Below are 54,972 nucleotides of genomic sequence, written 5' to 3' on the forward strand. Positions count from 1 at the left end.
TGGTTGTTTGATCGGATACTTGATAAAGAGAATATGTGTGTCATCTGCTGTGATGATGATCTGAGGTTTCCTGCCCTGTTGGGTGGGGGTGAGGGTTGTCGGTGGCGATGGCGGGGAGGGTCCGCCCGGTCCCATTCCGAACCCGGTAGCTAAGCTCCCCAGCGCTGATGGTACTGCACTCGACAGAGTGTGGGAGAGTAAGACACCGCCGACACACTACTGAGAAGGGCCCCGTTCCCGGACGTATTCGTCCAGGGAACGGGGCCTTTCTGCTGTTCCCGACAACACCCCACCGAAACACCGAGCCTTCGTGCGAATGCCCCCGGTCCCGGGAAATTTCCCGCACCCGGAGTGGCCCCGCCGGCCGCGGGGCCACGCGGGGCATCAGCCGAGCTGGTTGACCATGACGGCCTCGTGCGCACTTCCGATGAGGCCTCGTTCGTCGTAGAGCCGGGCGTTCGCCACACCGATCCCGGTCGGCTGCACGTCCCGGTCGATCTCCATGCCGAGCCACTCGCCCTCGAACGGGCGGTGCAGGTAGAGCGTGATGTCGGTGTTGATCCACGGGCCGAAGATCGGGCCGACGGGGCTGGCCGCGCTGATGCAGTCGACCAGCACCGCGACGTGCGCCAGCGGGCTCAGCGCTTCGCCGGGGAGCAGCGGCACCGGCATGTGCATCCACACCTTGCTGGTGCTGGTGGCCCGCTGATCTTCCAGCCACCGCACCTGGATCACGTCGTGCACTCCCCAGCGCAGACCGAGCTCCGGTGGCAGCAGGTGCCCGTCGGGGAGGCCGTCCGGGCCGGCGAAGGGAGTCTCCACGTCCGGCACGACTCCGTCGACCTCGCCGCGGCGCAGCAGCTGGGCGGTGGCGCGCGCGGAGGGCTTCCCGTCGACGGTGAGCACCGCTTCGCTCACCTGGAGGCGTTTTCCGGTGCGCAGCGGTTGAGCGGTCACGGTGAGGGGCTTGGCGGGCACCGGGCGCATCAGGTCCACGGTGAGGCGGGCGATGAACAGGTCGGGGTCGTCGGTGATCCGCTCCACGGCTCGGGCGAGCAGTCCGGCGACCGGGCCGCCACCGACCAGTTCGCCCCAGGGGCTGCAGGCCGCTTCGCTCGGCACGAGCTGATCGCCGACTGCGGTGAAAAGCGCCTGTGTGTCACGCATTCCTCGATGTTACTTGGCAGTAGGTACGGCTGGTACTGGCCGTTTGCCATATTTCTGGCGAGTTGTCGCGATCCGCCATCACCACTCGGTGCTCGTGTGAGCATCTTCTCTGCCGGGCGAGTTACTTGAAGCTTCACGTATGCTTGCGGGCACCGCAGACCCCATCCTCGAAAGGTCCTCCCATGCAGCACCAGATTCGCGATGTGACGGCGCTGGTCGCGCGCCTCGTGGTGGGCGTGACGTTCATCGCGCACGGCTACCAGAAGCTCGGTATCAACGGAATGGACAAGGTCGTCGCCTCATTCGGCGAGATGGGCCTGCCCCCGGTCGCCGCCTGGTTCACGGCGCTCGTCGAGGTCATCGGAGGGATCGCGCTGATCCTGGGCGTGCTGCTGCCGGTCGCCGGTGTCCTGCTCGCGGCGATCATGGTCGGTGCGATCTTCACCGCCCACCTCGGAGCCGGTTTCTTCAGCAGCGACGGCGGGTTCGAGTACCCGCTGGTGCTCGCCGGAGTGAGCCTCGCACTCGGTTTCAGCGGCTCGCGCTTCACGCTTCCCACGCTGTTCAAGGGAAAAGCGGAGAAGGTCGCGGTCTGAGCGCCTGCCCGGCGGGCTCGTCTCGCGCGGCGGCGCCGGCCGCGAGGGTGGGCTGAGCAGCCTCGCCGATTCGACGACGAGCTCCCAGGCGAGAGAAACGGCCTGTCCCCGCCCGGGACAGGCCGTTTCGCGCATCGGGTCAGTCGCCCAGTTCCACTGTGGTCCGTTCGGTGTCGCGGCGGCTTTCGCGCTTCGCCGGGTCGAGGTTCGTGCAGTGCACCAGCGACGATCGCCCGGCGAGCACCGCGAGCAGGCCGCCCAGCACGCCGCCCGGGAGGTGCCACTCCACTGTGGACAGCACCCGGTCGGTCGGTCCGATGTGCAGCTCCTCGGCCCGTTCGCGGGCGTCGGCGACGAGTTCGTCCACCGACCGCTCCAGCAGCGCGGGCGTGTCGCCGTCGATCGGCAGCATCGGGCTGAAGTCGTCGCCGTGCACGCGGATGTCCGAGACGTAGTCGGCGACGCCGTCCGGCAGGCCGCGCAGCGGAGCCCCCAGCGCGTCGAGCCCGACGGCCGCGACGGTTCGCGCGCCCGCGCCGCGGTCGAGTTCGCCGGCAGGCACGAAGGAGACTTCCGCGCCGCGCGGGTCGTCGGTGATGTGGGCGCCGCACCACCAGGCGCCGAGCAGCACGCCGACCGTCTGCCAGTGCGCGGGCAGCGCCACGTGCACCGGCGTTCCCGGCTCCAGGTCCCACTCGTCGACCAGCCAGTTGGCCGTCTTGGCCGCCCAGTTCGCGGTGGTCGCCCGGGACAGTTCGATGCGCGCCCCGGTGGCGTCGTCGTAGTGCGTGATCAACGGCTTCGGTGCCCCGTCGGCCAGCAACGGCCCGAGCAACGCCTGGGTGACGCTCATGGGTCGAGCCTAACCAGGTCGATGTCGCGCAGCCCGGCCCGGCTGGGGATTCCCAGCTTTCGGAACACCTTCTGCAAGTGGTGGCCGACCGTGCGGTGGCTGATGAACAGCCTGGTGGCGATTTCCCGGTTGGTCAGGCCGCGCGCGGCGAGAACGGCCACTTCCCGTTCTTGAGCGGTCAGCGCTTCGGCGGTGTTGCCGGCAGCGGATCCGCCGCAGGCGCGGAGCTCGCTGCGGGCCAGTTCCGCCCACGGTCGTGCACCGACTTCGTCGAAGAGCGGGATGCTCGGTTGAAGTGCGTCCCGCGCTCGTGCCGGTTGGCGGTTCCGGCGCAGCCACTGACCGAACTGCAGCGCACCGCGAGCCCGCTCGAACGGGTGGTTCAGCAGCTCGGCGCCCGGCATCTCGGGTTCGATCTCCCCGAGCAGCGCGCGGCACCGGTGCAGCACTGCCTGCAGCCAGGGCGAGTTCGGCGCGAGCCGGATGGCCGCGAACTGCTGGTGCGCCTGCTCCGCGCGGCCGGCCCGGAGCTGGGCTTCGATCAGGTCGGCTGCGGCCAGCTGCGCGATGTGCTCGTGGGCCTGGGGGGGAGAGAGAGACCGGGTGTCAGCAGGGAGGCGAGCCGGTCGCTCGCCTGCTCGGCATTGCCCGCAGCCAGCGCTGATGCGCCCAGGTGGCCTGCGCGGCGGCGAGGTTGTTGTGCAGCGGCACTGCGAGCTGGAGAGCCTGCTCGGCTCGGGCCCGGGCCTCCGCGGTGTCGCCGCGCCAGGCGGCCAGCAGCGCGAGCTGCGCGTGGAAGTCCGCTTCGCGCGGGCGCTGCCGGGTGTCTCGGGCGAGATCGACGCCTTCCGCCGCGTGGGCGGCGGCATCGTCCCAGCGTCCGAGCCGGCACTCCAGCTCCACCAGCCACGGGAGGGCTATCGCGGAGATGGCCAGCATTCCGGTGGTGCGCAGTTGCTCGTGCGCGGCGAGCCCGAACTCGTGGGCCGCCCACGGATCGCGGCAGAACCGGTTGAGCATCATCGGCAGCACCCACCGGTGCGCGGCGGATTCCCGGATCGCGGTCGGGGCGGCGTCGAACACCTCCCACGGTCCGGCGTCGATCTCGTGCAGGTCCAGCGCTTCCAGCAGCCACTGGCCGTAGCGGTCGAAACCCGGGAACTCCCGGATCTGCCGGGCCGATCGGCGCGCCTCCGGGAGCCGGCCCGCGTGCGTCGCGGCGTCCGCGGCCAGGAAGAAGAGCTCGGCGGCCCGGTCGGGCTGGTCCCGCGACCAGGATCGCGCGTGGCGGCCGAGGTAGTGCAGGGCCGTGATCTGGTCCCGGCCGTAGAGCTCGACGAGGCCACGGGTCCGCACCTCGGCCGGGCCGCTCCCGCCGCGGGACAGGCAGTGAACGCGCGAGTTCCACGTGGCCGGACTTCCAGGCGACGTGAGCCGCCGCGGCGGTCCTGCGTTCGCGGTCGGCCGCCGACGAGCTCAACCTGGCCGCCTGCAGCAGCATCGATGCGGTGGCGGCCAGGCCACCGCTCGATTCCGCGGAGCACGCGGCGGCTTCGAGGTCGGCGGCGAGTTCGGCGTCCGGGCCTGCTGTCGCCAGGGCTCGGTGCCAGCGGGCCCGGTTCGGATCGGGTGTGGCTTCCGCGATCCGGCGGTGGATCTCGGTGAGCTGCGCGTTGGTCGCTGTCGCGCAGGTCGCGGATCGCATCAGCGGGTGGCTGAAGCGCAGGCGTCCGCCGGAGATCTCGATCAGCCCGGTGCGTTCGGCGGTTTCGAGGTCTCCGGCGCCGAGCCGCTCGAGCAGGCCGAGGTCGCCGCTGTTGTCCACAGCCGCGATCAGCAGCGCTTTCCTCGTCGCCGCGGGGAGTTCGCCCAGCCGGGCGGTGAAGGCGGCCCGCAACGCCGCATCGAGCGGGACCGTCCCGGCCTCCAGCGCGCGCAGATCCCGGTCCGGGGCACCGGCCAGGGTCGCCAGCGCCAGCGGGTTGCCCGCGGTGGCCCTGACGAGCCGGTCGCGGGTCGCACCGTCGACCGGCCCGCCGAGGTCGGCCAGCAACCGGGCTGCGTCGTCGGGTGCCAGGCCGGTGAGCCGGAGCTCGGCGATGCCTGAACCGTCCACTGCGCGCGCAGCCGGGTCGCGGACCGCGAAGAGCATCCCGACCGGGTGAGCGCCCAAGCGGCGTGCGGCGAACAGCAGCGCGGTCAGCGAGGCGCGGTCCAGGTCGTGCGCGTCGTCCACGACGACCAGCACCGGCTCCCGCGCGGCGATCTGGTTCAGCAGACCGAGGAGCGCCGCGCACACCAGTCGATCCGTCGTTTCGCCGAACGTCGTTCCCAGCGCCCGGTGCAACGCGTCCGCCTGCGGAGCGGGCAGTTCGCCGATCGCGTCGAGCACGGGGAGCAGGAGCCGGTGCAGCCCGCTGAAGGCGATCTCGATCTCGGACTCGATCCCGTCGACGCGCAGCACCCGGCAGGCGGAGCTGCGTTCGGCTTCGGCGAGCAGCGTGCTCTTCCCGATCCCGGCCTCGCCCCGGACCACCAGGGCGCGGCCGGTGCCGCGTCGAAGATCGGTCAGGAAACCGCTCAGCACCCGGATCTCACCGTCTCGACCGATCACCGCATCAGCCTGTGCGCCGCCGGCGCTCACGGGATTTTCACCGAGGAAAGACGCTTCACCCGATTCCCGGCGGCATGCGCATCTTGCCGCTGCGGGCCGGGCCGCCCGCCACCTCGACGGAGGAACCCGTCATGTAGCCGAAGTCGTCGTAGGCCATCGCCAGCACGGCGCGAGCGATCTCCTCCGGGGTGGCCATCCGCTCCAGCGCGCTGACGTTCAGCGGTCCCCACGCGTCGCGGAACGCCGGCCACACCGCGTCGGGGATGCCCGCCGGCCGGACGAACGCCGTGTCCGTGGTGCCCGGCAGGATCGCGTTGACCCGGATGCCCTGCGTTCCGTAGTCCAGCGCGGCCGCCTGCACGATGCCCTCGATCGCCCGCTTGCTGGCGGTGTAGGCGGTCCCGCCGGGCCGGGTGGATCCCGACGAGGTGCAGATGATCACCCCGCCGCCTCGGGCGAGCAGGTGCGGCGCCTCGTACTTGATGGACAGGAAGACACCGCGCTCGTTGGTGCGGTGCACGTCGTCGAAGTCCTCCGGCCGCATTTCGTGCAGCGGCGCGGTCCGGGTGATCCCGGCGTTGTTGAACGCGATGTCCAGCCCGCCGAAGCGTCGGGCGGTCTCGTCGACGAAGTGCCGCAGCTGCTCGGGAACCCGCACGTCAGCGGGGAAGTAGCTGGCTTCCGCGCCGGTCGTGCGGAGTTCCGACTCGACCTGCTTGCCGAGCTCGGTGCGCCGTCCGCAGAACGACACCCGCGCGCCCTCGGCGGCGAACGCGTGCGCGGTGGCCCGGCCGATGCCCGAGGTCGCGCCCGTGATCAGCACGGCCTTGCCGGCGAATCGGCCGCTGGGTGCGGCTGCGGGTTCGGGTCGGGTCGCCGGCCCGGCCAGGTATGCGGGCAGCACAGCTCCGGTGGCCGTGCCGATCGCGCCGACGGCGGCTCCGGCGGTGGCGATGCCGAGCAGGGCGCGGCGGCTCCGCCGGGTCGGCGTCCTGTCGTCCGGTTCAGGGGAATTCGTCATGATGCGCTGGGAAGTCCTTCCGCGAAGTGATGCCGGGCATCAGCTTCGCGGTGGCCATCGGCCCGCCGCATCCGTCGCAACGACCAGTCCGGGCTAGTGGACGCAGGGGATGCTGCCGTCGGAGGTGATCTGGCGGTCGGTGCGGGCCGTGCCGTCCAGCTGCAGGTTCGGCTTCGCTGTCAGACCGGGAGGCGCGCTGGTCAGGCCGGCGAAGAAGCGCTGCGCAGCGGCCGGATCGACGTTGACGATGCTCTGGCCGCGGTCGTCGCGGGCGTTGGTCTCCGTCACCGGCAGGGTCAGGAAGGTGACCCGGCCGGCCGCGATCTCCTGCATCTGCTCCACGAAGCCCAGCGGTTCCCAGCCCTCGTCGAGCACCACGGCGCGGCGCGTGGCCTGCACCAGGTCGTTGACCATCGCCGGGTCGGTGAGCGTGCCGGTGGACAGCACCTTGTTCGCCAGCGCGGCCATGAAGACCTGCTGGCGGACGATCCGGTCCAGGTCGCCGCGGGGCAGGCCGTGCCGCTGCCGCACGAAGGACAGCGCGTCGCCGCCGGAGATGATGTGCCGCCCGGCGGTGAACTCGGCGCCGGAGTCCTTGTCGCTGGTGTCCTGCTGCAGGCACACCTCGACGCCGCCGACGGCCTCGGTGAGCTCGTAGAAGCCGAGCAGGTTGATCTCGGCGTAGTGGTCGATGCGCAGGCCGGTGAGGTTCTGCACCGTCTGCACCAGCGCGCGCTGACCGGCCAGCTGCGCCTCGCGCTCGACCTCGAACTCCGGCCGCCCCTGGGAGCGGAGCTGCTCCGCGGCGGTGCTCTTCGTCAGGCCGTAGACGGCGTTGATCTTCTCCGGCCGGCCGCCGGGCACCTGCGCGTAGGTGTCGCGGGGGATGGAGACCGCGGTCGTCGGGGCGTTGCTGTGCGGAACCCGGATGACCACCAGGCTGTCGGTGTTCAGACCGCCGATGGCCTCGGTGCGCAGCTGCTTGAGGACGCTGTCCGGTAACGGGTTTCCCTGCGCGTCGGTGCGGCTGTCGCTGCCGACCAGCAGGACGTCCGTCGCGCCGTCGTCGTCGTTCGGCGTCGGGGGAGCGTCGGCGAGAACCTTGGCGGAGCTGACGTCGCTGAGCTGGTCCACCACGATCCAGCCGATGGCCGTGATGCCGAGCACGACCGCCGAGAACAGCGCGAGCGCGCTGCGCCCGGCGATGCGGAACCCCGCTCGCCGCTGCGCAGGCTCCACTGCCTCGGTCTCCTGCTCCGGTCCACCCACTTGGCCTCCCCCGCCGCCGTGCGTTGCCGGACAAGGTTAACCGCTGACCCGGCCCGCGTCGTGGGAGTGACCGATGTTCAGTCCACGCAGGGGACTCCCTCGGCGGTGATGGGCTGCTCGTTGACGTCCGTCTGGGCGTGCAGCGGTGGCATCTGGCGGACGCCGTCGAGCCGGACCGTGCGCGGACCGGCGAAGTTCTGCGCACCCGGCCCCTTGTAGTCCTTGCCCAGGTAGACCTGGACGCTGCCGGGCTGGACGTTCGCGCTTGTCTCGGTGGGCAGCCCGCCGAGGGCTTCGGAGACCTGCTTGGCGGTCTCCTCCTCACCGGCGGCGAAGTAGACCACGGAGTTGGCCATGGAGTCGGCGTTCGAGCTGCCGCCCGCCTTGAAGCCCAGGCCGGAGACCTCGTCGAGCACCCGGGCGGCGAGACCGCTGACGCCGGAGGCGTTGTAGACGCTGACCGAGATCTCCGCGCGGGCCTGCTGCGCGGCCATCTTCTGCTCCCGCTCCTGCGGGGTGAGCAGGAGGTTGGCCGCGAACTGCCGGACCTCGGGGATGTTGATGGTGACGTCTTCCTTGCCCGACGGGCCGACCAGGTGCACCGGGGCGGTGTAGAACTGGATGTCACCGCCCGCGATGCCCTGCATCTGCTGCGCGAAGCCCAAGAGGTCGTCGGCCAGCGCGGGGTCCAGGGTGACCGACTTCTTGATGGCGTTGATCAGCTCGGTGAGCTTGGCCGGGTTGGTCAGCGTGCCGGTGGACATCACCTTGTGGGCGAGGCTGGACATGAACACCTGCTGGCGCTTGCCGCGGGAGAGCTCGTTGATCAGCCCGTGCCGCTGCCGGACGAACGCCAGCGCGTCGGCGCCCTCGATGGTCTGCACGCCCTTGGGGAAGTCGGCGCCGGACAGCCGGTCCTTGGTGGCGTTGTTCAGGCAGACCTCGACACCGCCGATGGCCTTGGTGATCTCGGAGAAGCCGAGCAGGTTGACCTCGGCGTAGTGGTCGATGCTGACGCCGGTGATGTCCTCGATGGTCTTGCGCAGCAGCTGCTTCCCGGCCAGCCGGGACTGATTGGCGATCTCCTTCTCGTCGGTGACGCCTTCCTTCTTCAGCTTCGCGCGCTCGGCGGACATGCCGTTGTTCATCGTCTCGGTGAGCTTGGTCTTGCCCAGGCCGAGCCCGACGTCGACGAGCGTGTCGCGGGGGAAGGACATCGCGCTGGCGCTGCCACCGCCATTGGGGATGCGCACCAGGATCATCGCGTCGGTGAGGTCGCCGCCCTCCTGCGTGGTGCGCAGTTCGCGCAGCACCTCCTCGGGCAGCGGGTTGCCGAAGGAGTCGTTGCGGCTGTCGTTGCCGATCAGCAGGATGTCGGTGGCGCCGTCCGGCGCGTTGAAGCCGCTGCCGATCACGTCTGCGGTGGAGGTCCCGCCGCCGCCGGGGCGGAACATCGCCCAGCCGAAGCCCGTGGCGGTGAGCACCAGCACCGACAGCAGCGCGGAGAGCGTGCGCCCGAACGCGCGGGCACCGCGGTTGCCGCGGCCTTTCCGGCCGCCTCGGCGTCGGCTCCAGACGTCGTTCTCCGGCGGGGGAGCTCCTTCGCCCGAACGGGCGGACTGGCGCTGGCGTCCATCACCCTGCGGAGTCTTGCGGCCGGGGCCACCGGAGGCCGGCGCGCTGCCTGCGCGGCGTCCCCTCGGGGCCGGGTCGCCACCGGTGCCGGGACGTCCGCGACCGCTCCCGCGAGGTGGCGCGGGCCTGCCGGACTGACCCTGCGGATCGCCGGGCCACCTGGGCCGATCCTCCACGCCGCTTCCTCCTTGGCCTGCCGCGAGCGTTACACCTTCGCGAGGTGATTTTGCTCGTGTTCCGATTGCAGGCTAGCGGGGCCCACGAGTTGAGTGGGCAGGTCCCAGTTTTGGGGTGATCACGCTCATAAGAGTGAACCCGTTACGACACTCTGTGTAACCGGGGAGTCTGCTGGGTTCCGGGCGGCGCATGCCAGACTTCGCAGCGGTGCCCCGGTCGGGCCGGAACCGGCCCGGGCAGTCGTCCAGGGAGAGAAGGCGCGATGCGGATTCTGGTCACCGGTGGAGCCGGCTTCATCGGCTCGCACTACGTGCGACAGCTGCTCGGCGGCGCGTACCCGGCATACGCCGACGCCGAGGTGGTCGTGCTCGACAAGCTCACCTACGCGGGCAACGAGGCGAACCTGGCGCCGGTCGCCGACGACCCGCGGCTGCGGTTCGTGCGCGGCGACATCTGCGACCGCGAGCTGGTGACCGGACTGCTGGCCGGGGTGGACCTGCTCGTGCACTTCGCCGCCGAATCGCACGTGGACCGCTCGATCACCGGCGCGGACACCTTCGTCGTCACCAACGTCGTGGGCACCAGCGTCCTGCTGCAGGCCGCGCTCGAGGCCGGGATCGGCAAGTTCGTGCACGTCTCCACCGACGAGGTCTACGGCTCCATCGAGCACGGCTCGTGGCCGGAGGAGCACGCGCTGGAGCCGAACTCGCCCTACTCGGCGGCGAAAGCGGGCTCGGACCTGCTGGCGCGCTCCTACCACCGCACGCACGGCCTGCCGGTGTGCATCACGCGCTGCTCCAACAACTACGGGCCCTACCAGTTCCCGGAGAAGGTGCTGCCGCTGTTCATCACCAACCTGATGGACGGCCACCAGGTGCCGCTCTACGGCGACGGCCTCAACGTGCGCGACTGGCTGCACGTCGACGACCACTGCCAGGGCATCCAGCTGGTCGCCGAGGCCGGGCGGCCGGGCGAGATCTACAACATCGGCGGCGGCACCGAGCTGACCAACAAGGAGCTCACCGAACGCGTTCTCGCCGAGCTGGGCATGGACTGGTCGATGGTGCGGCCGGTGGCCGACCGCAAGGGCCACGACCGCCGCTACTCGGTGGACCACGGCAAGATCGTCCGCGAACTGGGGTACGCGCCGCGGGTCGACTTCGCGACCGGGCTCCGCGAGACCGTCCGCTGGTACCAGGACAACCGCGCCTGGTGGGAGCCGCTGAAGGCCCGCGCGGCGGTGGCCCGATGAGCCGCCTCGCCGTCCTGGTGCCGGGCGGCCGCGGTCAGGTGGGCTCCGAACTGGCCCGGATCGTGGCCGCGCGATCGGGCGCCATGGTGCACGCGCCGGGCTCCGGCGAGCTCGACATCACCGACCACGAGGCGGTCGCCGACGCGGTGGACTCCTTCGCCGAGACCGCCCGCGACGCGGACCTGCGCCCGGTGGTGGTCAACGCGTCGGCCTACACCGCCGTGGACGCCGCCGAAACCGACCAGGAGCGGGCGGCGCTGGTCAACGCCGAAGGCCCGGCGCAGCTGGCGAAGGCCTGCCAGCGCAGCGGAATCCCGCTGCTGCACGTGTCCACGGACTACGTGTTCAGCGGCGACGCGGACCGCCCGTACGAGCCGGCGGACGAACCCGCGCCGCGCACGGTCTACGGCCGCACCAAGCTCGACGGAGAACGCGCGGTCCTCGACTCGGGTGCGCGGGCCTGGGTGGTGCGCACCGCGTGGGTCTACGGAGCGCGCGGCGGGAACTTCGTGAAGACGATGGCGCGGCTCTCCCGCGAGCGGGAATCGCTGTCCGTGGTGGGCGACCAGATCGGCTCACCGACCTGGGCGGCGGATCTGGCGCAGGGCCTGCTGGAGCTGGCGGAGCGCGTCGCCGAGCGCCGCGGCCCGGACCGGAAGGTGTTGCACTGCACCAATTCCGGCCAGGTGAGCTGGTGCGACTTCGCCCGCGCGATCTTCGCCGAACTGGGCCTGGACGAAGCCCGGGTCCAACCGTGCACGACGGCGGACTTCCCCCGCCCGGCCCCGCGGCCGGCGTACTCGGTCCTGTCCGACACGGCCTGGCGAGAAGCGGGCCTGACCCCGATGCGCCCCTGGCGAGAAGCCTTGCGCGCGGCCTTCGAAACCGACGGAGAAGTCCTCCGCGGCGAAGCGGGGTAACCCGGTGGGATGTAGTTGACCTTGAAACCCGCAGCGGCGGGAAATCGGCTGGTGCGTGCTGGCGAGGCCATGCACAATGGTGGTGCCTGATCCCGCGCGGAGAGGGAAGGCCAGGTGGCCCGGGGCATTACCGGGAGCCTGGCCTGACGCCTTTCTGGGGTCAGGCCGTCGCCCGCCGATACGCCGCGAGGGTTGCTTCGGCGCAGGTTTGCCAGGTGAAGATTTTTGCGTGCGTCGTACCCGTTTCCGGGTCCGGTGGATCCGTCAGCGCTCGGTGCAGGGCTTCGCGCAGCGCGCTCGCATCGCCGAAAGGGAAATAGGCTGCGCAGCCCGCCGTGACTTCGCGGAGTGCGGGGATGTCCGAGCAGACCACCGGGGTTCCGCAGGCCAGGGATTCCAGTGCCGGGAGGCCGAATCCTTCGTCGCGGGACGGGAGAACCAGCGCGCTCGCACCGGCGACGAGGCGGCGCAGGTGGTTCTCGGGCAAGTAGCCGGTCCGGATCACCGCTCCATCGACGCGTGGTTCGCTGGGCCCGGCGATGACCAGCGGCGGGAGATCCGGGCCGTGCGCTTCCAGCAGTCCGGGCAGGCCCTTGCGCGGGCCTTCGGCACCGACGAAGAGCAGGTACTCCGCTGGAAGCCCGTAGCGGGCGCGGAGCGCGGAATCCATTGGCGTGGCGGAGAACCACTCCGGGTCCACGCCGAGCGGCGTGACCACGACCTTCTCGCGGGGCACGTCGAGACGCGTGCTGACCGCGTCGGCGACCGCCGTCGTCGGCGTGCACACCACCTGCGCGCGCCGCACCGAACTCCGCACCAGCGCGGGAAGATCCGGCTCCGCCAGCGACGGGTCGTCCAGGAACGCGAGGTCGTGGACGGTCACCACGCCTGCCGCTCGGGCGGGCGGCGGCAGCACGAAGTTCGTCCCGTGCACCACGTCCGCGCGGCCCGCGAGGAGTTCCACCGGTGGGAAAGCACCGCGCTGCCACAGCTTTCGCAGTGCGCGGGCCGGGATCGGCGGGCCGACCGCGAGAGTTCCCCGCGGCGCCAGCTCGCGCAGCTGCCGCCAGCCGCGCGTGGTGAAGCCGATCAGCCGGACGTCCGCGAGCGGCGTCAGGGCGGTGACCAGGGACGCGGTGTAGCGGCCGATGCCGGTGCGGTTGCCCAGCAGCGGCGTGCCGTCGAGCAGGACGCGCAGGTCAGCGGCCACGGAAGCGCTCGCCGGCGAGCCGCCGCAGTCGCCCGGTCGCCCGCTTCGCGACCTCCAGCGGACCGCCCGCGTCCAGGTACTCGCGCAGCAGCGAGAGATCGCGGCGCACCGCTTCGGCACCGTTGAGCTGCGGGCTGCGCACCAGCGGCGAGGACGCCTTGAGGCGGTCGGCGGCCGGGCGCGGATCGCGGCAGAACTCGGTGAGCGGCGCCAGCACCGACTCCCAGGTGAACCGCTCCCGCACCGGTTCGATCCGGCGGCGGCACTCCGCGGCGAACTCCTCGTCGTAGAGGACCTTCTCCAGCGCGGCGGCCAGCGCGTCCGGGTCCTCGGGCGGCACCACGACGCCGATGCGCTCGGTGCGCACCAGGTCGGCGAACGAGTCGCCGTCGGTGGTCACCACCGGCAGCCCCGACCACAGGTAGTCCAGCACCCTGGTGCGGAACGCGAACGTCGTCTCCACGTGCTCGAAGTGGCTGGTCACACCGCAGTCGGCGTCCAGCAGGTAGTTCTGCCGCTCGTGGTAGGGCACCCAGGTCTCGTTGAAGAACGCGAACTTGTCGGTCAGCCCGAGCCTGCGCGCCAGCTCGCGGGTGCGCCCGGCCATGCCCATCTCCGGGACGTCCGGGTTCGGGTGCTTCATGCCGAGGAAGAACAGCCGGATGTCGTTGTGCCGCTCGGAGATCCGGTGCACCGCGTGCAGCAGCGTCAGCGGGTCGAACCAGCTGTAGACGCCGCCGGCCCACAGCACCACCTTGTCGTCGGCGGAGATGCCGGGGCGGCAGCCCTTGATCGCCGGGCCGGTGCGGCGCGGGGCCGTCGACGGCAGCCCGAAGGGCACCACCGACAGCAGCGAGCGCACCGTCGGGTCGTTGTCGTAGAGGCCCGGCGTCAGGCGGCCCAGCGAGGCCAGGTGGCCGAGCCAGAAGTGCCGCTGCCGCTCGGAGGCGCAGAGGAAGAAGTCACCGCGCTGCAGCTGGGTGTTGAGCACCTTGGTGACCCCGGCCAGGTCCTTGGCGCGGCGCTCGTCGTCGGTGTCCCGGCCCTGTTCGAGCAGCTCCAGGTGCATCGGGTCGTAGACGTCGCAGACCACGATCTTGCTGGAGTCGACCTTCTTGAGCGAGGGCACCATCTCCAGCACGTGGCCCTGCAGCACCACGATGTCGGCCCAGTCGACGTGCGCGCCCAGCTCCCGCGGTTTGGCCGCGTGCACCTCGAACTCCGCCTGCGGCGGGCTGACCAGGTCGTTGACGCTGACCAGCCGGACCTGGTGCTCGACGGAGAGCACCTCGGCCATGTGCCACGCGCGGATCGCCGGACCGGCCATCCGCTCGGTGACCGCGTCGCCGGTGATCACCACGATCTTGCGCGGCCTGCCGAAGACCTCGTCCAGGCCGAAGGCCTCGACCAGCGCGTCGTGCGCGGCGAGGTAGCGGGGCAGCGGGTAGGCCGGTTCCATCGCCTTGCGCATCAGCGGAACCAGATCGGCGTCGGTGCGCACCCGCGCCCGCTGCTCCTGCTCGCGGGAGACCTTCAGCGACGGCAGCAGCTCCACGAACTGGTCGATGGCCAGCATCCCGGCCAGCGCCGAGCGGTCGACCGGCACCGGGCCGTGGTCCTCGGTCTCGCCGCGCCGGGTTATCTCCAGCTGCGTCGGGTCGATCTCGCCGCGCGCGGTGGCCCGCCGCACCGCCAGCGCCATCGCCGCGGGCAGCGCCTTCGCCAGCGTCTCGTCGGAGACGTTCTTGTAGAGCGTGGCGAGCGCGTTGCGCTCCAGCAGGTAGTGCTCGCGCGCGGAGGCGATGTCGGCCATCGACGCGTGGTGCCGGTGGAAGGTCAGCGACCGCGGCTCGTAGCGGACCCGCCAGCCGCGCAGGTTCAGCCGCCAGCCCAGGTCCACATCCTCGTAGAACATGAAGAAGCGCTCGTCGAAGCCGTCCAGCGCGGCGAACAGCTCGGTGCGCACGAACAGCGCCGACCCGGTGCCGAAGAGCACGTCCCGCGAGGCGTCGTGCGAACCGTCGTCGAGCTCGCCGGCGTGCCGCTTGTAGCCCATGCCGAACCAGGTGAGCCCGCCGTCGACGAAGTCGATGTGGCGCCCCTCCCAGTCCAGCACCTTGCTGGCGACCGCGCCCACGGTCGGCTCGGCGCGCAGCACCGCGACCGCCGCGCGCACCCAGTCGCGGTCCGGGCGGGCGTCGTTGTTGAGGAACGCCAGCACCTGCCCGGTGGCGGCTCGGGCGGCGAGGTTGCAGCCGCCGGCGAAGCCGAGGTTGCTGTCCGACTCGATCAGCCGCACGTCCGGGGCCGCGGCGCGGATCCGCTCCGCGCTGCCGTCGCCGGAGGCGTTGTCGACGCAGAGCACCTCCAGCCGGTCGGCCGGGTAGTCCAGCTCCTCGCGCAGCGCGCGCAGGCATTCGACGGTGTCGTCGGCGCCGCGGTAGTTCACCACGATCACCGACACCAGGGGCAGGTTGCTGGGGTCGGACGTCTCAGCCACGCCTAAAGCGTGCACCATGCCACCTTCCCGATCTGAGCCGCCTACCCGTTCCGCGGCTCGTCCGGTTCGTTCGCGATGTCGTGAACCGGTGGCCGGGGTTCAGCGCCCCGCCCACTCCCGCCACACGCGCTCGACCGGGACGGCCCGGGTGATGCGGCGGCGCTCCCGCAGCGTCGCGGGCAGGCCCGCGGCCACCTCGGCGAGGACGCGCAGCCGCAGCGCGACGCGGAAGTTCGCGGCGGCGGGCACGTCCTTGCGCAGCGGCAGTGCGCAGGTGATCGCGGCGAAGCGGGCCAGCTCCCGCGCGGCGACCTTCGCCGGAGCGCAGCGCAGCAGCATGAACAGCCGGTTGCGCTCGTTCCAGCGGTGGAACAGCGCAGAGCCGGGCTGCGTGCTCGCGCCGTGAGCGTGCTCGGCGACGGCATCGGGCACCGAGACGATCCGGTGCCCGGCCAGGCGCAGGCGCCAGGACGTGTCGGTGTCCTCGTAGTAGCAGAAGAACCGCGCCGGGACGCCTCCCACGTCGCGCAGCACATCGGTGCGCAGCAGCGCCGCGCCGCCGCAGAACCCGAACATCTCGCCGGAGGCTTGAGGCGCGTCAGCGCCGTGGCCGTCGGCCGTGAGGCGGACGCCGACGGATTGAGTGCGGCCGTCCGACGTGCGGAGCACGGAGGTCGCCGCAGCCGCGGAGCGGTCCGCGTCGAGCGCGGCCTCCAGCGCCGCGAGCCAGCCGGAGGCTGGCGCAGCGTCGTCGTTGAGCCACGCGACGTAAGGGGTGCGGACGCGCGTCAGCGCGGCGGCGATGCCGCCGGCGTAGCCGCGGTTGCGGCGGAGCCGGAGGACCTCGGGCGCCGAGGGGTGCGCGGCGAGCAGCTCGGCGGTGCCGTCGTCGGAGGCGTTGTCCACCACCAGAGTCCGATGTGGACGATCCTGGGCGGCCAGCGCGTCCAGGCAGGACTCGATGTGGTCCCGCCCTCGCCAGGTCACCACGACCACGGTGCTGCGCACCTGCTCCGACGTCACGGTCGAAGACGTTACGCGGAGCTCGTGCCGCAGTCGTCGGCGCCCGAGCGCCGGCACGTGGGAAGCTGGGCGGGTGCCCGAGCTCGTCGCGATCGCTGAGCAGCTGCTCGCGCCCGTCCCCGGCGGGACCGGCCGCTACACCCGGGAACTGCTGCGCGCGCTGGCCGAGACCGCACCCGAGGGCTGGGAGATCAGCAGCGTGATCAGCCGCGGCGATCCCGAAGCCGCGCGAGTGCCCGGTGTCGCCGGGCCGCGAGTGCTGCCGCTGCCGCGGCGCGCGCTGGTCGCGGCGTGGGAACGCGGTGTCCCGCTGTGGCCGGGCGGTGACTCCGTGCACGCCATGACACCGCTCGCGCCGCCCGCCAAGCGCGGCCGCGGCCTGGTGGTGACCGTGCACGACACCGTCCCGTGGACGCACCCGGAAACCCTGACGCCGCGCGGTGTTTCCTGGCACCGCCGGGCGATCGGCCGGGCCGCGCGGCAGGCCGACGCGCTGGTCGTGCCCACCGCCGCCGTGGCCGCCGAGCTCGCCGAGCACGTCCGCGCGGCCAGGCTGCAGGTGATCGGCGAGGGCGTCACCCCGGCGCTGCTGGCCGAACCGGATCCGGCGGTGCGGCTCGACCTGCCGGAGCGGTACGTGCTGGCCATCGGCACCATCGAACCCCGCAAGGGCTACCCGCACCTGGTGCGCGCGATGGCCGACGTCCCGGACGTCCCGCTGCTGGTCGTCGGCCACCAGGGCTGGGGCGGGGTGGACGTGGCGCGGATCGCCGCGGACTGCGGGGTCGACCGGGTGCGCGTGCTGTCCTCGGTGTCCGACGCCGAACTCGCGGTCCTGCTGCGCAACGCGACCGCGCTGGCCGCGCCCAGCCTCGCGGAGGGCTTCGGGCTGCCGCTCGTCGAGGCGATGGCGCTCGGTGTTCCCGTCGTGCACTCCGATGCGCCCGCGCTGGTGGAGGTCGCCGGAGGCGCGGGTGTGGTGGTGCCGCGAGCCGATCCGGTGGCGCTCGGCGCTGCGCTGCGCGAGGTGCTCGGCGATCCGGCGCGGCGCGAGGCGCTGATCGCGGCCGGGCACCGGCGTGTAGCGGATTTCACCTGGACCCGGGTGGCCCGCGAGGTCTGGGCGCTGCACCGTTCGGTCACCGGTGACCGAACGGGATAGACCAGAACACATTTTCACGTACACCGCCCGGGCCGGACGTTTCGCCCCGTAATCTGCTCTGGTGCACAGAGGCGAGCCGCACATCCTCATCGACGCCACCGCAGTACCCGCGGACCGAGGCGGCGTCGGCCGGTACGTCGACTCCCTGCTGGCGGCGCTGGACGCCGACGGCGCGCGGCTCACGGTCGCCTGCCAGCCCCGCGACGCGGAGCTGTACGCGGCCATCGCGCCGCACACCGACGTGGTGCCCGCCGCCGAAGCCGTCGCGACCCGCACCGCGCGGCTGACCTGGGAGCAGACCACCCTGCCGCTGCTGGTGCGGCGGCTCGGCATCGACGTCCTGCACTCCCCGCACTACACGACCCCGCTGGCCAACCCGGCGGCGTCGGTGGTGACCCTGCACGACGCCACCTTCTTCACCAACCCCGCCGTGCACTCGCCGGTCAAGGCCCGCTTCTTCCGCGCCTGGACGCGCACCGCGCTGCGCCGCGCGACGCTGTGCATCGTGCCGAGCGAAGCGACCGCGGCCGAGCTCAACCGCTCCGTCGGCGCCGACCGGGCGCGGATGCCGGTGATGTTCCACGGCGTCGACCCGGACCGGTTCCACCCGCCGACGCCGGAGGAGGTCCAGGCGGTCCGCGAGCGGCTGAGCCTGCACGACCAGCCCTACGTCGCCTTCCTCGGCGCGCTGGAACCCCGCAAGAACGTGCCCGCGCTGATCCGCGGTTTCACGCTGGCCTGCCAGGGCCGCACCGATTCGCCCGCGCTGGTGCTGGCCGGCCAACCGGGCTGGGACACCCGCGTGGAGCGGGCGCTGGAAGCGGTGCCGCACCGGATCCGGGTGATCCGCGCCGGCTACCTGCCGTTCGGGCAGCTCGCCGGGTTCCTCGGCGGCGCGGACGTCGTCGCCTACCCGAGCCTGGGCGAGGGCTTCGGCCTGCCGGTCCTGGAAGCGATGGCCTGCGGAGCGCCCGTGCTCACCACCAGGCGCCTGAGCCTGCCCGAAGTCGGCGGTGACGCCGTCGCCTACTGCGGCGTCGGGTCCGGGGACATCGCGGCCGGCCTCACCGAGCTGCTCGACGACCCGACCCGCCGAGCGGCGCTGGCGGCCGCGGCGCAGCGCCGGGCCAAGGAGTTCACCTGGGCGGCCTGCGCGACCCAGCACCGCGCGGCCTTCGCCCGCGCCCACCACATCCACCTCCGCACCCGCTGACCGGACCCGGGCGAAGCGATTTCAATGGAAATCAGACATCTGATTTCCATTGAAATCGCCCAGATCCCGACGCACCACCGGCGTGTTGGGTGCCGACACGCCGACGATCATGCAAATTCAATTGAAATTGGACGTGTGATTTCCATTGAAATTGCGGAAGTCCTCCACCGCAGCGGTGAGTTGTCCGCGGGCGTCGGTGGGGCCGGTGGCCGGGACACCGTGGTCGGGTTCGGCGGCCGCGGGACGTTCGGCAGAATGTGGTGGCGTGACCGACGCGCGCACCTACGGCGATGAACTCGCCGTTGTCACCGTGACCTATTCGCCGGGCGAGACGCTGGGGCGGTTCCTCGACACCCTGGAGCAGGCGACGGACCGCCGAACCCGGGTGATCCTCGCCGACAACGGCTCCACCGACGGCGAACCGGAGCGCGCCGCTGAAGAGCGCGCCGACGTCGAGTTCGTGCCCACCGGCGGCAACCTCGGCTACGGCAGCGGCGCCAACCGCGGCGTGGCCCAGCTGAGCAGCGAGTACGGGTGGGTGGTCATCGCCAACCCCGACCTGGAGTGGCAGCCGGGATCGCTCGACGAACTGCTCGCGGCGGCGAAGCGCTGGCCGCGCGGCGGATCGTTCGGCCCGCTGATCAAGGAGCCCGGCGGTGAGGTCTACCCGTCGGCCCGGATGCTGCCCTCGATCGGCCGCGGCGCCGGGCACGCGGTGTTCGGCAAGGTGTGGCCGAAGAATCCGTGGACCCGCGCCTACCAGCAGTCCGAGGCGCAGATCACCGAGCGCCCGGCGGGCTGGCTGTCCGGCTCCTGCCTGCTGCTGCGCCGCGAGGCCTTCGACTCCGTCGACGGCTTCGACCCCCGCTACTTCATGTACTTCGAGGACGTCGACCTGGGCGACCGGCTGCGCCGCAAGGGCTGGCTCAACATCTACGTGCCGAGCGCCGAGGTGATGCACATCGGCGGCCGCTCCACCTCGAAGGCGGCCAAGCGGATGCTGCTCGAACACCACCGCAGCGCCTACCGCTACCTCGCCGACCGCCACCCGGGCCCGGTCTGGGCACCGCTGCGACTGGCCCTGCGCGCGGCGCTGGCGATCCGAGCCCGGATCGAAACCCGTTGACGATGTTCGGTGCCGGGCTCGTTCTGCGTGGCGGTGCGGGTAGCGGAACCTCAGAGGCCCCGGCCTGATGTACGACCGGTGCACGGCGGCCGGGCCGTCCTCGCCGGGAAACCTCTGAGAACCCGCGCGAGCTGCGAGGGCGGATCGAGCGCTGCGCGCTCAAGCCGTTGTTGCGCTTCGCTTCGAAGAGCAGAACCACTCAGTACTGCGGGTACTGCTGCTGGTTGGCCTGCGAACCGAGCGGCCCGAACTCGTTCGGGCCGCGCTGCGCGTGGTACGGGTTCGGCGGCAGCCCCTGCCCGTAGTCCTCGGTCGGCCAGCCCTGCTGCGGATCGGTCTGCTGGTACTGCGGCTGCGGGTGCTGCTCGGTCTGCTGGTACTGCGGGGCGGGCTGCGGCTGCCGCTGTCCGGAGGGGATCACCTGCGTGGTGTCCGGCGAATCGGCCTGGTCGACCACGTCGCGCGGGATGCGCACGGTGTTCGCCGCGTCCATCGGGGAAATGGCGTTGTCCGGTGTGACGACGAACGCGCCGCGTGCCCGCGCGCGAGCAAGTGCTTCGTCGGCTCGGAGGCGCGGGTCCATGGGAGGCCCTCTCAGTCGTTCGCAGTCGGTGGTCCGCCGGGGCGGACGTCGAGCCGGGCGCGGCCGTTCTGGGACGGGCCCGGTGTTCATTATGCCGTTGCCCCTGCCAGAGTATTCCCCCCAATGGGTTTTCGTCAGGGAAGTCCATCAGGTAGAGGAGGAGCTACGCCGATGTCCGCGGATGATCAGGACCGGACCGCTCGGTCGACGGCCGAGGCGGTCGTGCTGGTGGGTGGGCGGGGCGTCCGGTTGCGCCCGCTGACGCTGTCGGCGCCCAAGCCGATGCTGCCCACCGCCGGAGTGCCGTTCCTGCGCCACCTGCTGTCCCGGATCCGGGCGGCGGGCATCGAGCACGTGGTGCTCGGCACCTCCTACAAGGCCGAGGTGTTCGCCGAGCACTTCGGCGACGGCGCCGACCTCGGGCTGAGCCTGGAGTACGTGGTCGAGCCCGAGCCGCTGGACACCGCCGGTGCGATCCGCAACGTGGCGGACCGGCTCAGCGCCGACGACGTGCTGGTGTTCAACGGCGACATCCTCTCCGGCGTGGACCTCACCGAGCTGCTGGCCACCCACCGCGACACCGCGGCGGACGTCACGCTGCACCTGGTCAAGGTGGCCGATCCGCGCCGCTTCGGCTGCGTGCCGACCGATCCCGACGGGCGCGTCACCGCCTTCCTGGAGAAGACCGAGAACCCGCCGGTGGACCAGATCAACGCCGGTTGCTACGTGTTCCGGCGCGAGGTGATCGACCGCATCCCGGCCGGGCGCCCGGTGTCGGTGGAGCGCGAGACCTTCCCCGAGCTGCTCGCCTCCGGCGCGCGCGTGCAGGGCTACGTCGACACCTCGTACTGGCTGGACATGGGCACGCCCGAGGCGTTCGTCCGCGGTTCGGCGGACCTGGTGCTGGGCGCGGCCCCGACGAACGCGCTGCCGGGGGAGCACGGCGAGGCGCTGGTCCTCGACGGCGCGTCGATCGCCGCCGACGCCCGGCTCAGCGGCGGCAGCTCGATCGGCGCGGACTGCGTGGTCGAGAGCGGTGCGCACGTCGCGGAATCGGTGCTGTTCAACGGTGTCCGGGTGGCGGAAGGCGCGGTGATCGAGCGCAGCATCGTCGGGGCGGGCGCGACCATCGGAGCCGGCGCGGTCCTGCGCGGCGCGATCGTCGGTGACGGTGCGCACATCGGGCCGCGCTGCGAACTGCTCGACGGCGTCCGCGTCTGGCCGGGCGTGGACCTGCCCGAACACGGCATCCGCTTCTCCGCCGACTGCTGAGCAGCTCACCGGAGGGCATACCCTCTGAAGCGATGTCCGACGCCCTGACCAGGATCTGGTCCCCGCCGTACCCGCTGGACCCGCCCCGCGTGCTGGCCCCGCTGCGCCGCGGCAGCGGCGACCCGACGACGCGGGTCGAGCCCGCGGGCGCGGTGTGGTGGGGCACCACGACGCCGGTCGGCCCGACCACGCTCCGGGTGCGGAAGAACGGCGCGGGCGAAGTCGAGGCCACGGCTTGGGGCCGGGGCGCGCAGCTGGTACTGGACGGACTCCCGGGCCTGCTCGGGGCGGCGGACGACGCCAGCGGGTTCGTCGCCGTGCACGAGGTGGTGGAACGAGGCCAGCGCGCCTCGCACGGCGTGCGGCTGTGCGCGTCCGGACGGGTGTGGGACGTGCTGGTCGCCGCCGTGCTGGAGCAGAAGGTCACCAACCGGGAGGCCTGGCGCTCCTGGCGGGAGCTGTGCCGGCGCTTCGGCAGCCCCGCCCCGGGGCCGGTGGAGAAGCTGTGGGTGGCCCCGGACCCGGTGCAGCTGCGCGAAATCCGGGACTGGGAGTGGCATCGCGCGGGCATCGACGGTGCCCGCAGGCGCACGCTGCTGGCCGCGGCATCGGTGGCGGGCAGGCTGGAGCGCGCGGTCGAGCTGCGCGGCGTCGAAGGGCGCGAGCTGCTGCAGAAGGTGCCGGGCATCGGCCCGTGGACGGCGGCCGAGATCGCGCAGCGGGCGTGGGGCGACCCGGACGCGGTGAGCGTCGGCGACTACCACCTGCCGACGATCGTGGGCCTCGCCCTGGCCGGTCGCCCCCTCGACGACGAAGGAATGCTCGAAGCCCTGGCCCCCTACGCCGGCCACCGCCACCGAGCGGTCCGCTACCTCGCCGCAGCAGGAGCGACCCGCCCCCGCCACGGCCCCCGAATGCCGGTCCGCGACTACCGGGCCATGTGAGCAGCCCGCCTGATCAGGCCCGTTGGCGGGCGGCGGTGATCAGAGGGCCCAGGTCGGTGTTGTCCGGCAGGGCGTTCACCGGCCACCAGCGGAGGTCCAGGGATTCGTCGCTGCGGACCGGCTGCGCGCCCTCCGGGGTGCGGACCAGGAAGCGGACGTCGAAGTGGCGGGTCGGCTTGCCCAGCGAGCAGGTGATCGGGTGCACGTCGAGGTGCACCGGCTCCGGGTCCACCACCAGGCCGTCCACACCGGACTCCTCGGTGGCCTCCCGCAGCGCCGCTCCGGCCAGCGTGGTGTCCGCGGGCTCGCAGTGCCCGCCCAGCTGCAACCACATGCCCACCCGGGGGTGCAGCGTGAGCAGCACGTTCTCGCCCGCCGCGTCGAGCACCACCGCCGAGGCCGTGAGGTGCCCCGGCTCGCTGGCCCGCAGGCAGGCGTCGTCCCTGGCGTCGAGCAAGGTCAGGAAGGCGTGCCGCAGCGCTTCCTGCTGCGGGTCGGCCGGGCGCCAGCCGCCGAGCACGTGCCGCGCGTCGGTGTGCGGTCCGCTCACAGCTCCACCAATCCGTCGTCGAGGTCGCGGGATTCGCGCGGGCCTTCGGCGGGCTCGGCCGGGTGGCCGACCGCGACGGCGCCGAGCGGCTCCCACTCGGCGGGCAGGTCCAGGGTCGCGCGGACCACGTCCGGGCAGAACAGCGTCGAGGACACCCAGCACGAGCCGAGCTCCTCGGCGGCCAGCGACACCAGCAGGCCCTGCACGGCGGCACCGCCGGCGACGGTGAACATCTGCCGCTCGGCATCCCCGCGCCGCTCGTCCGGGTAGTCGTGCGCGCCTTCCCGGACCAGGAACGGCAGCACCAGCTCCGGAGCCGCGTAGAGCAGGTTGCCCCGGTTCACGCGGCGCTGGGCCGCTTCCTCCGACATGCCGTCGGAGCGCAGGTCGTCCAGCCAGGCCGAGCGCATGGCGTCCAGCAGCTTCGCCCGCAGCGGGCGGTCGCGCAGCCACACGAAGCGGACCGGGCGGGTGTGGTGCGGAGCGGGTGCGGTCAGGGCCGCGCCGACCGCGCGGCGCACCGCGCCCTCGTCCACCGGGAGGTCCGCGAACTGCCGCACCGAGCGGCGCATCAGCACCGCCTCGCGACGGCCCTGCGCCAGCGCCTCCGCGGTGCCCATCGCGAACAGGTCGTGGTCGACCGTGCGCACCAGGTCCCGCGCGGTCGAACCGTCGTCCACAGTGGTCAGACCGCGCACCACGGCGACCGGGACGCCGCCCAGCTTGCCCTTGACCAGGTCCGCTGCGGCGGCGATCTCGTCGGCCACCGCCACCAGCGTGACCGCCAGCTCGTTGCCCTGCGAATCGGAGCTGCCCGCGTAGCCGTGCAGCACGCCCACGCCGGCCGAACCGATCGCCGCGTCGGTCTGCCCGACCCGCCAGGCGCGGCCCATCGTGTCGGTCACCACCACGCCGACCTGCACCCCGAGCCGCTCGGCGAGCCCGGCCCGCAAGCGGCGCGCGGAGGCGTCCGGGTCCTCCGGCAGCAGCGCGATCCGGTCCTGCGGCACGTTCGAGGCGTCGATGCCGGAGGCCGCCTGCACGATGCCGAGCTTGTTCTGCGTGATCAGCGTCCGGCCGCGCCGGGCCACCACGTGCGTGGCCTCGGCCAGCACCAGCTCGCGGCGCAGCGCGTCGCGCTGCTCCGGGTCCAGCGGCGCGGGCACCATCCGGCCCTCGACCTTGGACACCACCTTGCTGGTGACCACCACGACGTCGCCGTCGCTGAGCCACGGGGCGGCCGCCGAGATCGACGCGGCCAGGTCGTCCCCGGGGCCGAACTCGGGCAGGCCGGGAACCGGGAAGACCTGCAGTCCGCCCGCTGCCGCGTGATCCCTCATCGCGCCTCCCGCGCCAGGTCGAACGCCGCCCGCGCCATCGCGGCGGTGGCGTCCACATCGGACATCAGCAGCGGGACGGCGCGCACCCGCACGCCGGGCACCTCGGCGGTGTCGCCGGTGTGCACCAGCCAGCCGTCCAGGATTCCTTCGGCGTCCTGCCGGGATCCGTAGTGCCTGCCGACCGCCTCGGCGGTGCTGTCCACGCCGATCGCGGCCAGGCACGCGTCGGCCATGCCGCGCAGCGGTCGGCCGCCGACGATCGGGGACAGGCCCACCACCGGCGCCGCCGATTCCCGCAGCGCGGTGCGGAAACCCGGCACCGCCAGCAGTGTTCCGACGCTGACCACCGGGTTCGACGGTGCCAGCAGCACCACGTCGGCGTCGCGCAGCGCGTCCAGCACCGCGGCCGTCGGCTTCGCCTCGTCCGCGCCGACCGGAACGATCGCGTGCGCCTTCGGCTCCGCGCGGTGCCGCACCCACCACTCCTGGAAGTGCACGGCCCGCTGCTCGCCGGTTTCCGGATCGTCGATGGCGACGTGCGTCTCCACCCGCTCGTCGGTCACCGGGAGCAGCCGGACGCCCGGCCGCCACCGGTCGCACAGGGCCTCGGTGACCTCGGACAGCGAATAGCCCGCCCGCAGCATCCGCGAGCGCACCAGGTGGGTGGCGATGTCCCGGTCGCCGAGCCCGAACCAGCTCGGTTCGGCGCCGTAGGCGGCCAGCTCCTCCTTGACCGACCAGGTCTCGCCGACCCGGCCCCAGCCCTTCGCCTCGTCGATGCCGCCGCCGAGCGTGTACATGCAGGTGTCCAGGTCCGGGCAGACCCGCAACCCGTGCATCCACACGTCATCGCCCACGTTGACCACCGCGGTGACCTCGTGCTCGGACTGCTGCGGGGGCTCGCCGACGGCGGGCAGGCCCAGCGCCGCCTTGACCCCGAGCAGGAACCGCGCGCCACCGACTCCGCCGACCAGAACTACGACCTTCACGCTCCGATCCTCGCACGTCCCCCGCGCCCCGGGGGCGGTGGATCAGAACCCGAAGACGCTGCGGAAGATCGCCTGCCCGTAGACGGTCAGCGTGGTGTCGCCGCCGACCAGACCGAACACGAAGTAGGCCAGCTGGAAGAACATCCGGCCGACCATCGGGACGCCGATCAGCAGCAGGAACAGCACCAGCGGCGCCCACGGCCGGGCCTTCTCGCCGAACTGCCGAGCCGGGCCGGACAGGTACGGCTCGATCGCTCCGTAGCCGTCCAGGCCCGGGATCGGCAGGATGTTCAGCACGAAGGCGATCACCTGCAGGAAGGCCAGGTACGACAGCCCCGCGGCCAGCTCCATCGGCATCGGCACCGCGGCGACCGCGACGGCGATCAGCAGGCCCAGCACCAGATTCGTCAGCGGTCCGGCCAGCGACACCATCGACTCGGTCCGGCGGGAGCGCAGCGCGTGGTGGTTGATCCACACCGCGCCGCCGGGCAGCGGGATGCCGCCGAGCGCCACGAAGATCAGCGGCAGCACGATGCTCAGGATCGGGTCGGTGTAGCGCCGCGGGTCCAGCGTCAGGTAGCCCTTCGAGCGCACCGAGAGGTCGCCGCCGCGGAACGCGGTCACCGCGTGCCCGAACTCGTGCAGGCACAGCGAGGTCGTCCAGCCGCCGAGCACGAGCAGCAGGACGCCGGCGGTCACGGCGAGGTCGCTGTCGAGCGTGGCGAGCACGCCGCCCAGCACGGTCAGTCCGAGGAAGGCCAGAAACAGGGGGCTGATGCGGGTCGCGGAGCTCTTCACGCCCCCAGTGTCCACGAACGGCGGGGCCGGTGGTGGGCTGCTCGACGCGGCGGAGATGACCTTGTGGTGGTATTGATGATCTCAGGACTCCGTGCGGGGGATCGCTTCCGGCGGACGGAGTACCGGCGCTGCGCTGAAAGCGTGCGTCCGGCGGGGCCTGGTGGCGGTGCGGTGGTGCTGTCCGGGTGTCCCCCTACGGATGGTCTCCGCTTGACCGCAAGGAGCTACACGGGTGTAATCACAGCAGTGTCATTCACCGTTGAAACGATCATTCCTCGGGAGGGGGATCGGATCGGCGGATCGACCGGGTGCGGGAGACCTGGTCGGGCACGGGTCGATCGAGGTGCCGTCCGCGGAGAGGGTGGGCGGCATGCCTGGTCGGCGACGGCATCGCCGTCGGAGTGCGGGGTCCTCGGAGGGAGGACCAGGCCACCCGCGATCAGGAGTGCGTCCTGTTCCGGCCCTGGGGAGGGCCGGTGGGAACGGGAGAAATCGGGGGAAGTCCAACGATGTGGGAATCAGGAGACAGCCGCTTGGCGGAGCGTGGGGACGCCTCCGTCGCGGAATTCGACGTTCTGGCCGAACTGTTCGAAATGTCCGAAGAAGAGCAGGAATGGCAGGAGCGGGCGCTCTGCGCGCAAACCGATCCGGAGGCGTTCTTCCCGGAGAAGGGCGGTTCGACCCGGGAGGCGAAGCGGATCTGCCAGGGCTGCGAGGTGCGTTCCGAATGCCTGGAGTACGCGCTGCAGCACGATGAGCGCTTCGGCATCTGGGGCGGACTGTCCGAAAGGGAGCGCCGCAAGCTCAAGCGCCGCGCTGTGTGAGCTGTTCAGGGCGCGTAGCCCTTCCTCGCTCGCGGGTCCGTCGCGCACGACGAAGTGACGTGGCCCGGTGAAGCAGATCGTTTCGGCGGGTTTCCTTCTGCTGCTGGTGCATTACCGTTCGTGCGGTGGTGGATCTGGTCGGCAGGAGGAAGACAGTGAGCGCGCCGGTGCTGGCGGTGTTGGTGTGTCGGGACGGCGAGTCGTGGTTGCCGGGGGTGCTCGCCGCCCTGGGTGAGCAGTCCGAACGGCCGCGCCGCGTGCTCGCGGTGGACACCGGTTCGACCGACCGCACCGCGGAACTGCTGGCGCAGGCGCGCGCCGACCAGACCGTCGACGACGTGCTGACGCTGCCGCCGGACACCTCGTTCGCCACCGCCGTCGCGGATGCCGTGGCGCTGGGCAAGCGCCGGTGGGCGGACCCGGGACGCTGGCTGTGGTTGCTGGACGGTGCTTCCGAGCCCGGACCTGAGCAGTTGGCCGACCTGCTGGCAGCGCCGGATCCGTCGGCGGTCGAAGTGGAACCGGGCAAGCTGATCCGGCGAGCCGCCTTCGAGCGGCTGGAGCGCAGACCCTCGCCGTCACCGCGCGAGAACGCCCGCGGCGGTTTCCTCAGCCGCGGCAGGTTCCTGCGGCTGCTGACCTCGCCGATCTTCGTGCTCTCCGCATCGCTGCTGGCGTTCGCGCTGATCAACGCGCTGCTCACCGACCGGCTCGGCGCGGGCCTGGCCGGTGGCAGGCTGCTCCCGGTGGCCGATCTCGCCACCACCTGGCGGGACTACCTGGCCGCGTGGCACCCGGTCGCCGGTGGCACCGGCTCTCCGGCTTCGCCGTCGCTGCTGGTGCTCGCGCTGCTCGGCAGTGTCCTAGGTGGACCGTCGGTGGTCGTGTCGATCCTGCTGCTGTTCGGGGTTCCGCTCGCGGGCTTGAGCGCCTACTTCGCGGCCCGAGCGCTCCCGGTCCCGCCGCTGCGCCGCGCGATCGCGGCCGGTGCGTACGCCTTGTTACCGGTGGCATCGCTGTCGGCGGGGCAGGGGCGCTTGGACGTGGTGGTCGCGCACGTCCTGGTGCCGCCGCTGCTGGCCGGCATCGCCGCAGTGCTGCGGCGTTCCGGGAGGCAGTGGTTGGGCACGGTCTGCCTGACGGCGCTCGGGCTTGCGGTGCTGGGGGCTTTCGCGCCGCTGATGCACCTGGCCCTGATCGTGCTGGCGCTGCTCGCGCACGTCCTGCTGCCCGGTGAGAACGCGCGCAGCAGGCACCGGGTGGTGGGGCTGGCCGCGCTGGTCCTGCTGTCCGTCGCCTGCCTGCTGCCGTGGCCGGTCGTCCTGCTGCAACACCCGCAAGTGCTGCTGCACGGGTTCGGCGCGCGCGCAGTGGAGCAGCCCGCCGGTGCGTGGATGTTCGCGCTGAGCCCGGACGGTTCCGCGGCGAGCCTGCCCGGCGTGCTGTTCGTCCTGGCCGCGGCGGTGGCGCTGGCCGTCACCAGGGACAAGCGGATGCTGCCCGCGGTCGGCGTCGTGATCTTCGGCTGGCTGCTGGCCGCCGCGGTGGACGGCTCGGCCGCCGAGCCGATCGCGGGCGGCGTCGCCACCGTCGGCTGGACGGGCGGTCCGCTGGTGCTCGTCGCCGTCGGTTGCGGCTGGATCGTGCTGCAGGCCGGACGGCCGAAGCTGCCCGAGGTGCCGCAGGTGGTCGGGATCGTTGCGCTGTCGGCGGTGGTGGCCGGGCTGGTGACGAGCTCGGCGATCGCGCTGGCCGGCGGCCCGCTCGGTCCGGAGCGCCCGTTGGCCGCACCGGCCGGGACCCGGCTGGTTCTCGACCCGGGACCGCAGCCGGCACGGCTGATCACCGGCACCGGCCCGCGCTTCGGCGATGACGACCTGGCGCCTGCCGGTTCCGCCGCCGACTGGCTGCGCCAGGTCGACGAGGACCTGCGATCCGCTGATCCCGGTCCGGTCCGGGAAGCGCTGGCCGCGGTGGCGGCGCGCGGCGCGGAGTTCGTGGTCGTGCCCGCCGGTTCCCGGGTGCCGGAGCTCGGCCGGGACCTGGTGACCGAGCACCAGCGCCTGCCGGACGGCCGCCGGATCCTGCGCGTGCTGCTGCCCAGCTCGCCGGTCAAGCTGGTCGGCCCCGACCTGGCGCGCCAGGCGCAGACCGAACCGGAACCCGCCCCCGAAGCCCGCCCGCTCCCGGTCGCCGCGCAGCTGCCGAACTTCACGGTCCGGGTCTCCGAAGGCGGTGCCGGGCGCGCGCTGGTCCTCGGCGCCGAGAACGAGCCCGGCTGGTACGCGCGGGTGGACGGGATGGCGTTCCCGCTGGCCACGGCCTGGGGGCACCAGGTGGCGATCCCGCTGCCGGAGCAGGCGGCGGAGGTCCAGGTCGGCTTCACCGAACTGCCCCGCACGGCCCTGCTCTGCGTGCAAGCGGCGGCGATCCTGTTCACCCTGGTCGCGGCGATCCCCGGCCGCCGCCGCAAGACCACCACCTGAGCAGCCCCATCGCAGCGGTGTCAGGCGGAGGCGATGCGTTCGTCGGTGCCGGCGATCTTGGCCGTGGCGAGCGCGATGCGGTTCCAGGTGTTGATGCTGAGGATCAGCGCCAGCAGACCCGCCAGCTGCGACTCGTCGAACTGCTCCGCCGCGCGGGCGTAGACCTCGTCGGGCACACCGCGCTCGGAGATCAGGGTGACCGCCTCGGTCAGCTCCAGCGCGGCGAGCTCCTGCGCGGTGAAGAAGTTCGTCGCCTCCCGCCACACCGAGACCATGTGCAGCCGGTACTCGTCCTCACCCGCCTTGCGGGCGTCGCTGACGTGCATGTGCAGGCAGTACGCGCACCCGTTGAGCTGGGAGGCGCGGATCCGCACCAGCTCGCCCAGCGCGGGGTCGAGCCCTTCGCCGGCCGCGTCCTCGAACTGGCGCTGGGCGCGGTAGACCTTCGGGGCGGTACGGGCGAAGTCGATGCGGTTCTGGTTCGTCATGCCGCTCACGCTACGGAGCACATCGACCGGTCGTAGAGTGCAATTCCGTGGCAAGTTCTTGGGCCAATTCGGCGGCGTCGACGGGCAGTGACCTGCACCTGGACCTCTCCGCGCCGGGGAGCCGCCGATCGGCGCTCACCGCCGCGCTGCGCGAGGCGATCCGGTCCGGGCGGCTGCCGTCGGGCGCCAAGCTGCCGCCGTACCGCTCGCTGGCGGCCGACCTCGGGCTGGCCCGCAACACCGTGGCCGCCGCCTACTCCGAGCTGATCGCCGAGGGCTGGCTCACGGCCCGCCAGGGCTCGGGAACCCGCGTCGCGCGCCGGGCCGAACCGCCGCGCCGAACCAGCCGTCCGGCTCGGCCGCCGAAGCACCCGGCGCCGGTCCACGACCTGCGGCAAGGGCAACCCGAGAGCTCCTCCTTCCCGAGAACCGCTTGGGCGGCATCGGCACGCCGCTCCCTGCACACGGCGCCGAACGAGGCATTCGGCCCGGGCGATCCGCACGGCAGGCCGGAGCTGCGCCGGGCGCTGGCCGACTACCTCGCGCGAGTCCGCGGCGTGCGCGCGGAACCGGAGCGGATCGTGATCTGCTCCGGATTCGCCCACGGCCTGGAACTGCTGTTCAACGGGGTGCTGCGCGGTCCGGTCGCGGTCGAGTCCTACGGTCTTCCCTTCCACCGCCGGCTGCTGACCGACGCCGGGGTCCGCACCGTGCCGCTCACCCTGGACGAGCACGGCGCCCGCACCGACGAGCTGGATTCGCGGGTGCGCGCCGCGCTGCTCACGCCCGCCCACCAGTTCCCGACCGGTGGCCCGCTGCACGCCGAGCGCCGCGCCGCGGCCGTGGACTGGGCGCGAACCACCGGCGGCCTGCTCCTGGAGGACGACTACGACGGCGAGTTCCGCTACGACCGGGAGCCGGTGGGCGCGGTGCAGGGACTCGACCCGGACCGGGTCGTCTACCTGGGGTCGGTCAGCAAGAGCCTGTCCCCGGCGGTGCGCATCGGCTGGATGGTGCTGCCGGAGCACCTGGTGGAGGAGGTCCTGGCGGTGAAGGGGACGCGCGAGCGCTGGGCGAGCGTCCTGGACCAGCTGGCGCTGGCCGACTTCATCGAGTCCGGCCACTACGACCGCCACGTCCGCCGCATGCGGCAGCGCTACCGGCGACGCCGGGACCAGCTGCTCGCGGTGCTGGCCGAGCACGCGCCGCACGTCACCGCGAGCGGTATCGCCGCAGGTCTGCACGCCGTGCTCCGCCTGCCAGCCGGCACCGAGCAGGCCACCACCGAAGCCGCCGCGCGGCTCGGCATCGCGGTGGAGGGGCTCGCGCACTTCCGCCACCCGGACGCCTCGATGCCCGCGGCGGACGGCCTCGTCGTCGGCTACCCCGCGCCACCCGAGCACGGGTACGCCGCAGCGCTGAACGCGCTGGTCACTGCCCTTCTATGACGTCCGGGTCCAGGCCGAGGTAGGTGGCGACCTGCTCGACGAGCACGTCGTGCAGCAGATCCGCCATGTCCGTGCCGTCGCGCGCCCGCGCCTCCAGCGGTCGCCGGTACAGCACGATCCGCGCGCGCGTGGGCAGCCCGCGCCGGTCCACCCCGGCCGGGACGAGCCGGGCCAGCGGAACGTTGGAGTCCACCACCACGTCGTCGTCCCACACGACCTTCTCGGGCGTGGTGCTGGTGATCTCCGGAACCTCGTCGACGGCGACGTCGAGCTGGGTCAGCTCGGCGTGCCAGCGCTGCTCGATCGGTTCCAGCGCCTCCAGCACCAGCGCGTCGAAGCGCTGCGAGCGGCTGCGCGACACCGGGACCGAGGACGGGTACAGCGGTCCGCGCAGGCCGCGGCCGCGCCGGTCCCGCCGGAAGCGGATACGGCGCCGAGATCCACGTGCGGTCACCACGGGCCGAGGGTACGCCTTCCGCCACCGCCGCCGGGACAGTCCTCGGCCGGTGAACTCCTCTCGTGCAGCGGTTCGTGTGACGAGAGCAGGTCAACCGCCCGCACCGGTGGGGAGAACGGCCGCGGACGCCGCGCGCGCCGCGCCGGGGGCCACCGGTGCGCGGCGTTGGCGACCAGGCGAAACGCCCGGCACCGGTGTTGCTGTTCGCGCAGAGCAGACGCGGGCGAACCCGGAGCTCAGGCGGCCCTTCGCCGCTGGTTTCCGCGTGCCTTCGCCGCGTACCGGAGCGGGCGCGCTATCGTGCGTGTCGTGCGGAGCGTGAGGCGGTGCTCGCGGACCGGGTGTCTCAACCCGGCCGTCGCCACGCTCACTTATGCCTACGCGGACTCCACCGCGGTCGTCGGCCCGCTGGCCACCTACGCCGAACCGCACAGCTACGACCTGTGCGAGGCGCACGCGCTGCGGCTCACCGTGCCGAAGGGCTGGGAAGTCGTGCGGCACGAGGGGGAGTTCGCCCCGCCGGAGCCCTCCGACGACGACCTGACCGCGCTGGCCGAGGCGGTCCGGGAAGCCGGCCGGTCGGACCGGCCGGTGGAGCCCCACGGGTTCGCCCCCGGTGGCAGCCGTCGCGGGCACCTGCGGGCGCTGCCCGATCCGATCGACGAGTGAATTGATCGTGACGAACAGCTCGCGTGCTCCCAGCGGACGCCAACACCCGATCGATCGCCGGTAGGCTGCCAACCACGTCGCGTCTGGCGCGGAATCGGGGAGGGTGCAGCGTGCGGGACCTGTCGGGGATCATCAAGGCGTACGACATCCGCGGGGTGGTCGGGGATGGCCTCGACACCGACGTGGTGCGGGAGATCGGCGCCGCCTTCACCCGGCTCGTGGGTGGCCCTGCGGTGGTCATCGGGCACGACATGCGGGATTCCTCGCCGGGCCTGGCCGAGGCCTTCGCCGAGGGCGTCACCGGCCAGGGCGTCGATGTGATCAACATCGGTCTGGCCAGCACCGACATGCTGTACTTCGCCTCCGGTCGGCTGGAGCTGCCCGGCGCGATGTTCACCGCCAGCCACAACCCGGCCGAGTACAACGGCATCAAGCTCTGCCGCGCGGGCGCGTCCCCGGTCGGGCAGGACAGCGGCCTGTCCGAGATCCAGGAGCTGGTCACCCACGGCGTGCCCGAGTTCCTCGGCGCCAAGGGCAGCACCAGCAGCCGCGAGATGACCGCCGAGTACTCCGCCTTCCTGCGCGAACTGGTCGACCTCAGCGGCATCCGCCCGCTGAAGATCGTGGTGGACGCGGGCAACGGGATGGGCGGGCACACCGTGCCCACCGTGTTCGACGGGCTGCCGATCGAGCTGATCCCGATGTACTTCGAGCTCGACGGCAGCTTCCCCAACCACGAGGCCAACCCGCTGGACCCGGCGAACCTGGTCGACCTGCAGGCCAAGGTCCGCGAGACCGGCGCCGACGCCGGGCTGGCCTTCGACGGCGACGCCGACCGCTGCTTCGTGGTCGACGAGCGCGCCGAGCCCGTCGCGCCGAGCGCGATCACCGCGCTGGTCGCGGTCCGCGAGCTGGCCAAGGAGCCCGGCGGCACGATCATCCACAACCTGATCACCTCCAAAGCGGTGCCCGAGATCGTCGCCGAGCACGACGGCAAGCCGGTGCGCACCCGCGTCGGCCACTCCTTCATCAAGCAGACGATGGCCGAGACCGGCGCGATCTTCGGCGGCGAGCACTCCGCGCACTACTACTTCCGGGACTTCTGGCGGGCCGACTCCGGCATGCTGGCCGCGCTGCACGTGCTGGCCGCGCTCGGCGGGCAGGACCTGCCGCTGTCGGAGCTGATGGCCGACTACTCGCGCTACGCCGCCTCCGGCGAGATCAACTCGACCGTCGACGACCAGCAGGGCCGGATGCGCGCCGTCGCGGCGACCTTCGGTGACCGGTCGGGTGCTCGTGTCGACGAGCTCGACGGGCTTACCGTGGAGCTGTCGGACGGTTCCTGGTTCAACCTGCGCCCGTCCAACACCGAACCGCTGCTCCGGCTCAACGTGGAGGCGAGGGACACTGACGCCATGGCCGCGCTGCGCGACGAGGTGCTCGCGGTCGTCCGAGGGTGAAGTTGGGCGTCGGCCGCGACCGGTCGGAGCGCGAGGCCGCGTCGCGTGCGCGGGCGAGTTTGGGGAGGAAAAGTGGCCGTTGACCTGGAACCGCAGTTGCTGGAGGTTCTGGCTTGCCCGTGCCCGCAGCACGCCCGGCTCCGGCCGGGACTGGGCGATGACCCCCAGGCCGACTACCTGACCTGCACCTCCTGCGGGCGCGCGTTCCCGGTTCGGGACGGAATCCCGGTGCTGCTGCTGGAAGAAGCCGTCGGGGGCCCCGGCGCTTCCGGGGAGGGGTGACGCGGTGCTGGACGACAGTCTCTTCGACGACCCGCCCCGGTTGGTCGACGCCGATTCCGGTGGTCTGCTGCGGCTCGCGGCGCTCTCCGGCGCGCAGGTCCGCGCGGCCGCCGAAACCGCCGCTGAGGTCGGCCTGGACGACCTGGCCGACGGCCGCCCCCGCGCGGTGGTGCTGCTGGCGCGACCCGGCGTGGGCCCCGGCGTCTGCCGCCTGCTGGCCGCGCTGACCGGGCCGCGCTGCCCGGTTCCGGTGCTGGTCACCGACACCGTCCCGGCTTGGATCGGCGCGCTGGACGTGGTGTTCGCGCACAGCGACGACGTCGGCGACGCGGTGCTGGCGGAATCGGTTTCGGTCGCCTGTCGCCGCGGCGCGACGGTCGTGCTCGCCGTGCCCGCGGACGGTCCGGTCGCCGCAGCCGGCGCAGGCCGCGCCAAAGTTCTGCCGCCGCGCATCCCGGTGCCACCGCCGCTGTCGTTCGCACACGCTTTAGCCGTCGGGCTCAGCACACTCAGCGCGCTCGGGCTGGTCCGCTTCGACTCCGAGCAGCTGGCCGAGGAGCTGGACAAGGAGGCCGAGCGCGCGCACCCGAACCACGACACGCTGACCAACCCCGCGAAGTCGCTCGCGATGCGGCTGGCCGAGCGCACGCCGCTGCTGTGGGGGCTGGACCCGGTGTCCACCGCGGTGGCCGAGCACGGGGCTTTCGCACTCGGTGCGCACGCCGCGACGCCCTGCCACGTGGCCGACTACCAGCAGGCCGTGGCGGAGCGCGCCCTGCACCGGGCGGCCGCCTCGGTGGGTTCCGAAGCGGACCTGTTCGCCGACCCCGAGGACAACCCCGGTGCCGCCCTGCGCGTGTTCCTGGTCAGCGCGCGGCACGACGCGCAGGGCGAGGCGCACGAACGGGGCGCGGTGCGCGATCTGCCCGGTGCGGACCTGATCAGCCCGGGTGAATCGGTGCGCGACGACGCGGTCCTGCGGTCCGCGGCGCTGGCCGCCCGGTTCGACCTGGCCGCCGTCTACCTGGGGCTGGCGGCGGGCACGCTGAACGGTCCCGGCTGGCCGGCCCTGGCGATGCACTGAGGGAAGTTTTCAGGGAATGCCCCGATGCCGTCCGGCGGTCCCACGCGGTGTGCTGTGCTGGACGTCGCCGACGAGCGGGCGCGAAGACGAGGAAGCGAGAAACGACTGTGGAGCTACTGCGGAACGCGGTGCGCCCCTATGCGTGGGGCTCGCGTACCGCTATTGCTGATCTGCTCGGTCGGCCCGTCCCCACCCCGCACCCGGAAGCCGAGCTGTGGATGGGCGCGCACCCCGGCGACCCGTCGCGGGTGATCCGGCCCGACGGCGACGAGGTGTCCCTGCTGTCCCTGCTGGAGGAGGACCCGGCGCACCACCTGGGGCCGGTGTGCGCGAAGCGCTGGGGCAGCAGGCTGCCGTTCCTGCTCAAGGTGCTCGCCGCGGACGAACCGCTGAGCCTGCAGGCGCACCCGTCGGCCGAGCAGGCCGCTGCGGGCTTCCGCCAGGAGGAGGAAGCGGGCATCGCCCGCAACGCGCCCAACCGCAACTACCCGGATCCCACCGCCAAGCCCGAACTGGTCTGCGCGCTGACCGAGTTCCACGCGCTGGCCGGGTTCCGCGAGGCGCAGCGCACCGTCCGGCTGCTGGACGAGCTCGCGGTGCCGAGCCTGCGCGCGCACCGGGAGCTCCTCGCCGCGCAGCCCGACGCCGACGGCCTCCGCGCGCTGTTCACCACCTGGATCACGCTGCCGGAGAACTACCTGCGCGAGGTGCTGCCCGAGCTGCTGGAAGCGTGCGTCGAGCACGTGCGCGGGCACGGCGAGTTCGCCCTCGAGTGCCGCACGGTGCTGGAGCTCGGCGAGGCATACCCGCACGACGCCGGGGTGCTGGCCAGCCTGCTGCTCAACCGCATCGTGCTGCAGCCCGGCGAAGCCATCTTCCTGCCCGCCGGGAACCTGCACGCCTACCTCAACGGCACCGGCATCGAGATCCTGGCCAACTCCGACAACATCCTGCGCTGCGGGCTCACGCCCAAGCACGTCGACGTGCCCGAACTGCTGCGCGTGCTGGACTTCGCCTGCGGCGACATGCGGGTACTCAAGGGCGAGTCGCTGGACGCCAACCTGACCGCCTACCGGACGCCCGCCGACGAGTTCGAGCTCTCCAGGCTGGACTGGACCCCGGCCGAGTCCGGCGTGGTGCACCTGGACTCGCCGGGCCCGCAGATCCTGCTGTGCACGAAGGGCAGCATCCGGCTGACGAGCAGCTCGCACAACGGGTCGCTGCCGCGGGAGCTGCGCCTGGAGCGCGGCCAGTCGGTGTGGCTCGCGGCGTCCGACCCGGCCGTGCAGGTGCGCCCCGCCGAGCTCGACCGCGACGGCCGCGCGCAGGTCTTCCGCGCCGCCGCCGGGGCGTTCTGACCGGTTCCCGCCGGTGCAAAAGGGACGTGCGCTGACCATTCGGACGAGTTCCGGAACCCGGCGTCCGAGCATCTGACCAGCCGGTAGATTCCTTCCGTCACCGACCGGGCGACCGGTCGAACTGCGCACCGCACGGGAGAAGACGTGTCAGCAAGCGGCGGAACCAAGGCGATCTTGGCCGCGCTCACCGCCAACGCGGGGATCGCGGTGGCCAAGTTCACCGGCTTCCTGTTCACCGGCTCGTCGTCGATGCTCGCGGAATCGGTGCACTCGCTGGCCGACACCTCCAACCAGGGCCTGCTGCTGCTCGGGCAGAAGACCGCGCTGCGCAAGCCCACCGAGGAACACCCCTTCGGGTACGGCCGCGACCGCTACTTCTACTCGTTCGTGGTCGCGCTGCTGCTGTTCAGCCTGGGCTCGGTGTTCGCGCTCTACGAGGGCATCCACAAGATCCAGCACCCGGAGCCGCTGACCTACGCCTGGGTCGCGGTGCTGATCCTGCTGGTCGCGATCGGGCTGGAGAGCTACAGCTTCGTCACCGCGATCAAGGAGTCGCGCGAGCTCAAGGGCGGCCTGAGCTGGTGGCAGTTCGTCCGGCAGGCCAAGACGCCCGAGCTGCCGGTGGTGCTGCTGGAGGACCTGGGCGCGCTCGTCGGCCTGGTGCTGGCGCTGTGCGGCGTCGGGCTCACCGTGCTCACCGGCAACCCGGTGTGGGACGGTATCGGCACCACCTGCATCGGCGTGCTGCTCGGCGTGATCGCGATCGTGCTGATCATCGAGACCAAGAGCCTGCTCATCGGGGAGGGCGCCAGCCGGGACGTGCTCACCGAGATCGTCGGCGAGCTGGAGCGCGGCAACGTGGAGAAGGTGATCCACATCCGCACCCAGTACCTCGGCCCGGACGAGCTGCTCGTCGCCGCCAAGATCGGCATGACCCCGTCGATGTCGATCTCCCAGGTGGCCGGTGAGATCGACGACGCGGAGGCGCGGATCCGCGCGAAGGTGCCCGCCGCGCGGCTGATCTACCTCGAACCGGACCTGGAGCGGGGGCGCTCGCTGACCCCCTGACCTGCACGAGGACCGCTCCGCGGGCACCGCTGGGAAGCCGCGGTACCCGGGAGGCTCGCACATGGAGTAGCACGCATCACAAGGAGCTAACGAATGTGCTGGCGGACTCAAGTCACCTGGTTTCGCCCGCAAGACTGCCGAGTTAGGGTGCGACCCACAATTTGGGATTACTGAGGAGGCGACAGTGCCAGGTACTGGGCTGTGGCGAACCAAGTCGGTCGAGCAATCGATCTTGGACACCGACGAGCCGGACACCAAGCTACGCAAGAACCTGGGCACCTGGGACCTGATCGTCTTCGGTGTGTCCGTGGTCATCGGTGCCGGCATCTTCACGCTCGCCGCGCGGACCGCCGGTGACATGACGGGCCCCTCGGTGTCCCTGGCGTTCGTGCTCGCCGCGATCGCCTGCGGGCTCGCGGCGCTCTGCTACGCCGAGTTCGCCTCCACGGTGCCGGTCGCGGGTAGTGCTTACACCTACTCCTACGCGACCTTCGGCGAGTTCATGGCCTGGATCATCGGCTGGGACCTGATCCTGGAGTTCGCCGTCGCCGCGGCGGCGGTGGCCAAGGGCTGGTCGATCTACCTGGAGCAGGTGTTCGGCCTGATCGGGGTGGAGCTACCGACCTCGTTCGAGTTCGTCGGCGGTCTGCAGTTCGACTGGGGCGCGGTGCTGCTGGTGGCCGTGCTGTGCACGCTGCTGGCGCTGGGCACCAAGCTCTCCGCCCGGGTCAGCCTGGTCATCACGCTGATCAAGGTCTTCGTGGTGCTGCTGGTCATCGTGGTCGGCGTGGCCTACATCAACGCGGACAACTACACGCCGTTCATCCCGCCGGCCACCGAGGCCTCGGCCAGCGACACGCCTGCCATCGAGCAGTCCCTGCTGTCGCTCATCCTCGGCGGTGAGACCAGCACCTTCGGCATCTTCGGCCTGCTGGCCGGTGCGTCGCTGGTGTTCTTCGCCTTCATCGGCTTCGACATCGTCGCGACCACCGCGGAGGAGACCCGCAACCCGCAGAAGAACGCGCCGCGCGGCATCCTCGGCAGCCTCGCGATCGTGACCGTGCTCTACGTGGCCGTCGCGCTGGTGGTCACCGGCATGGTGCCCTACACCGACCTGGCGACCGACGAGTCCGGCACCCGGTCGACGCTGGCCACGGCCTTCGCGCAGCACGGGATCAACTGGGCCGCCGCGATCATCGCGGTCGGCGCGCTGGTCGGTCTGACCACGGTGGTCATGGTCCTGCTGCTGGGCCAGACCCGCGTCCTGTTCGCCATGTCCCGCGACGGTCTGGTGCCGCGCGGCCTGGCCAAGACCGACCCGAAGCGCGGCACCCCCACCCGGGCCACCGTGCTGGTCGGCGTGGTCGTGCTGGTGGCCGCCGGCTTCTTCCCGGCGGACAAGCTCGAAGAGATGGTCAACGTCGGCACGCTGTTCGCGTTCGTGCTGGTCTCGCTGGGCGTCATCGTGCTCCGCCGGACCCGGCCCGACCTGCCGCGCGGCTTCCGCGCCCCGCTGGTGCCGCTGGTGCCGATCCTGGCGATCATCGCCTGCATCTGGCTGATGCTGAACCTGACCGCGCTGACCTGGGTCCGGTTCCTCATCTGGATGGCCGCCGGTGTGGTGATCTACTTCCTCTACGGCCGCAACCACTCGCGGCTGGGGCAGCGGATCAAGAACGGCGACATCGCCGCCGGTGGTGAAGTGCCCCGGAGCTCCGGCTCGGCCGAGTAGTCCCCGGTAGTCAGCAGTGCGGCGGCGTCGTCCCGATGGGGCGGCGCCGCCGCTTTTCGCGCGGGCCCCGGTGCGACCGAGCCGCCCAGCGCTGGCAATCGAACAGATGTTCACCTGTGCGAGTGATGAAATCCGCTGGTCGGCGCCGGATCATGGGATCCAAGGAACTCATCACGACTGAATCCGGGAAGCACCGGCGAACCACGGACCACCCAGCGCGTGCCGGTGCGCCAACACCTCATCGGTCCGCCGCGCGAAGAGGGCTGAGCGGACGTCCACCGTTGCACTCGGGCGCGTGCGGTGTCCCGGCGCGCGCCGGGCCGCGCCGCAGGTGCGGGCGGCTCAGCGCTGCTCGCCGGTGCCCAGCGCCAGCGCGCGCTCCCACGGGGCGCTGCGACCGCGGGGCTCGGTGATCTCGGGCAGCACCGACGGCTTGGGGCGGGTCTTCGCGTCCTTGGGCTCCGGTGCGGTCTCGGGCACGACCTCGTCGTCCTGAGCGGTCTCGGGCTCGAGCTCGGGCTCGTCGGCCGCGTGGGTCAGCTCATCGACGGAGTCGGTGAGGGATCCGCCGTCGCCGCCCTGCGCGGTCAGCTGCGAGGACTTCGGAGCGCTGGGCACGGCGGGGGCCTGCGCGGGCGTGGGCGTCTGCGGGCGCAACGGCAGGGTGGCGCCGCGGACCGGGGTCTCCAGGCCTGCTGCCATCGCGACCGCGCGGTCCCACTCGGGGTCGCCCGGGTAGTCGCTGTGCCCCAGCACGCCCGGCACCCAGCGGCGGCAGGCGAACGGCCCGCGCTGCGGGTCGGGCAGCCAGTGGTCGCCGCCGAGCACCAGCGCGCCGGTCGGGCCGCGGGTGGCGGCGGGCAGCGGGCCCTCGGTGCCGTCGGCGCGGAAACCGACGCCGATCAGCATGCCGTCGTAGACCTGCCGGTTCCAAGTGGTCACGGCTCCGCCGAGCGGGTCGGTGCCGCGGCACAGCGAGCGCCAGCGCCCACCGAGCGTCCCGGCGAGGTCGCGCAGCGAGGTGTGCGGCACCACGCCCGGGAAGGCGCGTGGGTACGCCCACTGCAGTTGCGAGCCCGCGGTGACCAGCCCGACGCGCTCGCGGTCGGCTTCGGGCAGCGAGTCGAGCAACCGGGCGGCCGCCACGGCGGCGAGCAGGCTGCCCTGGCTGTGCCCGACGAGCACGACGCGGGTGTTCGGGTCGGCCAGGTGCTCGGTGGCGCGATCGGCGAGCTCGGGGATGACCTTCAGGGCGTAGCAGGGCGGCACCACGGGGTGCGCTTCGCGCGGCCAGAAGAGCACGAGGTCGCAGAGCACGCCGAGGTAGCGGGCGGTGTCCTGCTTGCCCGCCGCGCGGAAGACCATCCGCAACAACCCGGCGGCCAGCGCTGCCAGCGAGGCGACACCGATCGCGACCAGCCAGCCGGTGTCCATCAGAGGAGGGAGGTCGATGGTCCGGACGATCACGGTCACCGCGGTGCTTATCGCCAGCACTCCGGCGGTCACCAGGAGGGCCACGTGGGAGTAGCGGCGCTGCAGAGCCGCCCACTTCCAGGCGTTCGCGGCGGCGCGCTGGTCCTCGGGGCGCCCGGCGTGCAGCAGCGCGATCTCGTCCGGGATGGAGCTGTCGTCGTCGGTGCGAGCGGTTCGCCACCGCTTCAGCAGCAGCAACGGGATGCCGATGACCGCGGCCAGCGCCAGGAGCACGGCGGTGGCGCCCCAGAAGACCGTGACGTCGTTGAACGCCTGCGGCAGCGCCGGTCCTGAAGATCCGGGGAGGTCGTCGACGACGAGCGTCTGGCGCACGGTGAACGCGAGCCCGGCTCCGAAGCCGGCGCCGAGCATGCACGCGAACATCAGCACGGGGGCCGACATCCACCCGCCGGCCCACGGCCGGAGCGGTGGCGGGCAGTTCTTCCAGGTGCTGCGGGCCAGCAGCGTGGCCGGGGTGAGCAGGACCGCGACGGCGACGCAGGTGATCACCAGGGCACTGGTGATCGCGTCGATCGTCGGGCCGGAGCCGGGCAGCGGACCGACGAGCGAACCGGGGATCAGCGCGACCGATCCGAGCAGCAGCGCGGCGGTGGTGATCAGCGCCCGGCGCGAGGTGCGGCTGAACAGCGTCCGCAGCACCTTCTCATTGCCGTCCGGGTACATCCGGGCGGGGTCGTCGAGGGCGATCGTGCCGATCACGCAGACGCCGATCAGCGCGGCGGCGAGGATCCACCGCGGATCCGCAGTGGTCAGGAACGGCCCGCCGAGCGCGAGCATGGCCACGGTGGACAGCGCGGCGATCACGTGCAGGGCGCGGAGTGCGGGGGTGTCCGGGTCGGACACGACGTTCGCGCCGGGCAGCATCGGGGCGCGCGCGGAGTGCTGCGGCTTGTCCGTCTTCGGTGCCGAGACCTGCCAGGACACAGTGGACAGACGATGCATGAGGAGGATGACCAGCGCGATCGGCAGCAACGCCACCGAGGAGCGCAGCACGTCGACGGAGCGGGCCGCGTCCGGCACGAACTCGAGGCAGGCCGCGCCGGGGCTCAGGCACTGCGCGGCCACCAGGTCGAGGCTGACCACGGTGAGCTGGGCGACGAACAGCATCGTCAGCAGCAGCGCGGAAAGCCGGAGCAGGGCGCGCAACGTCGTGGCGAGCGCTCGGCTGATCGGGTTGCCGCTGCGGACCGGCGGCAGCATCCAGTGCGCCATGTTCGCCAGCGCGAACGGGAACAGCAGCGCCCAGGTCGCCTTCGCCAGGCCACCGGAGGTCATGCCGCCCCAGACGTAGCCCTCGACGATCCGGGGCACCGAGCGGTCACCGGTCGACAGCACCGGACCCGGCACCGGACGGCGCAACCGGTCCGCCGGGCGCATGATCCGGCCAACGCCGTCGCCCGCGACGTCGACCGAAGCGACGGAGTCGGTCAGCTCGTCGCCGGTGGCGCCGAGGATTCCGTGCACCCGCAGCTCGACCACGCGGGTGTCGGGCCCGGGAATCTGCACTGGATCCTCCCGATTCGTCGTGATCATCGAGCACCGATGATCGATTCTCCACGGCAGGTCGACATCTGGCGAGCTCTGCGCCCATGATTCTGATCGCCCGGACCGCCCGCTGTCCCGGGATCGGCGGACTCCACCCGACCAGACGCATCCGCCGGCGACGAATCCCCGCGAACGCCGATCTCCGGTCGGCATGGCCGAACTCGCGGGGGCCGGCGCCCGGCGCCGGATCGCGGAAGCCCCGCGACCCGGCAACGCCAGGATCACCCGGCGGTGGTGATCTCCGGTTCGTGGCGGACCGGGAAGTTGACCGAGTTCGCGATGTAGCACTTGCGGTGGGCCTGCGCGTGCAGTTCGCGGGCCTTCGGCAGCATCGCCGCGTCGGCGACCACCACCTTCGGCCGGAGGACGACCTCGGTGAAGTGGCCGCCGGTCTCGGGCACCTCGACCATGGTCGCGCTGGTCTCGTCGCGGTAGTCGGTGACCACGACGCCGGAGCCGCTGCACAGCGCGAGGTACCAGAGCATGTGGCACTCGGACAGCGCCGCGACCAGGAAGTCCTCCGGGTTGGGCAGGCTCGGGTCGCCGCGGAACGCCGGGTCGGCCGAAGCGGTCAGCGGCGGTTTCCCGGCTATCTCCACCACGTGCTCGCGGCTGTACCCGCGGTAGGAGGTCGTGCCCTCGCCGGTGTTGCCGGTCCACGTCACCGTCAGCTGATACGTGTGCGTCTTCTGCATACAGTCGGTATACAACCTGTGGCACCCAGTGGCAACGCGGATTTCCGCTGGGCGGAGCGGGCCGGGGGAGGCCGTCGGGAGGGCTCGCGGCGTTCGACTACCGTCGATGCCGTGGGTCGACTGATCGTCATCGAAGGCTTGGACGGCGCGGGCAAGCGCACCTTCGCCAACGGCATCACCGCGGAGCTCACCGCCCGCGGCCGCTCCGTGGCGCGCGCCGCGTTCCCGCGCTACACCGACGACGTCCACGGCGAGCTCATCGGCGAGGCGCTGCGCGGCGGCCACGGCGACCTCGGCGACTCCGTCTACGGCATGGCCGTGCTCAACGCGCTCGACCGCCGCTCCGCGGCAGCCGCGCTCCGCGACGACCTCCGCACCCACGACGTCCTCCTGCTCGACCGCTACGTCGCCTCGAACGCCGCCTACGGCGCCGCCCGGCTCCACCAGGACAGCAGCGGCGACTTCGTCGCCTGGGTCCAGGAGCTGGAGACCGGGCGCTTCGCGCTGCCCAAGCCGGACCTGCAGATCCTGCTCCAGGTCCCGACGGAGGTGGCGGCCCAGCGGGCTGAGCACCGCGAGCGCACCGAGGCGGACCGCCAGCGCGACAACTTCGAATCCGACGCCGGGCTGCAGAAGCGCTGCGGCGAGGTCTACGCGCAACTGGCGGCGGCCGGGTGGTGGTCGCCGTGGCTCGTGGTGGACGGTTCCGCGCAGGTCGACTTCGCCGCGATCGTCGACGAGCACGTGCTGGCCTGAGCTGAGCGCCCGAGCCATCTCGCCGAGGTGTCCGTGAGCGGCCCAGATCACCCGGCTACTGCTCCATTCGGCGGTATGAGCTGGGCTTTTCCGGGTATCAACGGCCCGACCTGCGACGACGATCAGCGGGTGCATGCACGGCAGCCGGTGCAGAAGTGCAACCATGTTGGACATGAAGGCACGCGTGCTCGTGGTGGACGACGATCCGGCCCTGGCCGAAATGCTGACCATCGTGCTCCGGGGAGAGGGGTTCGAGACCGCCGTCGTCAGCGATGGCACCAAGGCGCTGCCTGCCCTGCGGGAGCTCAAGCCGGACCTGGTCCTGCTGGACCTGATGCTGCCCGGGATGAACGGCATCGACGTCTGCAAGGCCATCCGCACCGAGTCCGTCGTGCCGATCGTGATGCTGACGGCCAAGAGCGACACCGTGGACGTCGTGCTCGGCCTGGAGTCGGGCGCCGACGACTACGTGGTCAAGCCGTTCAAGCCGAAGGAGCTGGTGGCCCGGCTGCGCGCCCGGCTGCGCCGCACCGACGCCGAACCGGCCGAGGTGCTCACCATCGGCGACGTGACCATCGACGTGCCCGGCCACGAGGTGACCAGGGACGGCCAGCCGATCGCGCTGACCCCGCTGGAGTTCGACCTGCTGGTGGCGCTGGCCCGCAAGCCGCGCCAGGTCTTCACCCGCGAGGTCCTGCTGGAGCAGGTCTGGGGATACCGCCACGCGGCGGACACGCGCCTGGTCAACGTGCACGTCCAGCGCCTGCGCTCGAAGGTGGAGCGCGACCCGGAGCGCCCCGAGGTGGTGCTGACGGTTCGCGGCGTCGGTTACAAGGCCGGCCCTCCGTGATCGGCTGACCGGAACTGGAGCGCCTGCTCGCCGAGCGGGCGCTCTTCGCATGTCGAGGGCCGGTGCGGCCCGCGGACCGGCCCCCTGGCACAGTTTTCCAACCGGGTCGTAATCGTGGAGGGCGACGGTTGTCGTGAACGTGTGGACGCGTCGAAGCCGCTGGGTGCGGCGGCTGGTGAGTCGTGTCCAGGAGGAGCTCCGCGACCGCTGGCGCCGCTTCGAGGCCCTCTGGCGCCGCTCGATGCAGCTGCGCGTCGTGGTCAGCACGCTCGCGCTCTCGCTGGCCGTGGTGATCGTGCTGGGCATGGTGCTGCAGTGGCAGATCACCGCCCAGCTGCTGAGCTCCAAAGAGGACGCCGCGCTCACCCAGGTCGAGACCAGTCTGCCGATCCTGGAGCGCGAGCTCACCGCGGTGGACCCCAACTCCGACAGCATCGACGAGCAGCTGGCGGCCGCGCTGAACCGCCTGACCACGTCCTCCTCCGGCCAGTCCAAGGCGGAGACGGTGGCCGGCGCGTTCACCCCGGTGCTGGTCGACGGGCTGGCACCGGTCGAGCGCCACGACCAGCCCTCGGCGGGCCCGGTGGAGGACGTGCCGGAGGACCTGCGCCTGTTCGCCGAGCGCGGCCAGCTCGCCACCAAGATCCATACCGTGACGCGGGAGAGCGGCCCGATCACGATGCTGATCGTGGGCACCCCGGTGGGCAGCGCCACCCGGTCGCTGCAGCTGTACATGATGTTCCCCCTCAGCGCGGAGCAGGACACCCTCCAGGTCGTGCAGCAGACCCTGCTGATCAGCGGTGCCGTGCTGCTGGTCCTGCTCGGGTTGATCACGAACCTGGTGACCAGGCAGATCGTGCGCCCGGTGCGGCAGGCCGCGCAGATCGCCGAGCAGCTCTCCGAGGGCGACCTGGACAAGCGCATGCGGGTGATCGGCGAGGACGACGTCGCCCGCTTGGCCGAGTCGTTCAACGAGATGGCCGACAGCCTCAAGCAGCAGATCACGCAGCTGGAGGAGTTCGGCCAGCTGCAGCGCCGCTTCACCTCCGACGTCTCGCACGAGCTGCGCACCCCGCTGACGACGGTGCGGATGGCCGCCGACGTGCTGCACGCCTCCCGCGAGCAGTTCCCGCCCGGCCTGTCCCGCTCCACCGAGCTGCTGGTCGACGAGCTGGACCGCTTCGAGCTGCTGCTGGCCGACCTGCTGGAGATCTCCCGGCTGGACGCCGGGGTCGCCGACCTGTCCGCCGAGCAGGTCGACCTCGTCGAACTGGTGGAGCGCTCGGTGGAGGCGCTGCGCCCGATCGCCGACGAGGGCGGCGTCGAGCTGCGCGTGATCGTGCCCGCCTGCGGAGCCGCCGAGCTGGACATCGTCGCCGACGCCCGCCGCGTCGAGCGGATCATGCGGAACCTGGTGGCCAACGCGATCGACCACGCCGAGGGCGGGCCGGTCGAGATCCGCTTCGGCAGCAACGAGCAGGCGGTCGCGGTGACCGTCCGGGACTACGGCGTCGGCCTGCGCTCCGGGGAGGCCGAGCTGGTGTTCACCAGGTTCTGGCGCGCCGACCCGTCCCGGAACCGGCGCACCGGCGGCACCGGGCTGGGGCTGTCGATCAGCCAGGAGGACGCCCGGTTGCACGGCGGGGCCTTGGACGCCTGGGGCGAGCCGGGCGAAGGTTCGTGCTTCCGCGTCACCCTTCCCCGCCATCCGGGCGGGGAGTTCGACAGCAACCCGCTGCCGTTGCCCGGCACGCGCCGCATCGCCGCGCCGGAAGCACTGCTGGCCGCGTCGGTGGAGCGGCCGCAGGACGGCGAAGCCGGTGAGGGCGAGATCCAGGATCGCGGTCCCGCGCGGCTGTCCGAGAACACCTGGGAGGACGAATGATGGTCGGCCGCGCCACCCGCTGGCTGGCGGTGCTCTCGGTGCTGCTGGTCCCGCTGACGGCGTGCGCGTCGATCCCCGAGGAGTCGGACCCGGTCGCGGTGCGGGAGGCCGACGAGCGCAACACCACGACGGAGGTGACCCCGCCGCCGGACAACCTCGACCCGCTGGGCCTGGTCCGCCGGTTCGTGGACTCCGCGTCCCCGGCCAGCAACCACGAGGCGGCCCGGATGCACCTCGACGACCTGCAGGCCAAGCAGTGGTCGCCCGGCCCCGACCTGCTGATCGTGGACAACGTCGACACCATCCCGGCGCCGCCCCCGCCGGAACCGCTGCCCGAGGGCGTGCAGCTGGTGACCGTGCAGGCCGACCGGGTCGGCAGGCTGCTGAAGGACTCCTCCTTCGTGCCCGACGTCGGCGAGTACGAGACCACCGTGCGGGTCGAGCTCCAGCCCGACGGGAAGTGGCGGATCGCCTCACCGCCCGCCGAGATGGTGGTGAGCCGGGACGCCTTCAGCAGCGTCTACCGCTCGGTGCCGATCTACTTCCTCGACCACGACTCGACCGGCGTGGTGCCGGATCTGCGCTACGTGGCCTCGCAGCCGGCCAGCACGCTGCCGCGCCGGGTCATCGACCTGCTGACCGCCGGCCCGTCGGAGCGGATGCAGTCGGCGCTGCGCACCGCCATCCCGCCCGGGGTGCACCCGCGCACCAACACCAGCGAGGCCACCGGCGACGGGGCGCTGGAGGTCAACCTCAGCAAGCTCGGCGAGGTCTCCGACGAGAAGCGGTGGCTGATCGCCGCGCAGGTCGTGTTCACCCTGCAGAAGGTCAGCAACGCGCGGGTGCGGTTGCAGGAGGAGGGCTTGCCGCTGCTGGCCACCGAGCAGGACCTGTGGCCGACCGACCTCACCCGCTACGAGATCGACAACATGCCGCGCCAGGACCTGGGCGGCCTGGCCGTGATCGACGAGCGGATCAAGCGGCTGGACAGCCGCGCCGACCCGATCCCCGGGCCGGCCGGATCCGGCGAGTACCAGGTGCTCCGGGCCGGGCAGTCGCCGGACGGGCGCAAGATCGCCGCGGTGACCCGCCGTTCCCCGGACGAGGTGGTGCTGCGGGTCGGGCCCTACGGCGAGTCGCTCCACGAGCTGGGTGCGCTGGGCAGCTTCATGAGCAAGCCGACCTGGCGCGGCGACGACGAGGTGTGGACCGTGATCGGCGGGCGCGACGTGATCCGGGCGCGCAGCGGCGAAACCGGCTGGACCGTGCAGCGGGTCGACTCCGCGCAGTTCACCGGCGGGCGGCAGATCACCGACCTGCGGCTCTCGCGCGACGGCACCAGGGCCGCGGCGGTGATCGACGGCAAGCTCGTGGTCAGCGCGGTGGCCGACCGGGACGGCTCGGTCGTGCTGGAGCGCCCGACCACCCTGCCCAGCCCGCAGGGCGCGCAGATCCTGGGCCTGGAGTGGCGGGACAAGGAGTCCCTGGCGGTGATCACCGACAGCAACGGCTTCCCGGTCTACGACGTGTCGGTGGACGGTTTCCGCTGGCGGGCCTACACCTCGGCCAACCTCGGGCAGCCGATGAAGATGATCACCGTCGGGCCGGGCCCCACGGTGATCGTCGCCGATCGCAGCAGCATCTGGTCATCACCGGAGCCGGGCGACGTGTGGTCCCTGCTGGAACCCCGCATCGGAAGCAGTTCGCTGCCCTTCTTCCCGGGCTGACCGGGCATCCGCGTCGGCGACCAGCAGTCACTGGCATCGATCGGACTCGTGACAGTCGATCGGGTGAGGGAGTGGTCGCCGCCCGACATTCGCCGGTGAGTCGTCCGACCGGTTCGGGCCATGATCGCCCGATGTGCGCTTCCTGGCTCCGAGACGGCGTTTCCGGCCTGGTCGACCTGCTGCTGCCGCTGCACTGCGCGGGCTGCGGCGCGGCGGCCACGGCGTGGTGCCCGGCGTGCTCCCGCGAACTCGGCGGCCTCCACCGCGTCGAACGCCCGCTGCTGCCACCCGAACCACCGGCGTACGCGCTCGGCCGCTACCGCGGCGCCGCCCGCCGCGCGGTGCTCGCCTACAAGGAATCCGGGCAGCGCCACCTCGCCGACCCGCTGGCCCGGCACCTGACCACCGGCCTGCGCGCGATCACCGCGCAGCACCGGCTCGACCACCGCTGGTGGCTGGTGCCCGCGCCGTCGCGAGCCATCGCGGCCCGCCGCCGCGGCGGTGCGCACATGTGCCGCATCGCGCACCGGATGGCCACCCGGCTGACCGCGGCGGGCTGGCCGACCGAGGTGGCCGACTGCCTGGTGACCGCCCGCGCGGCAGCGGACTCGGCCGGTCTCGATGCGGCTGAACGGGTGCGCAACCTGTCTGGGCGAGTGCTCCTCCAGAACGGTCGACTTCCCCCGCGAGGCGCCCAGCTGGTCCTGATCGACGACGTCATCACCACCGCGGCCACCGCGACGGCCTGCCTGGAGGCCCTCGGAACCGCAGGTCGCGCGTTCGCGGCGGTGCTCGCGCTGACCACGACGGCCGGTTGAGTGGAACGGGTGAACCACCATTGTCCGAACGGCCGCGGGAACTTCTCCCGCCGGGTGTTCGTTTTCCGTTTGTGAGCAGGCATAATCCGCCCCCACCACGGTCTCGCGCGGCGCAGTCGCGGCGAGCGGCCGAACGGGTGAAAATTCAGGGTGGAAGGTCCCTGCGAGCACCGTCCGCGCACGCGTCGAGCGTGCTTCGAACGGTCGTACCAATCACGCTCGGTGGCCGCTTGACTTCGCCCGACCCGGGGGGTGTCACAAATCGGTAAACCGAGCTAACGTGCCACTCAATCCAGCCAACCCCTGGCGGAGGGAAGGAGCGAAATCCCATGTCCCTGGCGCCGGAAGCGAGCTGATCGCGCTGCCTGGCGCCACGCACCTCTCCTACGGAATCGGAGGTCGTGAATGGATATCGTCGTCAAGGGTCGAAACGTCGCGGTACCCGAGCACTACCGGGACCACGTCAACGCCAAGTTGACCCGACTTGAGCGGTACAACAGGAAGGCAATCCGGGCGGACGTGGAGCTCTTCCACGAGCGCAACCCCCGTCAGGCCAAGAACTGCCAGCGAGTCGAGATCACCCTGGTGGGCAAGGGCACACCGGTTCGCGCCGAGGCCTGCGCCGGCGACTTCTACGCCGCGCTCGATGCCGCAACGACCAAGCTGGAGAGCCGACTCCGGCGCATGCACGACCGTAGAAAGGTGCACTACGGACAGCACAACCCGACTTCCGTGGCAGAGGCGACCGCAGCGATGGCGGACCGGCCCGTGGTGATGGGTGCCGCAGCGGCCGAGGGCCGCACCACGCTGCTCGAAGCGCCCCAGGAAGCATCCGAGTACGAAGTGCCCGGACAGCGCGTGGCCGAGAACGGGTACGAACCCGGGCGCATCGCCCGGGAGAAGGAGCACTCGGCCAAACCCATGACGGTCGACCAGGCCCTTTACCAGATGGAGCTGGTCGGGCACGACTTCTACCTCTTCTCCGACGCCGACAGCGGTAGGCCGAGCGTGGTCTACCGGAGGAAGGGATTCGACTACGGAGTGATCAGATTGGCGGACGCCCTGTAGGGCGAGTCTGCGCCAACGCCGACCCGAACGGCTGTCCCCCGCGTACCGTGGTCCGCGGGGGACAGCTGCGTGTGAGGGGCCGCCATCCGACAGCACCGGATGACCGGTTCTCGCCACCAGCTCTAATACGATGGCCACAAAGCGTCCGTGACGGACGCGTCACGATCAGCTAGTGAGGTCGACCGGATGGTCCTGTCCCGACTGCTCCGCGCCGGCGAGGGCAAGATGCTCAAGCGCCTGCGCGGCATCGCAGCGCACATCAATGAGCTCGAAGGAGACGTCGCCGCTCTGTCCGACGCCGAGCTGCGGGGCAAGACCGACGAGTTCAAACGCCGCCACGCCGACGGGGAATCGCTCGACGAGCTGCTGCCGGAGGCCTTCGCGGTAGCCCGCGAAGGGGCCAAGCGCACGCTCGGCCAACGCCACTACGACGTGCAGCTGATGGGCGGTGCGTCGCTGCACCTGGGCAACATCTCCGAGATGAAGACCGGTGAGGGCAAGACCCTCACCTGCGTGCTGCCCGCCTACCTCAACGCGATCACCGGCAAGGGCGTGCACGTCGTCACGGTCAACGACTACCTGGCCCGCCGAGACGCCGAGTGGATGGGCCGCGTGCACCGCTTCCTCGGCCTGGAAGTCGGCGCGATCCTCTCCGAGATGACCCCGGAGCAGCGGCGCAAGGCCTACGCGGCGGACGTCACCTACGGCACGAACAACGAGTTCGGCTTCGACTACCTGCGCGACAACATGGCCTGGAGCCTCGCCGACTGCGTGCAGCGCGGGCACAACTTCGCCATCGTCGACGAGGTCGACTCCATCCTGATCGACGAGGCCCGGACCCCGCTGATCATCTCCGGCCCCGCGGACCAGTCCTCCCGCTGGTACCAGGAGTTCGCCCGGCTCGCCCCGATGCTCGAGCGCGACAAGCACTACGAGGTCGACGAGCGCAAGCGCACCGTCGGCGTCACCGAGGACGGCGTCTCGATCATCGAGGACCAGCTCGGCATCGAGAACCTCTACGAGGCCGCGAACACCCCGCTGGTCGGCTACCTGAACAACGCGCTCAAGGCCAAGGAGCTCTACCACCGCGACAAGGAGTACATCGTCCGCGACGGCGAGGTGCTGATCGTCGACGAGTTCACCGGCCGGATCCTGGCCGGGCGCCGCTTCAACGAGGGCATGCACCAGGCGATCGAGGCCAAGGAAGGCGTCGAGATCAAGGCCGAGAACCAGACGCTGGCCACGATCACGCTGCAGAACTACTTCCGCCTCTACGACAAGCTCGGCGGCATGACCGGTACCGCCGAGACCGAGGCGGCCGAGTTCCACACCACCTACAAGCTCGGCGTGGTGCCGATCCCGACCAACGAGCCGCTGGCCCGCATCGACCAGCCGGACCTGGTCTACAAGACCGAGCCCGCCAAGTTCGAGGCGGTCGCCGAGGACATCGAGGAACGCCACCGGGCCGGGCAGCCGGTGCTGGTCGGCACCACCAGCGTCGAGCGCTCCGAGTACCTGTCGAAGCTGCTGACCCAGCGGGGCATCCCGCACAGCGTGCTCAACGCGAAGAACCACTCGCGCGAGGCCGCGATCATCGCGGAGGCCGGCCGCAAGGGCGCCGTCACCGTCGCCACCAACATGGCCGGTCGCGGTACCGACATCGTGCTGGGCGGCAACGTCGACCACCTCTCCGACGCCGAACTCCGCTCCCGCGGCCTGGACCCGGTGGAGAACCGCGAGGAGTACGAGGCCGAGTGGCCCGCGGTGGTGAAGAAGATCAAGGCGCAGGCCGAGGCCGAAGCCGAGGAGGTCCGCGCCAGCGGCGGTCTCTACGTGCTCGGCACCGAGCGCCACGAGTCCCGGCGCATCGACAACCAGCTGCGCGGTCGTTCCGGCCGCCAGGGCGACCCCGGCGAGTCCCGGTTCTACCTGTCGCTGGGCGACGAGCTGATGCGGCGGTTCAACGCGGCCATGGTCGAGACGGTGATGACCCGCCTCAAGGTGCCCGACGACGTGCCGATCGAGCACAAGATGGTCAGCCGCGCGATCCGCAGCGCGCAGACCCAGGTCGAGCAGCAGAACATGGAGATCCGCAAGAACGTCCTCAAGTACGACGAGGTCATGAACCAGCAGCGGACCGTCATCTACGACGAGCGGCGCCGGGTGCTGGCCGGTGAGGACCTGCAGGAGCAGGTGAACCACATGCTCACCGACGTGGTCACCGCCTACGTCGACGCGGAGACCGCCGACGGCTACTCCGAGGACTGGGACTTCGAGAAGCTCTGGACCGCGCTGAAGACGCTCTACCCGGTGGGCATCAGCTGGGAGGAGCTCGTCGATTCCGACGAGGACCTCACCAGGGAACGGCTGCTGGAGATCGTCCTGGAGGACGCGCGCGCCGCCTACGCCAAGCGCGAGGCCGAGGTCGACGGGAAGGTCGGCGCCGGTGCGATGCGCGAGCTGGAGCGCCGGGTGGTGCTCAGCGTCCTGGACCGCAAGTGGCGCGAGCACCTCTACGAGATGGACTACCTCAAGGAGGGCATCGGGCTGCGCGCGATGGCGCAGCGCGACCCGCTGATCGAGTACCGCCGCGAGGGCTTCGACATGTTCGGGGCGATGCTGGAGGCGCTCAAGGAGGAGTCCGTCGGATTCCTGTTCAACGTCCAGGTCGAGGCGGCGGAACCGCAGCCCGCGCCGGAGCAGCCCGCCGTCCCGGTGTCGGTGAGCCAGGTCGGCAGCGGAACCCCCGACGTCCAGCAGACCCCGCCGCCCGCGCCGCAGCCGAAGCGGGCCCGGCCGGCGTCCGCGGGACCGGCGCTGAGCCAGCTCGGCGGTGCGCCGGCGCCTGGCGGCAACGTCCCCAGCGCTCTTCGCGGCAAGGGCCTCGGCAGCCCGGAGCAGCAGCGGCTGAACTACTCCGGGCCGAACGAGACCGGCGGTGTCGAGACCAGCAGCGATGACGCGCAGGGCCCGGAGGCCCGCGGCGGCACCCGTCGCGAGCGGCGGGCGGCTCAGCGCGCCGAGTCGAAGAAGAACCGGCGGCGCTGATCAGACCGGGGACAGGCGAGTGCACACCCAGCGCTCGCCGTCCCGCTCGACGCGCAGCACCAAGGCCCGGACCCGGTCGTGCGTTCCGACGACCATGCACGCCTCCACCGCGAACTCGGTGATCGGGCAGGCGTGCACGGAACGCACCCGGTGCTCCGGGCCTTGTGCTGCGTGCAGCCGGGTGGTCAGCAGCAGCGCGGCCACCCGCGCGGAAACGTGCTCGCCGATCTCGTGCACGGTCCGCCTGCCGGAGAGCACGTCGAACACGTGCCCGCCGACGTGCGTCGCGATGGCGACGGCGCTGCGCCCACCGGGATCATCGGTGGTGAGCGCGGCGATCGGTGCGTCGAGCGTGAGAACTGCGGTCATGGCGCCTCCGGGGCCGAAGTTGGAAGAACTCCTCGCAGTACTGAGGAAGTTGCCCCCGGAATCAGGTCACTTTTCGCCGCAGACCGCCTGATCGGGTGGGTTACCGTGCTGCCCGTGGAACTCAGGGGATTGCTGCTGGACTACGCCGGGGTGCTGGACGATCCGGGCCGTGCGGGCGCACTGCCGTTGCTCGAAGTCGCGCACCACGCGCGTCGGAGCGGGATCAGCACCGCGGTGGTGTCCAACGCCAGCGGATTGCCGGATCCCCGAATCGCCGACCTCTTCGACGCCGTCGTGCTCTCCGGTGCGGTGGCCGTCGCGAAACCGAGTCGCGAGATCTACTTGTTGACCGCGCACCGGCTGGGGCTGGAACCGCGGCAGTGCGTGTTCGTCGACGACCTCCAGCAGAACGTGGCCGGCGCGGTGCACGCGGGAATGGTCGGAGTGCACCATCGGGGCGTCGATTCGACGATCGCCGAGCTGACCGTCCTCTTCGACCTCCAATTGCCCCCTGACCTGGTGGTTCGCGGTTAAAGGGGGGTGCCGTCCAGGGGGTGTTCCGGGGTGTGTAGAGTTATCCAGGTCAGCGCGACACGGGCCGGGAAAACCGGAACGGGCCTGGCACGGGGTCACGAACCAAGCTCCCACGAACGAGTGGTAGAGTGGGTGAGCCCGAAACGGCAAGACTTTGAAAATGCGAAACGCTTGCACGTGTTGAAAACTACAGACCGCTTCGAATCCGGTAGATAACGAATTGGATGCGGGGAAACGAGAGTGACCCCCCCGATTTGACTCCGGAAAACGGGATGGTCTAGAGTGGTAAACACGAAAGCGAACAGAGGAAATGCTCCCCGGAGCTTGGCGGCCTGATTCGGGTCGTGGGTGATGGTGTGGGTGTGTTCTTTGAGAACTCAACAGCGGACTGTTTTGGTTAGTGTTCTTTTATGCCCCCGACCAAACGTTTGTTTTGGTTGGTGGTTTCTTTGAGTATGACGCTCGCCTTTGATGGTTTGAGTGTCTGCTGGGATTGTTCAACAGCATTGTTGGAGAGTTTGATCCTGGCTCAGGACGAACGCTGGCGGCGTGCTTAACACATGCAAGTCGAACGCTGAAGCACTTTCGGGTGTGGATGAGTGGCGAACGGGTG

47 protein-coding genes, 2 rRNA genes and 1 pseudogene are annotated in these 54,972 nt (G+C 71.6%); 29 read left to right on the top strand and 21 right to left on the bottom strand.

What is annotated here, in order from left to right; all coding sequences use genetic code 11:
* Positions 1-97: 97 nt before the first annotated feature.
* Positions 98-214: ribosomal RNA gene (gene rrf / locus C4T78_RS35325) — 5S ribosomal RNA — on the top strand.
* A 170-nt stretch (positions 215-384) separates the two neighbouring features.
* On the opposite strand, the gene C4T78_RS35330 is transcribed toward rrf, so the two are convergent.
* Positions 385-1,167, bottom strand: a complete 783-nt coding sequence (locus C4T78_RS35330) for a thioesterase family protein (protein WP_093358991.1) — start codon at positions 1,165-1,167, stop codon at positions 385-387.
* Between the two features lie 182 nt (positions 1,168-1,349).
* On the opposite strand from C4T78_RS35330, the gene C4T78_RS35335 reads away from it, so the two are divergent.
* Positions 1,350-1,763 (top strand): DoxX family protein, encoded by a 414-nt coding sequence (locus C4T78_RS35335; RefSeq protein WP_093358989.1) that lies wholly within the window; start codon positions 1,350-1,352, stop codon positions 1,761-1,763.
* Positions 1,764-1,902: 139 nt separating this feature from the next.
* On the opposite strand, the gene C4T78_RS35340 is transcribed toward C4T78_RS35335, so the two are convergent.
* The 3 genes from C4T78_RS35340 to C4T78_RS37240 form a co-directional block, all read right to left on the bottom strand.
* Positions 1,903-2,616 carry a TIGR03089 family protein gene (locus C4T78_RS35340; protein ID WP_093358987.1) on the bottom strand — a complete coding sequence of 238 codons (714 nt, stop codon included), beginning with the start codon at positions 2,614-2,616 and terminating at the stop codon, positions 1,903-1,905.
* On the bottom strand, positions 2,613-3,065 hold the full coding sequence (locus C4T78_RS36710) for a helix-turn-helix transcriptional regulator (protein ID WP_177247861.1): 453 nt from the start codon (positions 3,063-3,065) through the stop codon (positions 2,613-2,615). Before C4T78_RS36710 ends, C4T78_RS35340 begins: the two co-directional genes overlap by 4 nt.
* Before the next feature lie 157 nt (positions 3,066-3,222).
* Positions 3,223-3,972, bottom strand: coding sequence for a hypothetical protein (locus tag C4T78_RS37240; protein ID WP_235863923.1), 750 nt, complete (start codon positions 3,970-3,972; stop codon positions 3,223-3,225).
* Positions 3,973-4,327: 355 nt separating this feature from the next.
* Here C4T78_RS37240 and C4T78_RS37245 point away from each other — a divergent pair, with 355 nt between their 5' ends.
* Entirely contained in the window at positions 4,328-4,723 is a 396-nt protein-coding gene (locus tag C4T78_RS37245; protein WP_235863922.1) for a hypothetical protein, read from the top strand.
* Between the two features lie 63 nt (positions 4,724-4,786).
* On the opposite strand, the pseudogene C4T78_RS37485 reads toward C4T78_RS37245, so the two are convergent.
* From C4T78_RS37485 to C4T78_RS35365, 4 genes and pseudogenes are all read right to left on the bottom strand, one after another.
* A pseudogene (locus C4T78_RS37485) lies at positions 4,787-5,260 on the bottom strand (ATP-binding protein); the annotation flags it as partial.
* A 25-nt stretch (positions 5,261-5,285) separates the two neighbouring features.
* Complete coding sequence (locus C4T78_RS35355; protein WP_093358983.1) at positions 5,286-6,251, bottom strand: SDR family NAD(P)-dependent oxidoreductase; 966 nt, start codon at positions 6,249-6,251, stop codon at positions 5,286-5,288.
* A gap of 93 nt (positions 6,252-6,344) precedes the next feature.
* On the bottom strand, positions 6,345-7,520 hold the full coding sequence (locus C4T78_RS35360; protein WP_093358981.1) for an LCP family protein: 1,176 nt from the start codon (positions 7,518-7,520) through the stop codon (positions 6,345-6,347).
* Between the two features lie 77 nt (positions 7,521-7,597).
* Entirely contained in the window at positions 7,598-9,331 is a 1,734-nt protein-coding gene (locus C4T78_RS35365) for an LCP family glycopolymer transferase (RefSeq protein ID WP_235863921.1), read from the bottom strand.
* Positions 9,332-9,594: 263 nt separating this feature from the next.
* On the opposite strand from C4T78_RS35365, the gene rfbB reads away from it, so the two are divergent.
* Positions 9,595-10,584: a dTDP-glucose 4,6-dehydratase gene (gene rfbB, locus C4T78_RS35370; RefSeq protein WP_093358979.1), complete on the top strand. Its 990-nt coding sequence runs from the start codon at positions 9,595-9,597 to the stop codon at positions 10,582-10,584.
* Positions 10,581-11,504: a dTDP-4-dehydrorhamnose reductase gene (gene rfbD / locus C4T78_RS35375; RefSeq protein ID WP_093359006.1), complete on the top strand. Its 924-nt coding sequence runs from the start codon at positions 10,581-10,583 to the stop codon at positions 11,502-11,504. Before rfbB ends, rfbD begins: the two co-directional genes overlap by 4 nt.
* Before the next feature lie 160 nt (positions 11,505-11,664).
* Here rfbD and C4T78_RS35380 read toward each other — a convergent pair whose 3' ends face one another.
* From C4T78_RS35380 to C4T78_RS35390, 3 genes are all read right to left on the bottom strand, one after another.
* Positions 11,665-12,714 carry a glycosyltransferase family 4 protein gene (locus C4T78_RS35380; protein ID WP_093358977.1) on the bottom strand — a complete coding sequence of 350 codons (1,050 nt, stop codon included), beginning with the start codon at positions 12,712-12,714 and terminating at the stop codon, positions 11,665-11,667.
* A complete protein-coding gene (locus C4T78_RS35385) occupies positions 12,704-15,214 on the bottom strand; it encodes a glycosyltransferase (protein WP_235863920.1) in 2,511 nt (836 codons plus the stop codon). The genes C4T78_RS35380 and C4T78_RS35385 overlap by 11 nt, the downstream gene beginning before the upstream one ends.
* Before the next feature lie 99 nt (positions 15,215-15,313).
* Positions 15,314-16,237, bottom strand: a complete 924-nt coding sequence (locus tag C4T78_RS35390; RefSeq protein ID WP_235863919.1) for a glycosyltransferase family 2 protein — start codon at positions 16,235-16,237, stop codon at positions 15,314-15,316.
* Positions 16,238-16,310: 73 nt separating this feature from the next.
* Here C4T78_RS35390 and C4T78_RS35395 point away from each other — a divergent pair, with 73 nt between their 5' ends.
* From C4T78_RS35395 to C4T78_RS35405, 3 genes are all read left to right on the top strand, one after another.
* Positions 16,311-17,399, top strand: a complete 1,089-nt coding sequence (locus C4T78_RS35395; RefSeq protein WP_218161776.1) for a glycosyltransferase family 4 protein — start codon at positions 16,311-16,313, stop codon at positions 17,397-17,399.
* 82 nt (positions 17,400-17,481) lie between these two features.
* Positions 17,482-18,612: a glycosyltransferase family 4 protein gene (locus C4T78_RS35400; RefSeq protein WP_093359002.1), complete on the top strand. Its 1,131-nt coding sequence runs from the start codon at positions 17,482-17,484 to the stop codon at positions 18,610-18,612.
* 265 nt (positions 18,613-18,877) lie between these two features.
* A complete protein-coding gene (locus C4T78_RS35405) occupies positions 18,878-19,738 on the top strand; it encodes a glycosyltransferase family 2 protein (protein ID WP_093358971.1) in 861 nt (286 codons plus the stop codon).
* 199 nt (positions 19,739-19,937) lie between these two features.
* Here C4T78_RS35405 and C4T78_RS35410 read toward each other — a convergent pair whose 3' ends face one another.
* Positions 19,938-20,231: a hypothetical protein gene (locus tag C4T78_RS35410; RefSeq protein ID WP_374703929.1), complete on the bottom strand. Its 294-nt coding sequence runs from the start codon at positions 20,229-20,231 to the stop codon at positions 19,938-19,940.
* 261 nt (positions 20,232-20,492) lie between these two features.
* Between C4T78_RS35410 and manB the strand changes: the two genes are divergently transcribed.
* Together manB and C4T78_RS35420 are read left to right on the top strand one after the other, a co-directional pair.
* On the top strand, positions 20,493-21,593 hold the full coding sequence (gene manB / locus C4T78_RS35415) for a mannose-1-phosphate guanylyltransferase (RefSeq protein ID WP_093358967.1): 1,101 nt from the start codon (positions 20,493-20,495) through the stop codon (positions 21,591-21,593).
* 32 nt (positions 21,594-21,625) lie between these two features.
* Positions 21,626-22,537 carry a DNA-3-methyladenine glycosylase family protein gene (locus C4T78_RS35420; protein WP_177247859.1) on the top strand — a complete coding sequence of 304 codons (912 nt, stop codon included), beginning with the start codon at positions 21,626-21,628 and terminating at the stop codon, positions 22,535-22,537.
* 13 nt (positions 22,538-22,550) lie between these two features.
* Here the strand turns inward: C4T78_RS35420 and C4T78_RS35425 are convergent, their stop codons facing one another.
* From C4T78_RS35425 to C4T78_RS35440, 4 genes are read right to left on the bottom strand one after another with little or no spacing between them, the layout of a single operon-like run.
* Positions 22,551-23,087 (bottom strand): NUDIX hydrolase, encoded by a 537-nt coding sequence (locus C4T78_RS35425; RefSeq protein ID WP_093358965.1) that lies wholly within the window; start codon positions 23,085-23,087, stop codon positions 22,551-22,553.
* Complete coding sequence (locus C4T78_RS35430; protein ID WP_093358963.1) at positions 23,084-24,427, bottom strand: coenzyme F420-0:L-glutamate ligase; 1,344 nt, start codon at positions 24,425-24,427, stop codon at positions 23,084-23,086. The genes C4T78_RS35425 and C4T78_RS35430 overlap by 4 nt, the downstream gene beginning before the upstream one ends.
* Positions 24,424-25,416 (bottom strand): 2-phospho-L-lactate transferase, encoded by a 993-nt coding sequence (gene cofD / locus C4T78_RS35435; RefSeq protein ID WP_093358961.1) that lies wholly within the window; start codon positions 25,414-25,416, stop codon positions 24,424-24,426. The genes C4T78_RS35430 and cofD overlap by 4 nt, the downstream gene beginning before the upstream one ends.
* A gap of 42 nt (positions 25,417-25,458) precedes the next feature.
* Entirely contained in the window at positions 25,459-26,214 is a 756-nt protein-coding gene (locus C4T78_RS35440) for a site-2 protease family protein (protein ID WP_093358959.1), read from the bottom strand.
* A 509-nt stretch (positions 26,215-26,723) separates the two neighbouring features.
* On the opposite strand from C4T78_RS35440, the gene C4T78_RS35445 reads away from it, so the two are divergent.
* Together C4T78_RS35445 and C4T78_RS35450 are read left to right on the top strand one after the other, a co-directional pair.
* Positions 26,724-27,038 (top strand): WhiB family transcriptional regulator, encoded by a 315-nt coding sequence (locus tag C4T78_RS35445; protein WP_093160498.1) that lies wholly within the window; start codon positions 26,724-26,726, stop codon positions 27,036-27,038.
* A gap of 155 nt (positions 27,039-27,193) precedes the next feature.
* On the top strand, positions 27,194-29,524 hold the full coding sequence (locus C4T78_RS35450; protein ID WP_093358957.1) for a glycosyltransferase family 2 protein: 2,331 nt from the start codon (positions 27,194-27,196) through the stop codon (positions 29,522-29,524).
* 20 nt (positions 29,525-29,544) lie between these two features.
* Here the strand turns inward: C4T78_RS35450 and C4T78_RS35455 are convergent, their stop codons facing one another.
* Positions 29,545-30,012 (bottom strand): carboxymuconolactone decarboxylase family protein, encoded by a 468-nt coding sequence (locus C4T78_RS35455; RefSeq protein WP_093358998.1) that lies wholly within the window; start codon positions 30,010-30,012, stop codon positions 29,545-29,547.
* 47 nt (positions 30,013-30,059) lie between these two features.
* Between C4T78_RS35455 and pdxR the strand changes: the two genes are divergently transcribed.
* Positions 30,060-31,460 carry a MocR-like pyridoxine biosynthesis transcription factor PdxR gene (gene pdxR, locus C4T78_RS35460; protein ID WP_093358955.1) on the top strand — a complete coding sequence of 467 codons (1,401 nt, stop codon included), beginning with the start codon at positions 30,060-30,062 and terminating at the stop codon, positions 31,458-31,460.
* Here pdxR and C4T78_RS35465 read toward each other — a convergent pair.
* Complete coding sequence (locus C4T78_RS35465; protein WP_177247858.1) at positions 31,444-31,917, bottom strand: metallopeptidase family protein; 474 nt, start codon at positions 31,915-31,917, stop codon at positions 31,444-31,446. The genes pdxR and C4T78_RS35465 overlap by 17 nt on opposite strands.
* A 309-nt stretch (positions 31,918-32,226) precedes the next feature.
* On the opposite strand from C4T78_RS35465, the gene C4T78_RS35470 reads away from it, so the two are divergent.
* The 7 genes from C4T78_RS35470 (at position 32,227) to C4T78_RS35500 (ending at position 39,570) form a co-directional block, all read left to right on the top strand.
* Positions 32,227-32,586 carry a DUF3499 domain-containing protein gene (locus tag C4T78_RS35470; RefSeq protein ID WP_093358953.1) on the top strand — a complete coding sequence of 120 codons (360 nt, stop codon included), beginning with the start codon at positions 32,227-32,229 and terminating at the stop codon, positions 32,584-32,586.
* Between the two features lie 110 nt (positions 32,587-32,696).
* Positions 32,697-34,046 (top strand): phosphomannomutase/phosphoglucomutase, encoded by a 1,350-nt coding sequence (locus C4T78_RS35475; protein ID WP_093358951.1) that lies wholly within the window; start codon positions 32,697-32,699, stop codon positions 34,044-34,046.
* Between the two features lie 72 nt (positions 34,047-34,118).
* Positions 34,119-34,328 (top strand): Trm112 family protein, encoded by a 210-nt coding sequence (locus C4T78_RS35480; protein WP_093160514.1) that lies wholly within the window; start codon positions 34,119-34,121, stop codon positions 34,326-34,328.
* Positions 34,329-34,332: 4 nt separating this feature from the next.
* Positions 34,333-35,412: an SIS domain-containing protein gene (locus C4T78_RS35485; protein WP_093358948.1), complete on the top strand. Its 1,080-nt coding sequence runs from the start codon at positions 34,333-34,335 to the stop codon at positions 35,410-35,412.
* A 107-nt stretch (positions 35,413-35,519) separates the two neighbouring features.
* Complete coding sequence (manA, locus tag C4T78_RS35490) at positions 35,520-36,770, top strand: mannose-6-phosphate isomerase, class I (protein WP_093358946.1); 1,251 nt, start codon at positions 35,520-35,522, stop codon at positions 36,768-36,770.
* A gap of 144 nt (positions 36,771-36,914) precedes the next feature.
* Complete coding sequence (locus C4T78_RS35495; protein ID WP_093358945.1) at positions 36,915-37,838, top strand: cation diffusion facilitator family transporter; 924 nt, start codon at positions 36,915-36,917, stop codon at positions 37,836-37,838.
* A 184-nt stretch (positions 37,839-38,022) separates the two neighbouring features.
* Positions 38,023-39,570 carry an amino acid permease gene (locus C4T78_RS35500; RefSeq protein WP_177247857.1) on the top strand — a complete coding sequence of 516 codons (1,548 nt, stop codon included), beginning with the start codon at positions 38,023-38,025 and terminating at the stop codon, positions 39,568-39,570.
* Between the two features lie 342 nt (positions 39,571-39,912).
* On the opposite strand, the gene C4T78_RS35505 is transcribed toward C4T78_RS35500, so the two are convergent.
* Positions 39,913-42,570: a hypothetical protein gene (locus C4T78_RS35505; RefSeq protein WP_093358942.1), complete on the bottom strand. Its 2,658-nt coding sequence runs from the start codon at positions 42,568-42,570 to the stop codon at positions 39,913-39,915.
* A gap of 260 nt (positions 42,571-42,830) precedes the next feature.
* Positions 42,831-43,304, bottom strand: coding sequence for an OsmC family protein (locus tag C4T78_RS35510; protein ID WP_093358940.1), 474 nt, complete (start codon positions 43,302-43,304; stop codon positions 42,831-42,833).
* Positions 43,305-43,415: 111 nt separating this feature from the next.
* On the opposite strand from C4T78_RS35510, the gene C4T78_RS35515 reads away from it, so the two are divergent.
* The 7 genes from C4T78_RS35515 to secA all read left to right on the top strand — a co-directional run bounded on the left by C4T78_RS35515 (position 43,416) and on the right by secA (position 53,456).
* A complete protein-coding gene (locus tag C4T78_RS35515) occupies positions 43,416-44,060 on the top strand; it encodes a dTMP kinase (protein ID WP_093160526.1) in 645 nt (214 codons plus the stop codon).
* 172 nt (positions 44,061-44,232) lie between these two features.
* Complete coding sequence (mtrA, locus tag C4T78_RS35520) at positions 44,233-44,910, top strand: MtrAB system response regulator MtrA (protein WP_093160527.1); 678 nt, start codon at positions 44,233-44,235, stop codon at positions 44,908-44,910.
* Positions 44,911-45,085: 175 nt separating this feature from the next.
* Positions 45,086-46,795: an MtrAB system histidine kinase MtrB gene (mtrB, locus tag C4T78_RS35525; RefSeq protein ID WP_235863918.1), complete on the top strand. Its 1,710-nt coding sequence runs from the start codon at positions 45,086-45,088 to the stop codon at positions 46,793-46,795.
* Positions 46,792-48,522 carry an LpqB family beta-propeller domain-containing protein gene (locus tag C4T78_RS35530; RefSeq protein ID WP_235863917.1) on the top strand — a complete coding sequence of 577 codons (1,731 nt, stop codon included), beginning with the start codon at positions 46,792-46,794 and terminating at the stop codon, positions 48,520-48,522. The genes mtrB and C4T78_RS35530 overlap by 4 nt, the downstream gene beginning before the upstream one ends.
* A 131-nt stretch (positions 48,523-48,653) precedes the next feature.
* On the top strand, positions 48,654-49,340 hold the full coding sequence (locus tag C4T78_RS35535; protein ID WP_093358934.1) for a ComF family protein: 687 nt from the start codon (positions 48,654-48,656) through the stop codon (positions 49,338-49,340).
* A 405-nt stretch (positions 49,341-49,745) separates the two neighbouring features.
* A complete protein-coding gene (hpf, locus tag C4T78_RS35540; RefSeq protein WP_093160532.1) occupies positions 49,746-50,408 on the top strand; it encodes a ribosome hibernation-promoting factor, HPF/YfiA family in 663 nt (220 codons plus the stop codon).
* Positions 50,409-50,594: 186 nt separating this feature from the next.
* Positions 50,595-53,456 (top strand): preprotein translocase subunit SecA, encoded by a 2,862-nt coding sequence (gene secA / locus C4T78_RS35545; RefSeq protein WP_093358932.1) that lies wholly within the window; start codon positions 50,595-50,597, stop codon positions 53,454-53,456.
* Here the strand turns inward: secA and C4T78_RS35550 are convergent, their stop codons facing one another.
* Positions 53,457-53,825: an Rv3235 family protein gene (locus C4T78_RS35550; protein ID WP_093160536.1), complete on the bottom strand. Its 369-nt coding sequence runs from the start codon at positions 53,823-53,825 to the stop codon at positions 53,457-53,459. It lies immediately after the preceding gene.
* A gap of 114 nt (positions 53,826-53,939) precedes the next feature.
* Here C4T78_RS35550 and C4T78_RS35555 point away from each other — a divergent pair, with 114 nt between their 5' ends.
* Positions 53,940-54,359, top strand: a complete 420-nt coding sequence (locus C4T78_RS35555; protein WP_093358993.1) for an HAD-IA family hydrolase — start codon at positions 53,940-53,942, stop codon at positions 54,357-54,359.
* Between the two features lie 506 nt (positions 54,360-54,865).
* Positions 54,866-54,972: ribosomal RNA gene (locus C4T78_RS35560) — 16S ribosomal RNA — on the top strand; the annotation flags it as partial.

Origin of the sequence: Saccharopolyspora kobensis (assembly GCF_900108315.1) — a bacterium.
GTDB lineage: Bacteria > Actinomycetota > Actinomycetes > Mycobacteriales > Pseudonocardiaceae > Saccharopolyspora > Saccharopolyspora kobensis.

Coding starts and splice junctions, on each gene's coding strand:
- C4T78_RS35550 (WP_093160536.1), bottom strand. CDS start 53,825: ATGACCGCAGTTCTCACGCTCGACGCACCGATCGCCGCGCTCACCACC.
- manB (WP_093358967.1), top strand. CDS start 20,493: ATGTCCGCGGATGATCAGGACCGGACCGCTCGGTCGACGGCCGAGGCG.
- C4T78_RS35445 (WP_093160498.1), top strand. CDS start 26,724: ATGTGGGAATCAGGAGACAGCCGCTTGGCGGAGCGTGGGGACGCCTCC.
- C4T78_RS35510 (WP_093358940.1), bottom strand. CDS start 43,304: ATGCAGAAGACGCACACGTATCAGCTGACGGTGACGTGGACCGGCAAC.
- C4T78_RS35430 (WP_093358963.1), bottom strand. CDS start 24,427: ATGAGGGATCACGCGGCAGCGGGCGGACTGCAGGTCTTCCCGGTTCCC.
- C4T78_RS35455 (WP_093358998.1), bottom strand. CDS start 30,012: ATGACGAACCAGAACCGCATCGACTTCGCCCGTACCGCCCCGAAGGTC.
- C4T78_RS35340 (WP_093358987.1), bottom strand. CDS start 2,616: ATGAGCGTCACCCAGGCGTTGCTCGGGCCGTTGCTGGCCGACGGGGCA.
- rfbD (WP_093359006.1), top strand. CDS start 10,581: ATGAGCCGCCTCGCCGTCCTGGTGCCGGGCGGCCGCGGTCAGGTGGGC.
- C4T78_RS35330 (WP_093358991.1), bottom strand. CDS start 1,167: ATGCGTGACACACAGGCGCTTTTCACCGCAGTCGGCGATCAGCTCGTG.
- C4T78_RS35530 (WP_235863917.1), top strand. CDS start 46,792: ATGATGGTCGGCCGCGCCACCCGCTGGCTGGCGGTGCTCTCGGTGCTG.
- mtrA (WP_093160527.1), top strand. CDS start 44,233: ATGAAGGCACGCGTGCTCGTGGTGGACGACGATCCGGCCCTGGCCGAA.
- C4T78_RS35410 (WP_374703929.1), bottom strand. CDS start 20,231: ATGGACGCGGCGAACACCGTGCGCATCCCGCGCGACGTGGTCGACCAG.
- hpf (WP_093160532.1), top strand. CDS start 49,746: ATGGATATCGTCGTCAAGGGTCGAAACGTCGCGGTACCCGAGCACTAC.
- C4T78_RS35335 (WP_093358989.1), top strand. CDS start 1,350: ATGCAGCACCAGATTCGCGATGTGACGGCGCTGGTCGCGCGCCTCGTG.
- C4T78_RS35420 (WP_177247859.1), top strand. CDS start 21,626: ATGTCCGACGCCCTGACCAGGATCTGGTCCCCGCCGTACCCGCTGGAC.
- C4T78_RS35355 (WP_093358983.1), bottom strand. CDS start 6,251: ATGACGAATTCCCCTGAACCGGACGACAGGACGCCGACCCGGCGGAGC.
- C4T78_RS35535 (WP_093358934.1), top strand. CDS start 48,654: ATGTGCGCTTCCTGGCTCCGAGACGGCGTTTCCGGCCTGGTCGACCTG.
- rfbB (WP_093358979.1), top strand. CDS start 9,595: ATGCGGATTCTGGTCACCGGTGGAGCCGGCTTCATCGGCTCGCACTAC.
- secA (WP_093358932.1), top strand. CDS start 50,595: ATGGTCCTGTCCCGACTGCTCCGCGCCGGCGAGGGCAAGATGCTCAAG.